General features: G+C 41.7%; 46 protein-coding genes. 10 read left to right on the top strand and 36 right to left on the bottom strand.

Annotated elements, in window-relative coordinates:
• Positions 1-19 precede the first annotated feature (19 nt).
• The 5 genes from CD00_RS0115760 to CD00_RS0115740 all read right to left on the bottom strand — a co-directional run bounded on the left by CD00_RS0115760 (position 20) and on the right by CD00_RS0115740 (position 8,676).
• The gene (locus tag CD00_RS0115760) at positions 20-3,733 is read right to left on the bottom strand and encodes a GLUG motif-containing protein (RefSeq protein WP_026656829.1); all 3,714 of its coding nucleotides are present in this window, start codon (positions 3,731-3,733) and stop codon (positions 20-22) included.
• A 1-nt stretch (position 3,734) separates the two neighbouring features.
• Positions 3,735-6,218, bottom strand: coding sequence for an efflux RND transporter permease subunit (locus CD00_RS18805; protein WP_034462171.1), 2,484 nt, complete (start codon positions 6,216-6,218; stop codon positions 3,735-3,737).
• A 686-nt stretch (positions 6,219-6,904) separates the two neighbouring features.
• The gene (locus CD00_RS0115750) at positions 6,905-7,417 is read right to left on the bottom strand and encodes a hypothetical protein (protein ID WP_026656828.1); all 513 of its coding nucleotides are present in this window, start codon (positions 7,415-7,417) and stop codon (positions 6,905-6,907) included.
• A gap of 106 nt (positions 7,418-7,523) precedes the next feature.
• Positions 7,524-7,733: a hypothetical protein gene (locus tag CD00_RS0115745; protein ID WP_026656827.1), complete on the bottom strand. Its 210-nt coding sequence runs from the start codon at positions 7,731-7,733 to the stop codon at positions 7,524-7,526.
• 118 nt (positions 7,734-7,851) lie between these two features.
• Complete coding sequence (locus tag CD00_RS0115740; protein ID WP_026656826.1) at positions 7,852-8,676, bottom strand: hypothetical protein; 825 nt, start codon at positions 8,674-8,676, stop codon at positions 7,852-7,854.
• A gap of 210 nt (positions 8,677-8,886) precedes the next feature.
• Here CD00_RS0115740 and yihA point away from each other — a divergent pair, with 210 nt between their 5' ends.
• A complete protein-coding gene (gene yihA, locus CD00_RS0115735) occupies positions 8,887-9,492 on the top strand; it encodes a ribosome biogenesis GTP-binding protein YihA/YsxC (RefSeq protein ID WP_026656825.1) in 606 nt (201 codons plus the stop codon).
• Here the strand turns inward: yihA and CD00_RS20935 are convergent.
• From CD00_RS20935 to CD00_RS20790, 11 genes are all read right to left on the bottom strand, one after another.
• A complete protein-coding gene (locus CD00_RS20935) occupies positions 9,484-10,527 on the bottom strand; it encodes an alpha-amylase family glycosyl hydrolase (protein WP_255346807.1) in 1,044 nt (347 codons plus the stop codon). The genes yihA and CD00_RS20935 overlap by 9 nt on opposite strands.
• Positions 10,487-11,116 (bottom strand): alpha-amylase family glycosyl hydrolase, encoded by a 630-nt coding sequence (locus CD00_RS20930; protein ID WP_255346806.1) that lies wholly within the window; start codon positions 11,114-11,116, stop codon positions 10,487-10,489. The genes CD00_RS20935 and CD00_RS20930 overlap by 41 nt, the downstream gene beginning before the upstream one ends.
• A gap of 2 nt (positions 11,117-11,118) precedes the next feature.
• On the bottom strand, positions 11,119-12,963 hold the full coding sequence (locus tag CD00_RS0115725) for a diguanylate cyclase domain-containing protein (RefSeq protein WP_026656824.1): 1,845 nt from the start codon (positions 12,961-12,963) through the stop codon (positions 11,119-11,121).
• 136 nt (positions 12,964-13,099) lie between these two features.
• A complete protein-coding gene (locus CD00_RS0115720) occupies positions 13,100-14,065 on the bottom strand; it encodes a sensor histidine kinase (RefSeq protein WP_196803768.1) in 966 nt (321 codons plus the stop codon).
• Between the two features lie 271 nt (positions 14,066-14,336).
• Complete coding sequence (locus tag CD00_RS0115715) at positions 14,337-15,056, bottom strand: response regulator transcription factor (protein ID WP_026656822.1); 720 nt, start codon at positions 15,054-15,056, stop codon at positions 14,337-14,339.
• A gap of 32 nt (positions 15,057-15,088) precedes the next feature.
• Positions 15,089-15,619, bottom strand: coding sequence for a hypothetical protein (locus tag CD00_RS19630; RefSeq protein ID WP_051594257.1), 531 nt, complete (start codon positions 15,617-15,619; stop codon positions 15,089-15,091).
• A 478-nt stretch (positions 15,620-16,097) separates the two neighbouring features.
• Positions 16,098-16,946 carry a sugar ABC transporter permease gene (locus CD00_RS0115700; protein WP_026656821.1) on the bottom strand — a complete coding sequence of 283 codons (849 nt, stop codon included), beginning with the start codon at positions 16,944-16,946 and terminating at the stop codon, positions 16,098-16,100.
• The gene (locus CD00_RS0115695) at positions 16,946-18,445 is read right to left on the bottom strand and encodes a carbohydrate ABC transporter permease (protein ID WP_242838994.1); all 1,500 of its coding nucleotides are present in this window, start codon (positions 18,443-18,445) and stop codon (positions 16,946-16,948) included. The genes CD00_RS0115700 and CD00_RS0115695 overlap by 1 nt, the downstream gene beginning before the upstream one ends.
• Before the next feature lie 112 nt (positions 18,446-18,557).
• Complete coding sequence (locus tag CD00_RS0115690; RefSeq protein WP_026656818.1) at positions 18,558-19,877, bottom strand: extracellular solute-binding protein; 1,320 nt, start codon at positions 19,875-19,877, stop codon at positions 18,558-18,560.
• A gap of 122 nt (positions 19,878-19,999) precedes the next feature.
• Positions 20,000-20,863: a LacI family DNA-binding transcriptional regulator gene (locus CD00_RS18790; RefSeq protein ID WP_242838993.1), complete on the bottom strand. Its 864-nt coding sequence runs from the start codon at positions 20,861-20,863 to the stop codon at positions 20,000-20,002.
• A complete protein-coding gene (locus CD00_RS20790; protein WP_242838992.1) occupies positions 20,841-21,044 on the bottom strand; it encodes a LacI family DNA-binding transcriptional regulator in 204 nt (67 codons plus the stop codon). Before CD00_RS20790 ends, CD00_RS18790 begins: the two co-directional genes overlap by 23 nt.
• Before the next feature lie 315 nt (positions 21,045-21,359).
• Between CD00_RS20790 and CD00_RS0115680 the strand changes: the two genes are divergently transcribed.
• The 3 genes from CD00_RS0115680 to CD00_RS18785 are packed head-to-tail and all read left to right on the top strand — an operon-like array spanning position 21,360 to position 24,727.
• On the top strand, positions 21,360-23,414 hold the full coding sequence (locus tag CD00_RS0115680; protein ID WP_026656817.1) for a beta-galactosidase: 2,055 nt from the start codon (positions 21,360-21,362) through the stop codon (positions 23,412-23,414).
• A 13-nt stretch (positions 23,415-23,427) separates the two neighbouring features.
• Positions 23,428-23,775 carry a galactokinase family protein gene (locus CD00_RS21290; RefSeq protein ID WP_330370469.1) on the top strand — a complete coding sequence of 116 codons (348 nt, stop codon included), beginning with the start codon at positions 23,428-23,430 and terminating at the stop codon, positions 23,773-23,775.
• Positions 23,723-24,727 (top strand): galactokinase, encoded by a 1,005-nt coding sequence (locus tag CD00_RS18785; protein WP_330370468.1) that lies wholly within the window; start codon positions 23,723-23,725, stop codon positions 24,725-24,727. The genes CD00_RS21290 and CD00_RS18785 overlap by 53 nt, the downstream gene beginning before the upstream one ends.
• A 97-nt stretch (positions 24,728-24,824) precedes the next feature.
• Here the strand turns inward: CD00_RS18785 and clpX are convergent, their stop codons facing one another.
• From clpX to tig, 5 genes are all read right to left on the bottom strand, one after another.
• Positions 24,825-26,096: an ATP-dependent Clp protease ATP-binding subunit ClpX gene (gene clpX, locus CD00_RS0115670; protein ID WP_026656816.1), complete on the bottom strand. Its 1,272-nt coding sequence runs from the start codon at positions 26,094-26,096 to the stop codon at positions 24,825-24,827.
• On the bottom strand, positions 26,096-26,698 hold the full coding sequence (gene clpP / locus CD00_RS0115665; protein ID WP_026514654.1) for an ATP-dependent Clp endopeptidase proteolytic subunit ClpP: 603 nt from the start codon (positions 26,696-26,698) through the stop codon (positions 26,096-26,098). Before clpP ends, clpX begins: the two co-directional genes overlap by 1 nt.
• A gap of 118 nt (positions 26,699-26,816) precedes the next feature.
• On the bottom strand, positions 26,817-27,854 hold the full coding sequence (locus tag CD00_RS0115660; protein ID WP_185750479.1) for a DUF6056 family protein: 1,038 nt from the start codon (positions 27,852-27,854) through the stop codon (positions 26,817-26,819).
• Positions 27,806-28,288 (bottom strand): hypothetical protein, encoded by a 483-nt coding sequence (locus tag CD00_RS0115655; protein WP_026656814.1) that lies wholly within the window; start codon positions 28,286-28,288, stop codon positions 27,806-27,808. The genes CD00_RS0115660 and CD00_RS0115655 overlap by 49 nt, the downstream gene beginning before the upstream one ends.
• A 101-nt stretch (positions 28,289-28,389) precedes the next feature.
• A complete protein-coding gene (gene tig / locus CD00_RS18780) occupies positions 28,390-29,862 on the bottom strand; it encodes a trigger factor (RefSeq protein ID WP_034462169.1) in 1,473 nt (490 codons plus the stop codon).
• Positions 29,863-30,313: 451 nt separating this feature from the next.
• Between tig and CD00_RS18775 the strand changes: the two genes are divergently transcribed.
• Positions 30,314-32,263, top strand: a complete 1,950-nt coding sequence (locus CD00_RS18775) for a methyl-accepting chemotaxis protein (protein WP_242838991.1) — start codon at positions 30,314-30,316, stop codon at positions 32,261-32,263.
• A 514-nt stretch (positions 32,264-32,777) separates the two neighbouring features.
• Here the strand turns inward: CD00_RS18775 and CD00_RS0115640 are convergent.
• Positions 32,778-33,323: a DJ-1 family glyoxalase III gene (locus tag CD00_RS0115640; RefSeq protein WP_026656813.1), complete on the bottom strand. Its 546-nt coding sequence runs from the start codon at positions 33,321-33,323 to the stop codon at positions 32,778-32,780.
• Between the two features lie 446 nt (positions 33,324-33,769).
• On the opposite strand from CD00_RS0115640, the gene CD00_RS18770 reads away from it, so the two are divergent.
• Positions 33,770-34,162, top strand: coding sequence for a hypothetical protein (locus CD00_RS18770; protein ID WP_051594256.1), 393 nt, complete (start codon positions 33,770-33,772; stop codon positions 34,160-34,162).
• Positions 34,163-34,309: 147 nt separating this feature from the next.
• On the opposite strand, the gene malQ is transcribed toward CD00_RS18770, so the two are convergent.
• Genes malQ through CD00_RS0115620 form a run of 3 tightly spaced genes read right to left on the bottom strand, consistent with a single transcriptional unit; the run spans position 34,310 to position 37,390 of the window.
• Complete coding sequence (malQ, locus tag CD00_RS0115630; protein WP_026656811.1) at positions 34,310-35,833, bottom strand: 4-alpha-glucanotransferase; 1,524 nt, start codon at positions 35,831-35,833, stop codon at positions 34,310-34,312.
• A 24-nt stretch (positions 35,834-35,857) separates the two neighbouring features.
• The gene (locus CD00_RS0115625; protein WP_026656810.1) at positions 35,858-36,772 is read right to left on the bottom strand and encodes a carbohydrate kinase family protein; all 915 of its coding nucleotides are present in this window, start codon (positions 36,770-36,772) and stop codon (positions 35,858-35,860) included.
• Positions 36,773-36,787: 15 nt separating this feature from the next.
• Positions 36,788-37,390, bottom strand: a complete 603-nt coding sequence (locus CD00_RS0115620) for a TetR/AcrR family transcriptional regulator (protein ID WP_026656809.1) — start codon at positions 37,388-37,390, stop codon at positions 36,788-36,790.
• 165 nt (positions 37,391-37,555) lie between these two features.
• Here CD00_RS0115620 and CD00_RS18765 point away from each other — a divergent pair, with 165 nt between their 5' ends.
• Complete coding sequence (locus tag CD00_RS18765; RefSeq protein WP_034462167.1) at positions 37,556-37,900, top strand: hypothetical protein; 345 nt, start codon at positions 37,556-37,558, stop codon at positions 37,898-37,900.
• A gap of 67 nt (positions 37,901-37,967) precedes the next feature.
• Here the strand turns inward: CD00_RS18765 and CD00_RS0115610 are convergent, their stop codons facing one another.
• The 5 genes from CD00_RS0115610 to CD00_RS0115590 form a co-directional block, all read right to left on the bottom strand.
• Complete coding sequence (locus CD00_RS0115610) at positions 37,968-38,825, bottom strand: DUF2225 domain-containing protein (RefSeq protein WP_026656808.1); 858 nt, start codon at positions 38,823-38,825, stop codon at positions 37,968-37,970.
• A gap of 39 nt (positions 38,826-38,864) precedes the next feature.
• Positions 38,865-40,571 (bottom strand): glutamine--tRNA ligase/YqeY domain fusion protein, encoded by a 1,707-nt coding sequence (locus CD00_RS0115605; RefSeq protein WP_242838990.1) that lies wholly within the window; start codon positions 40,569-40,571, stop codon positions 38,865-38,867.
• 66 nt (positions 40,572-40,637) lie between these two features.
• On the bottom strand, positions 40,638-43,367 hold the full coding sequence (locus CD00_RS0115600) for a putative bifunctional diguanylate cyclase/phosphodiesterase (RefSeq protein WP_185750477.1): 2,730 nt from the start codon (positions 43,365-43,367) through the stop codon (positions 40,638-40,640).
• A 46-nt stretch (positions 43,368-43,413) separates the two neighbouring features.
• Complete coding sequence (guaB, locus tag CD00_RS0115595) at positions 43,414-44,871, bottom strand: IMP dehydrogenase (RefSeq protein WP_026656805.1); 1,458 nt, start codon at positions 44,869-44,871, stop codon at positions 43,414-43,416.
• 87 nt (positions 44,872-44,958) lie between these two features.
• Positions 44,959-45,474 (bottom strand): DUF6106 family protein, encoded by a 516-nt coding sequence (locus CD00_RS0115590; RefSeq protein ID WP_051199216.1) that lies wholly within the window; start codon positions 45,472-45,474, stop codon positions 44,959-44,961.
• Positions 45,475-45,684: 210 nt separating this feature from the next.
• Here CD00_RS0115590 and CD00_RS0115585 point away from each other — a divergent pair, with 210 nt between their 5' ends.
• The gene (locus tag CD00_RS0115585) at positions 45,685-46,485 is read left to right on the top strand and encodes a hypothetical protein (protein WP_026656802.1); all 801 of its coding nucleotides are present in this window, start codon (positions 45,685-45,687) and stop codon (positions 46,483-46,485) included.
• Here CD00_RS0115585 and CD00_RS0115580 read toward each other — a convergent pair.
• The 3 genes from CD00_RS0115580 to CD00_RS0115570 are packed head-to-tail and all read right to left on the bottom strand — an operon-like array spanning position 46,476 to position 49,518.
• Complete coding sequence (locus tag CD00_RS0115580; RefSeq protein WP_026656801.1) at positions 46,476-47,795, bottom strand: aspartate kinase; 1,320 nt, start codon at positions 47,793-47,795, stop codon at positions 46,476-46,478. The two genes, CD00_RS0115585 and CD00_RS0115580, sit on opposite strands and share 10 nt — an antisense overlap.
• 42 nt (positions 47,796-47,837) lie before the next feature.
• Positions 47,838-49,046 carry a homoserine dehydrogenase gene (locus CD00_RS0115575; protein WP_026656800.1) on the bottom strand — a complete coding sequence of 403 codons (1,209 nt, stop codon included), beginning with the start codon at positions 49,044-49,046 and terminating at the stop codon, positions 47,838-47,840.
• Between the two features lie 19 nt (positions 49,047-49,065).
• Complete coding sequence (locus tag CD00_RS0115570; RefSeq protein ID WP_026656799.1) at positions 49,066-49,518, bottom strand: ACT domain-containing protein; 453 nt, start codon at positions 49,516-49,518, stop codon at positions 49,066-49,068.
• Positions 49,519-50,030: 512 nt separating this feature from the next.
• On the opposite strand from CD00_RS0115570, the gene CD00_RS0115565 reads away from it, so the two are divergent.
• Positions 50,031-51,794, top strand: coding sequence for a DUF6044 family protein (locus CD00_RS0115565; RefSeq protein ID WP_185750476.1), 1,764 nt, complete (start codon positions 50,031-50,033; stop codon positions 51,792-51,794).
• Between the two features lie 18 nt (positions 51,795-51,812).
• Positions 51,813-52,748 (top strand): UbiA prenyltransferase family protein, encoded by a 936-nt coding sequence (locus tag CD00_RS18760; protein WP_051594255.1) that lies wholly within the window; start codon positions 51,813-51,815, stop codon positions 52,746-52,748.
• Between the two features lie 67 nt (positions 52,749-52,815).
• On the opposite strand, the gene CD00_RS0115555 is transcribed toward CD00_RS18760, so the two are convergent.
• The 3 genes from CD00_RS0115555 to CD00_RS19625 form a co-directional block, all read right to left on the bottom strand.
• The gene (locus CD00_RS0115555) at positions 52,816-55,071 is read right to left on the bottom strand and encodes an extracellular solute-binding protein (protein ID WP_026656797.1); all 2,256 of its coding nucleotides are present in this window, start codon (positions 55,069-55,071) and stop codon (positions 52,816-52,818) included.
• Positions 55,072-55,410: 339 nt separating this feature from the next.
• Positions 55,411-56,436, bottom strand: coding sequence for a hypothetical protein (locus CD00_RS0115545; protein ID WP_026656795.1), 1,026 nt, complete (start codon positions 56,434-56,436; stop codon positions 55,411-55,413).
• Positions 56,437-56,478: 42 nt separating this feature from the next.
• Positions 56,479-57,597, bottom strand: coding sequence for a helix-turn-helix domain-containing protein (locus CD00_RS19625; protein WP_051594254.1), 1,119 nt, complete (start codon positions 57,595-57,597; stop codon positions 56,479-56,481).
• Positions 57,598-57,671 lie beyond the last annotated feature (74 nt).

Genomic DNA, 57,671 nt, shown 5'->3' with positions numbered 1-57,671 from the left:
AACTCTTTACAGGTTTATGTTATTTCTTATCATCCTCACTGTCATCGTAGAAGATCTGCTCTTTACCTTCGATTCTCTTAGAAAGTTTCCTTGCAATTCGCCTGAATATCTTCGGTACTTTCTTACTGCCACGTATAGCCGCAATGACAAGCAATGCGATAAATACAAGTCCGATTATGATTGCTGCGATAACCATGTACTTATACTTAGATACCGCAAGTCCCGCCTTGGGGAATTTAACTTTCAAAGTAAACTCATTGCCTTCAATATCGTATGTGCTGTACTCTCCCATCTCGCCTGTCTTTGTAAGGAGCTGTTCTCCCTCGCCGTTTACGAGGTAAACCTCGAAACTACCAAGCGCATCATTTATCTTGGATAAAGGCTTATATCTAACTGTATGAACAGCCTCTCCGTCATCCGGAACGGTGACTTTGAGCGTTGTATAATTCTTGAGAGTTTCCGCATCATAGTCTTTTGCCGAAGTGAATTTTTTAACGTCAAAAGAGTCATTTCTTTCAACCACAAGTTTGTCCTCAGCCTTAAACTTACCGTCGACGAGAAGCTCACTCTGATAAGCCTCGCCGTCGTCATGCTCTTTATCTTCTTCAGCAATTGTTGTCCTGTATCTGCAATACTTTGCGGTTATGATCTGGTCCGAAGTAGCCGAATCTATCGACGATTTATCCCATGTAACATAATAACCGTCCTTGGGTTCAACAATAGGATATCCCTTTTCATCAAGCTTATCGCCATACTTCTTGTTACTCTTTTTGACAATTGTCTTTCCGTCACCGTTTTCATCATCGTCAAGTTCGTAAGTAATCGTAAGATCCGCAAAATCAGTCGGAAGTTCCTTGCTGTCATGCGAAACGGGTTCTGCCTTTAATGAGTAGCTTACCCTGTCAATTCCCGCAAGTGTATCGCTCACAAAGTAGTTGCCCCTGACTTCGCCCTCATCGCTTACGTGCCCCGCGATCGCACCATACCAGCTATCAGCGTCCCTGATATCGACCAAAGCCCTGCAATCCCTGATATTGGCGCCGTCGCCCACTATACCGCCAACATAAGACATTCCGTCAAGTATTCCCTTTGAACTTGAACTTACAATGTAGGATAAAGAACTTCCGCATACGCCTCCGACATACTCGCCGGAATTGGACTTCATATTTCCGTAGTTTGCGCAGTTTATGATGGTTCCCATCTCCTGAAGTCCGCAGATGCCGCCTATATAGCTCTTTTCACCTTCCGCGGTATTGTAGTTCTTATTGTCGCGCAGAACGCATTTGGAGATAAAAGAGGTATTGAGCTTTGCATCCTTAATTCCCGTAATGTCGCTCTCTGCATCAAAGTCATATTCTATCGCCATCGTTCCAGCAATGCCCGATGTGTCGATGTCACCATAAGCCTCCCCGTAGTTAATACATCCGTCTATCGTCGCATCAGTGCAGATAAGAGCCTCCTCCAAAGACACATCCTCAAATGTATTCGAATAATCTTTTTCCAAAACACCGTCAATCGCATCCGCATACAGGTTCATTATCACATTGAACTGATCCGCCACAGACTGAAGGTCGTCGACGATTGCCCCCGTCGCATTGTTCATCTCGTTGTTAAGGAGCCCGAAGTTGTCGTTCATCCCCTGCATATTGTTGGCAAGCGATACCGTATGCGCCTTATACTCTGTGCTGAACTGTGGAAAAGAAATCGCTCCCCTTCCCGCGATATTCCTAACTATTCCTTTTGCCTGATCTCCGGCTTCTTCCAGATGATCCGTTGCCTCTTCCAAAGAACTCATGGCGTCAAGAGCATCACCTCTTGCCTCTTCTGCCATAAGGCGAATGTACTTCTTTGTCAAACTTTCAATTTCTGCTTTCGCATCCGCAAGATCTCTTGTGTAATAGAAACTTCCTTCTCCGCCATCCACGCCGCTCTGATAATGATTCTGGGCATATTTATCAGCTTGCATCGTTGCATAGTTTGAAGCATCCTTACTCAGATTAACATCATTCTCATCCTCTTTATCCGGAAACGCCCTGCCATCGGATAAATGTGTCCAATCTCCGGGAACATTGTATGATTCAACAAGTTTGGTATCCGAATCTGTGAGAGGATTATACGATCCAAACGTTCCGCTATAATCAAGATCCGAAGCATTCGGATAAAGAGCTGCTGCAGACGTCGACGGATTCTTTGCATCTGCAATAAATTTATTGTAATAAGCTTTATAAGCAGGTTCACTTAAGATTGCATACTGACTCGCAATACTCTCAAGTGTTTCCTTGGCTTTTTCGTATTTCTTTTTATCCTCTTCCGACATATACTGTTCATAATCAAGATCCTTCACCGTTTCTTTAAGACTTGAAACCGCATCGGAAGTATGCTCTATCGCATCATCGGCATTATCAAGAAGCCCATCGTCCTTGGCAGACTCTTCAAGAATATACTGAACTCTTGAAAAAGCTTCCGATGTCGCGCCTGACACGCCGTTTGCAAAATCCGTCGTTTCATTAGAAATAAACCTGACGTCCTCAATGGCTCCGGCCGTATACTCCTGAATCACATTCAATCTGTTCGTGATAGTATTCGACTGATATTTGACGTCCTTCAAGGTCTTTGTAACTTTGTTATGGAGATCGTTTATCGCTATGTTGAGCTGATATGCGACGTCTCTGCTGAGATCGACCGTTACATACGGCTCAGCCTGCCCCACAATTCCGCCGACATCTTTTCTTCCGCGGATAACGCCGTTATTTATGCAGCTCGACACATATCCCGACTGTCTTCCGGCAATTCCTCCCACGTTGTATCCGACGTGCTTGTAACCTACCTGCCCTTTATTTGTGCAACCCGATATGATGCCGATGGAAGTTCCGGCAATTCCGCCGATATCCACGCTTGTTATATCAGCACTCGCTTCATCACTGCCTTTATCACCGTTCTTTATTATATTAAGAACTTTATTAAGCGTATTCATGCTGTCTATGGTGATCTGCGAATCGACATTTGTTGTATTTACCGCACTTTCATTGACACAGCCTGATATATTTCCCATGTTCTCGCCCGCTATTCCGCCGGTAAAATGAACACCTTTGATATATCCTTTAGCCGTGCAATCCTTTATGTTTCCCTCAAGCCCGTTTTTGCCCGCAATCCCGCCGACATAATCATCGCCCGAAACAACTCCTTCGTATGACAGCTTACTCAAAAGCCCGTGATTGTCCGCAACGATTCCGCCTACTATAACCTGTTTCCCCGTCGGAATCACGGTTCCTTTCACGTTCAGATTCCTAATAATGCCCGTCTTTTGAACATTGGAAAAAAGAGCCACGTAGGACATGTCACTCTTTACTGAAAAATCGCTTATCGTATGTCCGCAGCCGTCAAATTCTCCGCCAAACGTCGGCACTCCCGCAAAAGAAGTATCTGCAAGCGAGATATCTTTGGATAAGATCACTTTTTTGTTTACAGACCATGTATCAAGCCTGCAACTTTCTGCAAACTTAAGGAATTCTTCAGCGCTTCCGATCTTGATTTCCTCGATATCATCGGGAATGAGTAAGTCGATATCATCCTTTATATCCGCATCAACATCTTTTTGCTCTTCCAAAGCTCCCGTCTGCGTGCCTGTCGTAATTATCTCCTGCCCGTCATTTCCTGTCTCTCCGTACACACAGACAGCAGAATTGATAAAAAGAACTATTCCCGGAAGAAGCATGCACACTCTTTTTTTCATATCAGATGTCCTCCCCTTCCGTGTAATAGAATTCAATATCTTCCGCATCAATCGGTTCATCCTCCATCGGAGTGATATCGCCGTTTTCGATATATGCACTGACATCGCCCTTTACAACGGCGTGAATGACACCTGTCACATTACCTTCAACGCGGCCTCTTATAAATCCGTCAATACGCATGGTTCCGGTTCTTTGCTTGAGCCTTAGCGGCATATTCATAACAAACGCCGTGAGCTCTATTACTCTGTCACCCACAAGAAGTATCTGCGGAAGAACAAACATCGTGACAAGAATGGAAATTATAGTTCCGCGGCCAAGACATTTTCCGATACCGTATATCGCGCAGTCCGACGTCATATTTCCTATAAGTGTTCCCGCAACGGCAAGCATCGTTCCCGATGTGATGATCGTTGGAAATGAAAGATTCATGGTATCGATGATCGCATCTCTTTTGCCCATGCTCTCTCTAAGCTCCGTGTACCTGCCCGCGATAACGATGGCATAGTCGATATTCGCGCCCATCTGAATGGAGCTTACTATCAGGTATCCGAGGAAAAAGAGATTGTCATGCCGGATGGCGGGTATCGAAAAGTTGATCCAGATACATCCCTGAATGACCGCAATAAGTAAAACCGGCATACCTGCAGATTTGAATGTGAAAAGAAGCACCACAAGAACCGCAAGTATCGAAATAACTCCGGTCACCGTGTTATCCCTTGAAAAGCACTTCTTAAGATCGTACTGGCTGACAGATTCTCCCACCACATAGATCTTGCTCGCGGCGTAATATTTCTCCGTTATTCTGTGGAGCTTTTCTATAAAATCAAAAGTCTCATCCGACTCCTGAGGAAGATCCACATAAATAAGTATTCTTGAGTATTCGTCGCTCTCAAGCTGTTTCTTCGCAAAGTTCATCATCCTGTTTGCATCTTCGAGCTTTTTCATCAGCTCGTCATCAAGAGTGACGTAGCCCTCTTTGATTTCTTTATACACAAACATGAACATGTCAATCAGCGGCACCTTGTAATTGGCAAGACCGTTGACCGCTTTGGCATAGTCCTCGTCATTAACGGCGTATGCGGCGTAAACAAGCTCAGCCACCTCGTAGTCGATATTTAAAAGTTCCGAAAACTGCCTCGGCGTAAGCTTCTCCGTCAATGTGTAGCCGTTCATCGCCTCAGTATTTGCAAGGCCCGTAACAGACGTAACATCATCCTCCAAAAGGATCTCATCTATCAGTCTCTTTTCCCTGTCATAATCACCTGACGGAAAAACAAGAGCCATCATGTTATCCGACGCAAAATTCTCCTTCTGGATATTCTCTGCCTTCTGAACAGCGTTGGTAAGGGGAGGCGTAATCTGTGAATAGCCGTATACATACGGGGTTTTTGCAGAAACCCTGTTTGCGACAATTATCAGCACAACGAAGAGCGGCGCAATGATATATCTTGTTTTATACGCAAACTTGCCCACAAAAGGAATCTGAGGAATGAAATTTTTGTGCTTAGTCTTTTCAAGGAGTCCCGCAAATACCATGATAATTCCCGGCATCAAAAGAAATACCGACAAAAGGCTGAGAATGATCGCTTTGATAAGAACTATACCCATATCCGCGCCGATTCCAAACTGCATGAACAGCATGGCAACAAGGCCGCCGATTGTAGTCAGGGAACTTCCCGTTATCTCGGGAATTGATTTGGAGAGCGCCACAATACACGCTTCTCTGGGTTCAAGCGTCATATGCTCTTCTTTGTATCTGTTTAGGAAAATGACCGCATAATCGACTGACAGTGCAAGCTGAAGAACTATCGTAACTGAATTGGAGACAAAAGAAATAGTGCCAAGAAGGAAGTTCGTGCCCATCTGAACAAGCGCCGCACTTCCGAATGTAAGAAGCAGTATCGGAACCTCGGCATACGCCTGCGATGTAAGCACAAGTACCAAGACAACGACAATAACTACGATAACCGAGATGACATTCATCTCCTGATCTATAAGTTCAGACTGCGTATCGCCGAGCGTCGTGGTCAGATAATAATCGTACGGTTCAAAATACTCTTTTACCGTATCAAGTAGCTCAAGACATTTATCATTGGTCTCATCATAATCAAAGGTAATATTAAAGAGCGCAGACCCGTTGGCATAGTGCTCATCCGAATCATCAATTTCCGCCGAGAAAACTCCCGATATTTTCTCAACATCCTCCTGTATCAGAAGTGCCTGGTCATATGATATGTTCGCAACCATCACTTTAGCGGAGCCGTAAGTCGTAAACTGCTCCTCCATTAGTTCAAGTCCCCTATACGTCTCTGAAGTTTTCGGAAGATACTTGGGCAGCTTATTCTCTACACCTACCCAGCCCCTCGATATCACAGAAAATATGCACACGATCGCATATATCAAGAAAAAAAGATTACGCTTATCCACGATAAACGTACAGATCTTAAGCATAAAGCTGTTTCCGGCCTTTTCATTACTACTCATTTTCGCCCCCTCAAAAATACCTTCATAATGAATATCCACGCATCACTGCTTGTTATTTAATTTATATATACACTATATATTGTACACCTCTGAGTGAGCATTAACAACCAAGGCCTTTGCCGCCAAAGTTTCGGGGATAGCAGCCCTTGGGGAGAGGGATATTTGAGCTGCTTCTTCGCGTAGTTTCATGGGGAGCCCGAGATCCTTCCTGAAATTCTTTCGGCTCAAAACTCCATCCAATCCGCAGGGAATAGGAGGCTACAGGCTTATGTTTTTGAGCATTTCACGGGAGGCCACATTTTTATGGGGTTACGACCGTTTTTTCTGCGCATGTGGAGACGTTGTGTGAGTATCCCGATGCCTTTATAAGAAGTGTCATAGCCCGCATACACGGGCGTATAAAGGCATCGGGATGCGAGTTTAGTCGTAACATGCGCCATAATAGAAAAACGGTCGTAACCCCATAAAAATGTGAGCCGGAGTGATTGCGAAAAAACATAAGCCTGTAGCCCCCTATTCCCTGCGGATTGGATGTCAAACAAGAGCCTCAAAGCAGAATTTCAGGAAGGATCTCGGGCTCCCATGAAACTTTACGCTCTCGCGCAATGCTCAAATATCCCTCTCCCCAAGGGCTGCTATCCCCGAAACAGTAAAGGCATACCGCGGTATCGCGATATGCCTTTCGATCACTTTTTGCAGTAATCTTCCCATCCGAATTCTTCTTTGATTCTGAGGACGTCGGTGGAAGGTTTAAACTCGTATTCGTAAGTTTCGCCACCTTCTGTGGTTATCTTGCCATCAGCCCAGGTTATTTTTACTGTATCCTGGCGTGTAAAACTTCCTGTTCCATCTTCATTAAATGTAACGGAACAGATCTGCTTTACTTCTTGGCCTTCGATTTCCTCTGTGTATTCTCTTGAAAAAATACCTACAGGTTTGTCGCTCACAACGTTGTCACTTCCGGGAGCGCCGTTTCTCTCTTTGGTAGCAGCCTTTGATGAACTGTCATCTGCTACATTATCGGCAGAAGACATGCTCTTTGTCGCGCTGTCCGATCCGGCATCAATTTCCTCTTCATTTGCAAATAAACTATCCAGATTACCGGCCGTATCTGTATCTGAATCCAAACCCGGAATATTAAAAGAACACCCGGTAAACACCAGCGCAAGTGCTAAAATACCTAGAAATCTTTTTTTCATCTCCTCATTTCCTTTCTCTCAAAGCAATAGTTACGATAACGTTAATTATAGCACAATCATCATAACTCAAATATCTATGTGTAATTTACGAGTGTTCTCTTCAAAATTAGTTTGCCATTTCGCTCTCTGTAGCGTCGGCATTATCTGCACTACCTATTGTGATAGTGTGGTCATCTTCTTCGGAAAAGCTGCTTTCTCCGCCTGTTCTGATAGTCTCAAGCGCAGCTTCTTTTTCCGCATCAGATTCTGCATTTTTGGATGAACATCCGGTCATTACCATAGCAAGTGCCAAAATGCAAATAAACTTCTTTTTCATCTACTCGTTTCCTTTCAGAATGTTAATTTAATAATAACCTATATTACTCCATCCCTCTAGTCACAGCAATGAATTTTATTAGTATTTTTTTAACAATTTATATTTATTTTGTACTATATCAAAATTGCGCGCTTCTGTAAAACACAATATCCTTAGTTTCGCCGTCTTTTTTAATCGCCACTTTAATATATAGCTTATCTTTAAGCTCCGGATCACTTGCTTCTTTCTCACCAATCACACCCTTGGGATAGATAGTATACTCAAAGTCATAATTATCATATTCGCAAAGATATGAGCCATCTTCATTTTTGGTAATCTTATCAGGCCAAACCTGAGGATAACCTTCTCCGCCTCCGATCATTCCTCCATAGCTAAAATACATATCACCATACGTCTTTGCATTTTCCTTTTCAGCTTCTGAATTTTCTATCTTACTATAAACTCCTGCAAACTCAACCAAATCGCCATTCTCTATCGGATCGTCTCCGGGCTTTTTAGTATATTCCTGCCAACCGTCAACCTCTTTTACTTTCAGGATATTCCCTTCAAGTTTATATTCATGAGCTTCAATGCCTTCCTCTGTCGGAACTTCCCAATATATATTTTTATCATCCCATGTAATCCTAAAATCATCATTACCACGCACAAGCCCTGTTCCATCTTCATGTAAAGCATAAATAAACTCTCGTTCAAATACGTCATTTCCCTCATAATGCTCCTCTTTGTTTATTCTGGCATATACACCATAAGGTTCGCTTGACACACTATCACTTTTTGATGCCCCCAAGCTTTCTTCGGAAGAACTTTCTCCTGCCACATCAGTACTTGCAATAGCAGAAACCTCCGCAGTTCCCATGACATCATCAGATGCCACATCCTTTCCGGCCATGCACCCTGTCAACACAAGCGCCATGGCAATGCAACCAACAATCTGTTTTTTCATATAAACTCCCTTCTGTATAAAACAATCCCTTTCTTCATTAATCCTCTGTTAATATTTATCTCCCCATTATAACTATACGTCGCCGTTTTTCCAAGTTAAGCAAAGGACGTTTTCCCTTATGTGCAAGCGTTTTTTGCCTGTTTGAAGCATATAGTGTAGAATATACGGGAACCAAAAATCGAATTCAATTGATCATGGAGACAATACAAGATGGTAATAAAGAATGTAAACCTCGAGACAGTATGCGGTATCACAAGTACTCTTCCGGACAATCCGTACCCCGAATTTGCCTTTGCGGGAAAAAGTAATGTCGGCAAGAGCTCACTTATAAACGGCATAATGAATAGAAAAAATTATGCGAGAACTTCGCAGGAACCGGGTAAAACCCAGACAATAAACTACTACAACATAAACAACGAGTTCTATCTCGTAGACCTTCCGGGCTACGGCTTTGCGCGCGTTCCCGAAAAAGTAAAGGAGCAGTGGGGAAAGATGGTAGAGAACTACCTTCACACTTCCAAACAGCTCCTTCGAGTTTTTCTTTTGATAGATATAAGACATGAGCCCTCTGCAAACGACGTTCAGATGTACAAATGGATCGTGCATCAGGGATTCCAGCCTGTCATAATCGCGACCAAATCCGACAAGATCAAGAAAAGCCAGCACGAAAAGCACCTTAATATGCTCAGAAACGGGCTCGGTCTTCCGGATGATGTAAGGATTTTCCCTTACTCAGCCCTAAGTAAGGACGGCCGCGACGATATTTATGATTTCATGGATGAACTCTTAGCTGAGGCAAAAGAATCATCACTTTAATCTGATCATTGCAAAGCTCTGTGCCTTCAGCACAATCTTTGAACCACTGCGCTCTATCCTGCCGATTGAATAGACTTCTTCATAGTCGCCGTTTTCTATCGCGGGATAGTCCGCTGTATATTCAATATCTTTTTCACCGGGATTAACCATAATCACAAGACTGCCTCTCTTATAGACAAAAGGCTTATCTTTTCCGCTGCACAGAACTTCAAACGAAGCATCTGCGCACAGCTCTTTTTCTTTTCCCCTGATCGCAAGGATCTCTTTTACAACATTATACAAAGAATTCTTATCATTCTGCTGTCCCGTAACGCTCGGACCGTTTTCATCAACGGGAAGATAGAGTTTATCCTTGGATGCGGCGGAAAATCCCATATTAACAGCACCTCCGTCCCACTGCATGGGAGTCCTGCTGCCTGTTCTGGTATATCCGCCTTCCTTAGTCGGAAGGTTCTCAATATATTTCATGCCTATCTCATCACCGTAATAGATAAACGGAACTCCGGGAAGCGTAAATATAGTGGCATACGCGATCTTAAGTTCTGTCTCATCAAGCGTCCTTGCAGGTCTCGGTGTATCGTGATTGCAGGTCATAAAGCATATATAGCCTGCGTCTTTTGTCTTCTCATATTTTGGAATATAGTCACTAAGAAAAGCCGTGGCATCGCTGTCACCGTCTTTTCTGAAATAGCTTCTGTCCCTGCCTTCGGTGTTCTTCCTGTCTTCCGCAATCGGAAATACATGATACTTCTCAAGTGTCTCGTAGTCACGGAAAAGTCTGTTATATCCGTTTCCCGCATGATCAAGGTAAAAGTCCATGTGAAATCCGGCGTCATTTAGAGACAGTTCGGGGTTTGACCACTCAGAGACCATCGCAGCTTCGGGGTATTCTTTATCAAGCATTGCTCTTACTTTCTTCCAAAGCGAGCACGTGCATGACTTTCTGTCATCATCATCTTTTACAAGAGAATCAGCCATATCCACTCTAAAGCCGTCACATCCCATATTTAGCCAGAATCTCATAACATCCATCATAAGTTCCAGTGTTTTTTTGCGGTTCGGGATCTTTGTAAGACATTTGCCAGCTCTCGGTCGGAGCGGCAAAACCATAATTAAGAGCGGGCTGTGACTTGAAGAAATTCAGCATATACACGCCGTTTCTGTCACATTCTCCGCTTATATAAGGATGGCCGCCAATACCTGACAGCCAGTATTCAGTCCAGATATATCTGTCGGAGTGTTCATTTTTTTGAGGAACTCCGTCAACAACGGGAATTGCCTTCCCGCTTTCTTTAAACCACTCATGTTCTTCGGATGTATGGCCCGGAACGAGATCTAAAAGTACGCGGATGCCCTTTTTGTGCGCCGTCTCAAAAAGGCGCTTTGCATCCTCGTTAGTTCCGTATCTTGAAGCCACTTTTTTGTAATCTCTCACATCGTAGCCCGCATCCTTGAACGGAGAGTCGTACCACGGATTGATCCAAAGCGCATTTGCCCCAAGGTCCTTGATATAATCAAGTTTCTCTATGATTCCCCCAATATCTCCTATTCCGTCATCGTTGGTATCATAAAAGCTCTGCGGATAAATCTCGTAAAATACTGCATTCTTAAGCCAACCGGGCATTGCTATATCCTACCTTTCCGTCTCCTTCTCTTATCCTCATACATCAAGGTATCTGCTCTGCTTATGTACTCATCCAAAGAAACTTTTCCTTTGCCTTCCGTCACAACATATCCAAAACTAAGCGACAGATCTACAGGAAGCTCTATCTTTCTGGAATCTCTGACTAAATTTTCTCTTATCTCAATGATGCAATCCTTTACAATCTCTTCACTCATGAATTTATCAATTATAAGGAATTCATCACCGCCAAGTCTAAAGCACATTCCCTCCGGGGTAACATGCTCTTTTAACTCATTGGAAGCACATATTATGGCCTTGTCACCAACTTCGTGGCCATAAGTATCATTCAAATACTTAAGCATATCAAGATCGGAATAAAGGATAAGCATCTGCCTTCCTTCTTTGTGTCCGTCAGCGATAAGCTTTTCTGCATATTCACCAAATCCGAGTCTGTTATAAAGGCCCGTAAGAGCATCTTTTACAGAAAGATCCGAGAGTTTCTCATTGGCTCTTGCAAGACATTCTTTCTGATAAAGAATCTCCATTCCTGATAAAAATGTATTGATAAGATCAAAAAGGAACTGCTGCTCCATAAGATATATCGGGTTCTTCATTGCAAGATATCCCGCGCTCTTTTCCCTGAAGTGAATGGGGATAAACAGATAGCAATCGCCCCTGCCTGTTCCTTCGAAAGTCGGAAAAACATTTTTTATACAATCTTCATTAATATAAGCCGTATCAAATATCCACTCTTCCTCGGCAGTCTCAAACTGCGCCCAGAACTTGGGATCGAGGACCATTATGATATCTTCGCATCTGGATACTTTGACGACATCACGGATAACATCAACCATTTCTTTCATGCTGTCTGCATGAGTGATCCTTGAAGAAAGCTTTAATAAGTCATTTGCAAACTCTACGCTGCTCTCATTCCACAGGATATTGCCTTTCATCTGGGCACGACTGTCAACTATAATATCTGACTCGCAGTCGCAACTGTCCCAATATATATTGGTTGATTTAATATAATTCTCCTGCTCAACAGGCTTTCCGCTCCATAGATCAAGGAAAAGCTGTATTGCCATCTCTCCGGCATCTTCTCTCTTGTAGCTTACGGTAGAGATTCTTGGAGAATAAAATCTTGCCTTGTCAAAATCATCAAATCCCGTTATATAAAAGTCCTCGGGACATTTGATTCCGTATTCTTCCGCCTCTGCAAGTACGCCGACCGCAAGATTGTCATTAACACAGATCACCGCATCGGGCATCTTCTTTTTTGCCCCATACAAGCTTCTAAACGCTTCTCTGCCATCCTTAATATCAAAGCCTCTAAATTCAAGAACGTAATCCTTGTTCTTTTTTAGGCCTTTTTCTTTTGCAAAGTCAACAAGTGCCTTGGCACGTCTCTGACTCTCATAATTTCCTTCAGGCCCCATGACAAACCAAAAGCTCTTGCAGTTCTTTTCATTATATAAAAAGCTTATGTTATCATACATGCACTGATAATTATTTACACCAACAAGATAGAAACCGTCTTCCTTTGCATTGATAAGAATAGCCGGTGTTCCCGAAGCCCTGACTCTTTCTATAACATCTGCCCTTACAGCAGGCTCTTCCGTGTTATTAAGTTCAACTATGACTCCATCAAAATCACAAAAATCAGGGAGATCGAATATATCGTGTTCTCCCTGATTATAAAGCTCATCTGTGCTCCAATTGGCATAAGCGTTAAATACATATAAGTTTACATCTGCATCCGCTTCCTTGATCTTGCTGAGGATTCCACTTATCCATGCGTTAGTGATATATCGTCCCCAGCTTTCCATTACCAGAGCAACTTTCTTCATAAGCCCTTATTCTCCTAAATATCAAAATGCCACTTCGTAGACAAATGTACTTTTTGCCGACACACTTAGTATAACACACATCTTCAATAATTATAAATAGGGCAATTTCATTCTTTATGCTTTTTTAAGTCAATTTTTAAGACAAAACTATCATTATCCTTGTTCCAAGTTCCGTTCTTGAAACAACTTCAAAGTGTCCGCCATGCCTGTCAACTATCCATTTTGCTATTGAAAGGCCAAGTCCCGTCCCCTGAAAACTTCTGGCTTCATCGGCTCTGTAGAACCTTTCAAACATATGCTCAACATCTGTTTGAGTCATACCTATACCAGTATCCTGCACCATCAGATACGGCCTGTCGTCTTCGGTACGCCCAACTCCAAGTATTATCTCATCGTTTTTATTCGTATATTTTGCGGCATTATCCACAAGTATGCGCACCGCCTGCTTAAGAAGCGTACGGTCGGCATCGATCGTTATAAGTTCCGAAGCATCCCTAAACCTGTACGGATGCTCTTCATCTATTAAAAATGATTCCTCATATATTTCCTTCATCAGTTCATTTAAGAGAATGCTCTCTTTTTGCAATACGGTCTTTCCGCTGTCGCCCCTCGCAAGGAAAAGAAGCTGCTCAACCAGGTGGTTCATGTGCTCGGCTTCATTAGATATAGCCGCGATCGACTCATCAAGCACTTTTTCATCAGACCTGCCCCATCGCTCCAGCATTCCTGCGTATCCCCTGATAACCGCTATAGGAGTTCTGAGCTCGTGTGACGCGTCATTTACAAAGCGCGCCTGCTGTCTGTATGAATCCTGAAGTCTCGCTATCAGATGATTAACCGCCTGTTCTATTCCAAGAAGGTCCCTGTCGTTAAGGTTTATCGTTCCCTCCGGATCCGCATGTTCTATCGCATCCTCTATATGCCTGAATTTATCCTCCGAAAAAGCGAGTCTGTTCAGCTCATCCGCTTTCTCCGCAATCTCTCTTATCGGTCTGAGCGTGCGATGTGCCTTTCTAAACACGATCGGAAGCGAAAGCATAAGTCCTATCATCTGCAATACAAAAAGTGCCGCCACAAAGACAGCTATTCTGAAAGCTATCATAAAAAATTCGGCGGACATAAGCATTTCCCCGTCCGTTGAAAAAACACGATAGCATATATCGCTCAAATGCCCTGTTTCCGAATATAAGCTGCGATTATGATTAAAAAGGGAAAATTCCCCGATAACCTCCAGCTCTTTCATATATGCCCATCCCGCGTTCAGCAGGATGAACATGAGCAGATCCGTTTTTAAATATACTTTCGTCTTTGCCAGGCTTATCTGACCCACGATATGATGCGCGATAGACGTCATTTTTTTTGACGGGCGAACATTATTCTGCATCGGATTTGATGACATAGCCTACTCCCCTCACGGTCGTGATCATATTAACATCAAACGCATCATCAATCTTTGAGCGCAGATATCTTATATATACATCGATCATATTGGTTTCACCGACATAGTCATAGCCGCACACTTTCTCAAGAAGAGTGTCCCTCGAAAGCACAATGTCTTTATTCTTTAGAAGCATTTCAAGCATCAAAAACTCACGGTTTGTAAGCGGGATGATATGACCGTCATAAGTAACCTCCCGCTTTTTCTCATCAAGTTTTAGTTTCTGCCAGGTATAAACGCCTTCTTCATTTGCGTCGGAAGTGCCTTTAGCTGCGCTCTCAGCGCTCACCTTTCCGTGAAGCTTAAGCGCAACCCTGACTCTTGCAAGAAGTTCCTCAATGGCAAAAGGCTTTGTGATATAGTCCACAGCCCCGCCATCGAGTCCCGATACTTTATCCATGACTTCGTCACGCGCTGTCAAAAGAATAGTCGGCGTCGGATTATCCTGCATCAATCGCCTTAGTACTTCCAGTCCGTTTAAACCCGGCAGCATGATATCAAGCAAAATAAGGTCGTAGTTTCCTTCGGTTGCCATCCTAAGGCCTTCGCGGCCATCGGCCGCTTTGCTCACTTCATACCCTTCATGCTGCAATTCAAGTTCGACAAACCTTGCAAGTTTGTCCTCATCTTCAACTATAAGTAAATGTGCCGCCATTTAATACTCCTGTCGTTATTGGTAGTGTTTCATTATGATTCCGAAGAATTGTGGTGAAATTCTTCCTTAACCTGCTCAGCGGTCTCTTTTGCCTTGTCCATTACATTGTTTGCGCCCTGTAGATTGTTTTTTCCGTAGAACTTATAATTCCAATCAAAGAACAGTGAAACCACAATAAGTACAAGTATAAACCACCAGCCGAGACCCAATATCAGAACCGCCGTCCAGAGCGGAAGGTCGATTACCTGCTCATCGTGATGCGAAACTTTCATATGATTGTTTGAAAGATAGTCGATCACTTTCTTAACGATTTCTTTGAACTTGGTTCCAAAACTCTCACCGCAGTCCTTACCCTCACCTACGGGAACCATCTCATATCCGGGCTCACGTGTATATTCTGTGGAATGTACCTGCTGCTCAGGCTTTGCAACCTTGCCCTCTTTCTCCAAAACGATCATCGCATCAAGAAGATCTCCGTTTGCCTCAGCAAGTGCCGCCTTAGCTTCTTCATATGTTACGTTTGCTCTAGCTCTTAATTTTTCAATCTTTTCAAATTCATCCATGGTGTATTCCCTTTCTCTTTGTAAGAATGTTTTCTTTTGTTTACAGTAATCAATATAAAGGTCCCAAATTAAACAATCCTTTGAGAAAGATTAAAATCAGATTAATGTCAGATTATAATGATATCAATTAGTTCTCTTTAATGCAAAACAACTATTCCTTCCATTAGGAGGTCTGCTGCATTATATGAGTAGCTGCTAAAATCAGCATATAACAAGCAACAGACCTGTATGGCCATTCTTCACGGCCTGCAGCGACGGTATCAGTTTTAAAATGTGCAGTTTTCGGACGAGCAAGATGATTTTCAAATTTTAGAAAACCCGAAAATGCCGACTTCCCTGAGCAACGTCGAAAGGAGGCATTTTCGGGTTTTCTAAAATTATGAAAATCACTGCGCAGCCGACCACAAACATTTCAAAACTGATACTGTCGCTGCAGGCCGTGAAGAATGGCCATATAGGTCGTCCCTTTTATAAATAATCAGCCCTTTATCGCTCCGCCTGATACACCCTCGATGTAGAACTTCTGCATAAGCAGGAACAGTATTGATATCGGGATGGAAACCAGTAGTCCGCCTGCGCAGAATATTGAGAAGTATTTGTTGATAAGCGACTTATCAAGCATGTTGTACAGTCCTATCGCAATCGTCCAGTCTTTTGAAAGTCCGGAATTGAGCATCAGCTTTGCGAGTACGAAATCTCCCCACGGAACAAGGAATGAAGCGATTACCTGATAAACAATTATAGGTTTACAGATAGGAAGTATGATATTAAGCATGATCTGAAGTTCATTGGCTCCTTCAAGTCTTGCGGACTCACGCAGAGATACGGGAATTGTATCCATGAATCCTTTGACAATGAGGAATCCAAGTCCGGAACCCGCCGAGTAAACTATGATCATACCGATGTGGCTGTTTGTAAGTCCGAGAGACTTAAGTACAAAGTACACAGCTATCATTGAAAGTACGCCGGGGAACATATTCAAAACAACGCTAAATACCATAAGTTGCTTACGTCCGGGGAATCTCAGGCAGCAAAATGCATAACCTACCATGAATATAAACACTGTGGATATTATGCAAGTAAAGACTGCTATGATAAACGTATTTTTAAACCATGTCACATACTGTACAACAGAGTCCGGCTTAAACAAAATGGTACTAAAATTCTTAACCGACCATGTCTCAGGGAAGAAATGAGATATGTCTATTCCCTTATATCCGCTGAAAGCCGTAACTACAAGCCAGATGATCGGTATTATCCATACAAATGTTATAAATGCCAACAGGATATGAAGGAGGCTTGATATAATAAATTTTTTTACTTTCATCACATGAATACCTCCTCTCTCTCACCTGCTACAATTCTGCTAAATGAAAGAATAGTAAATATCGAACATATCGAGAATACAATGACACCGATTACCGACGCCATCTTGTAATCGTAATACTCGTTTGTCAGTCTGAACAACCACGTGACGAGAAGGTCTACTTCTTTTCCGTGTGAATTGGCCAGTGCCTGATCCGTCGTTACATATACGTCCTGCGTAAGCAGATAAATAATATTGAAGTTATTGATATTTCTTACAAAGTCAGTGACAAGCGTCGGTCCCTCAACGAACATAACATAAGGCATTGTTACGTTTTTAAATATCGCATACGGTGACGCTCTGTCGATCATTGCCGCCTCAATCTGGTCCCTTGGAATATTCAAAAGAATACCTGTAGAAATCAGTATCTGATACGGAATACCAACCCAGATATTTATAATGACAATCGTAACTTTTGCCCATCCGGGACTGGTAAGGAACGGAATATATGAAATATTCTTACTTACAAGGCCTACATTCTGAAGAAACGCCGTTATGCCCATGCTTGAACATATAGAATTGACAATACCCGAATCCGCAAGGAAATTTCTTATCAAAAGAAGTGTTACAAACTGCGGCACGGCAATCGTAACTATAAATAACGTTCTCCAAAATCTTTTAAGTTTGATAAGTTTCGAATTGATGAGCAGTGCAATAAGGTGACCCAGAAGGAAGTTCGAAACCGTTGCAAAAAATGCCCACAAAAATGTCCATTCAAGAATTCTTCTGAATGCATATCCAAAAGAGGATGTTGTTGTCTGAGTAAACAGTTTTACAAAGTTTCTGAATCCAACCCAGGTAAACAGTTCACTCGGCGGCAGATGATTCTGGTCGTAATTGGTAAATGCTATAGTGATAAGGATCAATATCGGGATGATATTCATCAAAATAACGCCGAGAATAGGGAATGAAAGAAGTGTAATATGGAACTTCTCGCCCAAGAGCTCTTTGAAATCTTCACTGAAAGTATTTACATGCTTTCTTGCCTCCAGCAGAAGCTGTGTCCTGTACATGCTCTTAATATTGCTTACCCAGAATAAAAAGAACATGAAAATAATAAACAGTGCACCTACCGAGCCAAGCAGTATCATAAATGAATTGTCATAATCATTTACTGTATTCTGCATCGTCAGAGGATCGAATATGGCTTCTCTTTTCACCGTACCGAGTGTACTGAACTTAGCCAGATTCGGTGCGGCACCGAAAATGAGGTATACAATAAACAGCGCCTGCACAATAAATACAAGCACACCTTTCATAAACTGGTAATTGTATATATGCCCCAATCCCATGAATACGGTCGATAGTTTCACACAAGTACTGCCCTCTGCCAGACAAGTGCCCAATTCCTTGAAGTATTTTACGATCGGATTAACTTTGGGAGCCTTCTTAATACGAACAGTCTTTTGATTACGCGGATAATTTCTCTGATTATGCGGATAAGTCCTATAATTAGCCAATTATCTCAACTCCTTTCTCTTACCCTTTTACCTTTTTGACAAATATAACCCCATACCTCATTCGATATGGGGTTATACTTCATTGGCTAGTATCTAGCCCAAAATTCAATTATCAGTCATTGACCGGTGCTGTAATACCTTCAACTGCAGTATCAAGAAGTTGCTGAAGATCTGTCTTGTCAGGATTGCCGCTTGCAAGAATCTGCCCGAGTGTCTCAGCAGGACTCCAGTAATTTCCGCCAATAACCTGAGGTGTTGAGAAAGGTGCCTGCGCTGCAAGAGCTGAAATAGCCTTATCACTCTTAACCGCATCAGATGAAGCTGCATTAATATTGGAAGGTCCGAGGTTTCTTGCCTCAAATCTTGCTGTCTGAACTTCCTCTGAAGTAAGGTACTCAGCAAGAAGCATAGCCCAACCGATATTCTTTGCATGAGGATTTACACCGATAAGCTTAAATCCGGAATATGATGAAAGCTGGCAATCTTTGCCACCGATCTTCATTGTGGGAAGCTTACTTGCTTCGTAGTTTGCTCCCCAGGCATCCTGTGCAACCTGTGCATTCCAGATACCGTTAATAGCCGCACAAACCGTACCGTCCTTAATTCCTGTAACGGTAGTGCCGTCATCCATATTTACAACAACACCTGAAGCAACTGCATCAAGGATTGCCTGACATACGTCAACACCGCCCTCTCCGTTCCAGTTGCAAGTGTTTGTCTTTCCGTCTTCATTAAGTGTAGCGTCAAGGCCGACTGCCTTAAAGAAACCGTAAAGGTACCATCCGTTCTTAAACTCGATAGCAATCTTCTTGCCTGCAGCCTTTGCATCGGCGATCATTGCTTCAAGATTGGAAGGGTCTTTGATAACCTCACTGTTATAGAACATAAAGTAACCGTTATCTGCCGTCATAGGATAAGCATAAAGCTTTCCGCCTACTGTTGCGGCATCAACAGAAGTCTGAACATTGGCATTCTTTACATCATATGTGTAAGTAGCCAATACTTCCTGAAGTGCTCCCGCATTAACCAGGTCATTAATCTGGTCATGTGCAAATGTATATACATCCGCAGCAGCCTCAACGTCTGTAAGGACTTTATCCTTAGCTGTAGACTCTGACTCTGCGCCGAGTGTAATGTTAAATGTTACATCAGGATAAAGAGCCTTGAAGTCATCAATAACTCCCTGTGTGAAATCCTGATCTTCCTCAGAAGCCCAAAGTGTAAGATCCACCGGTCCCGTTGTACTGCTGATAAGGTTCTGAACTGCGTCCGCAGAAGCTGCGCCATCCGTTTCCCCGCTATCTCCTGAGCTTTCAGCTGTTGGTGTTTCAGACTCTACCGTGTCATTGGCAACCTCAGGATTGCCACACCCTGTAATAGCAGCTGCAACCATCATAGATGCCAAAGCAATTGATAGAAACTTCTTTTTCATAATCGTTTCCCTCCTAACAATTATAAGTAATATAAAAAGTTCTTCTGCCTGTACTATTGCGCAAAAATCACACGCAAACGGTTGTCCATACTATTATATTTTACCTTTTTTACGGGGGTGTATCAATGTTTTTTTGATAATGTAATCGGATTTACGCTTTTTTGTGTGGACTCTTTCAGTAATACTTCATAGCCAAGAAGACTCTTTTCCGGAGCCTCTTCACCGTCTATAAGTCTGAGCAACGTCTTACACGCAACGTTTCCAAGTTCCTTCGGATCATACTGAAGAGCTGTGACCTGAGGCTGATTTCCCGAAAGCAGATCGCTGTTATAAAAAGACGCAACTCCGACATCCCCGGGAATATTCACGCCATCTCGCCTGAGTTTCAATATCACATCACGACATATTCTGTCATCCATACATACTATACACTCTGCGTCTGCTTTGATCGCTGCATCGACTGCTTTTTCCACTTCTTCGGAAGTTTCGTTTCCAAGAAAGAGCATATCCGGCTCAACTCCGATACCTGCTGCCTTAAGCCCCATCTCGAACCCTTTCTGTCTTGTCCTATTTACCATGTGGCCGAGTGCTCCGCCGATCAGAACCGGCTTTTTATAACCGCATTTTATCAGAGCGGTTGTCATCTCCATGCAGGCATTCTCCTGATCGTTATCTACCTGAATAACACCCTTTTCTTTGCTGCTTCCGACCGTAACAAACGGAATATTCATGCTTTTTAAGTACTTAACTGCAAGATCGTCCACCATTGTTCGACCAAGGATAACGCCGTCCACTTTTTTATTCTCGACGATCCTCTTTAAATGAGAAATATTATCCTCATATACAAGCGAGATCAGGACATCATAGTCAGTAGCCGTAGTAACCTCGCAAACTCCCGCCATGCACCTCTGAAAAAAAGGAAGTGCATACACATTCGAATCTCCGGGAATAGCCCAGCATATATTATATTTTTTTCTGGTCCGCAAGCCCTTTGGCCATTGGATTTGGCCTGTAATTGTTTGCTTCTATATATTCAAGGACTCTCTTCCTTGTTTCGTTTCCTATTCTGCCCTTACCGGAAATTGCACGGGAAACCGTTGTTTTTGACACCCCCAACGCCTTCGCAACATCCCCGATGGTTATATTCTTTTTTTCATTCTCTCCCATCCGATAAAACCTCTTTTAATCGATATTTAAAATAATACTTTGCTTTTTTTTAAACTCTGTGTTATACTTTGCGCAATTGGTTGTCTTGTTTGAAATTTAGCACTTTATCATTTTTTCGTCAACCGCAATTGTTACTTGATTTTTCATGTTGGCTGCTAAATAAAACCAATTTATATTTGATATGAAATTCCTATCAAATAAAAAACTGCATCTTGTGTTTGTTGCATATACGAATATTTTTTCTCATTTTTTGACATATTAAGCGAATTTTTTTATAAAATATATATACAAAGGTTTTTTATGAGGTGAATTGTTATGAAATCAACTTTTTTTGGTGCTGCTTATTATGCTGAATATATGCCTTATGACAGAATAGATACCGACTTCCAACTTATGAAGGATGCCGGCATGAACGTTATCAGAATCGCTGAATCCACATGGAGTAATTGGGAGCCTTCCGATAACGTATTTGATTTTACATATTTACACAAAGTTCTTGATGCGGCCGCAAAATACGATATTTCGGTTATCGTAGGTACGCCTACTTACGCTATACCTTCATGGCTTGCAAAGAAATACCCCGATGTCATGGCCGTAACTCCTGAAGGACAGAGCATCTACGGACGCAGACAGCAACACGATATCACCAACCCGCATTTTCTTTTCCATGCTGAAAGGATCATCAGAAAGATGATGGAAGAAGTTGCGGCAAATCCGCAGGTTATCGGATATCAGATTGATAACGAGACACGCTCAGGAAACGGATATTCTCCGGAAAATCAAAAGTTGTTCATCGAAGAGATGAAGAAGAAATATCCCGACATCAATAAATTCAACGATGAATTCGGGCTCAATTACTGGAGTAACCGCATTGAATCATGGGATGACATGCCCGATATCCGCGGTACCATAAACGGTAGTCTTTCCGCTGCCTACAAGGCGTTCCTCAGAGACAGGATAACCGAGTACCAGAAATGGCAGGCAGACATCATAAATGAGTATAAGAGAGACGATCAGTTCATCACTCACAATTATGATTTCTCATGGGATGGATTTTCTTACGGCATTCAGCCTCTTGTTAATCAGCAGGATGCTGCAAAAGCCGTTAATATTGCCGGAGTTGATATCTACCATCCCACTCAGAACAGATTCGACGGCGCAACCATAGGTTTCGGCGGTGCCATCGGAAGATCACTCAAAAAGGATAATTACCTTGTACTTGAAACACAGTCTCAGGGCAGACTTGACTGGCTCGCATATCCCGGACAGCTCAGACAGGCTTATTACAGCCACCTTGCAAGTGGAGCAAACGGTGTTATGTACTGGAATTGGCATTCAATCCACAATTCCCTTGAGTCATACTGGAAAGGGATCATAAGCCACGACCTGATTCCCGGTGAAACTTATAAGGAGCTTGCCTTTGCAAGGTCTGAAGAGCTTAAGATAGACGAGCATTTACAAAATCTCAGGAAGCACTGTCCTGCTGCCATTATCGCAGATAACAGAAGCCTTGTTGGTCTGGATGAATTTCCTATTGACGATGTATCTGATGCAAGCGTCGGGGAAGATGACTGGAGCCCTAAGGAGCTTAGTTATAACCATATACTTCGCTGGATGTACAATGCCTGCTACAAGATGAATCTTGAAACAGATATTGTTTACAAAGACGATATTATTAATATGGATCCGGAGGAGCTGGTTAAAAAATATCCTCTCCTGATTGCACCTTCACTCTATTCGGCTACAACAGAACTCATCGATTCTCTTCGCAAATATGTAGAGAAAGGCGGAAATCTTGTACTTGGATTTAAGAGTCTTGTCTCTGATGAAGAGCTTAAGATTTATCCCGATGCTCTTCCTTATAACATGACAGACATGGTCGGAGGAAGCTACGATCAATTTACAAGACCCGTAGATACAACTATAAAGATCGAAGGAAGAGAATTTAATGTTTCTCACTGGATGGAACTTTTGAGGCCTCAGGGCACAGGCGAAGAAATCTGGGGTACCTACGTACATCCATGTTGGGATAAATATGCCGCAATCCTTCATAAGAAACTCTATGAAAACGGAAGCGGAACCGTAACCTATATCGGATGTTACATGAAATGCGAAGGTCTCACTTCGATACTGAAAAAACTTATAAGAAGAATAGGCCTCTCCGTACCCGAAGAAATATTCCCTATTATAGTCAAATCGGGAACCAATGCTCTCGGTGAAGAGATAACCTACTACTTTAACTACTCTCCCAGAATTGAGCTTATCTCAATATTTAAAGACTGCACGGAACTTATAAGCTCGGATAACTACAACCGCGGAGACAGGATCAGTATCGGACCTTGGGGTATTAAGATATTTGTCAACAGATGAGGGTTAGGAAAATATGAAAACACAGGACTTGATCAGTTATATTGAAGATGGCAGATTAAACGATAAGCTTCTGGATATCTATCTTGATGAATCTCTGATTGCTTATCAGACAGAAAGATATATCAAGGCAATAAAAAGCTATGAGGATACTTTTAAGTCAACTGCCGGATACAACGATGATGTATGCATAATAAATGCACCGGGACGCACAGAGATAGGTGGTAATCATACCGACCATCAGCACGGCCATGTCCTTACGGCATCCATCAACTTAGACACTATCGCCGTTGTAGCAAAAAAAAGCCGACATGATAAATATCAGATCCGAAGGCTACAACAACATGATAAGCTTCAGCCCTGATGACACAGCTATAAACATGGCTGAACACGGTTCTTCGCTTGCCATGGTAAAAGGTGTTCTCGCCGGAGCCAAAATGAACGGATTTGAAATAGGCGGTTTTGATGCTTATATTACAAGCGATGTGCTTAACGGTTCAGGTCTTTCATCTTCTGCATCCTTTGAGACAGTGATAGGTACTATCATCTCCTCATTGTACAACGAGGGTAAGATCGATCCGATGACCATTGCAACAATAGGTCAATATGCAGAAAATATATATTTCGGTAAGCCGTGCGGCCTTATGGACCAGATGGCCTGCTCTTTCGGAAAACTCAGTCATATAGATTTCAAAGTTCCCGGCACTCCAAAGGTTGAAACCTTAGAACTTGATCTCGATGCAGCAGGCTACAGTCTTTGCATCACAGATACAAAGGGAAATCACGCAGACTTAACTTCGGAATATGCTGCCGTTACCAAAGAAATGAAAGCCGTAGCGGAAGAATTCAGGAAAGCCGTTCTTGTAAATGTTCCTGAATCCAAAGTTATTGAATCCATTCCCGCTCTTCGTGAAAAGCTCGGAGACAGAGCAGTTCTTCGTGCTCTCCACTTCTATGAAGAGAACAAGAGGGTTATAAAACAGGTTGACGCCCTCAAAAACAATGACTTTGCTACATTCCTGAAAACCATAAAAGAATCCGGTGATTCATCATACAAATTCCTTCAGAACGTATATACCAATCAGGACGTTCAGCACCAGGGTATTTCACTTGCTCTTTGCATCAGCGAAACCATACTTGGTGAAGACGGCGGTGTATGCAGGGTTCACGGAGGCGGATTTGCCGGAACAATCCAGGCTTTTGTTCGTAATGACAAGGTCGAAGAATACAAAAAAGCCCTCAACGATATATTCGGCGAAGGAGCATGCGTCGTTCTTAAGATCAGAAAATACGGCGGAATGAAAATTGATATTTAAACACTATTTGTTTTAAATATAAACCCCACTAAAAAATGAGCCATGACTTTAAGTCATGGCTCTAAATCTATCTTTTTTTCTCTGTTCTGCCTTGCAATTACTTTGCGGGCTTAAGAAGTTTTCCCTGTTCTTTGTGAACAATAAGAGGCTCACTTGTTCCGTCAACGGAATTGTCAGTGATCACACACTCGCTGATTGTTTCATCGGAAGGAATCTCGTACATAACATTCATCATAGTCTTTTCCATGATGGAACGAAGTCCTCTGGCACCTGTTTCTCTCTCGTATGCCATCTGCGCGATCTTATCAACAGCGCCTTCCTCAAATGTAAGCTTAACATCATCAAAATCAAAGAGCTTCTGATACTGCTTAACAAGAGCATTTCTGGGCTCTGTAAGAATTCTGACAAGTGCTTCCTTTGAAAGACCTTCAAGTGTTACCGTAATAGGCACACGTCCGACAAACTCCGGAATAAGTCCAAATTTAACAAGGTCCTGAGGTGTAACCTCTTTGAGAACTTCTCCGATTTCTCTTTCAGACTTGTCAGCAATCTCAGCGTTAAATCCGATTGAGTTGCGGTCGAGTCTTGCCTCAACGATCTTATCAAGGCCGTCAAACGCTCCGCCGCAAATAAACAAGATATTACTTGTATCAATCTGAATAAGCTCCTGATGAGGATGCTTTCTTCCGCCCTGCGGAGGCACGCTTGCAATAGTACCCTCAATGATCTTAAGAAGTGCCTGCTGAACACCTTCACCCGATACGTCTCTTGTTATGGAAACATTCTCGCTCTTCTTTGTGATCTTATCAATCTCATCGATATATACAATGCCGTACTGCGCTCTCTCGATATCGTAATCAGCATTCTGGATAAGCTTGAGCAATATATTCTCAACATCTTCTCCGACATATCCTGCCTCGGTAAGCGTTGTAGCATCAGCAATCGCAAAAGGTACATTGATTATCTTGGCAAGTGTCTGTGCAAGGTATGTCTTACCCGATCCGGTAGGACCTACCATTATGATATTACTCTTCTGAAGTTCAACTTCCGACTTATCTTCATTCTTTGGAGCCAATACTCTCTTGTAATGGTTGTATACGGAAACAGCAAGAACTTTCTTAGCTTCCTCCTGTCCGATAACGTACTCATCCAAAAAGTTTCGGATTTCTACAGGCTTCAAAAGATTTATCTGCTGGTCCCTCTCAACTACTTCGGGCTCATCGTCGAATTCCTCAGCGATGATGTCCGAGCAAATCTCTACGCACTCGTCGCAGATATATACACCTGCAGGTCCCGCTATTAATTTTTTTACCTGATCTTGTGTCTTATTACAAAAAGAGCACTTGATCTCTCCCGGTATCTTTGCCATTATTTATTTTCCTCTTTCTTAGGACGGTTCTCAACTATAGAATCAATCAACCCGTATTCCAAAGCTTCCTGCGCAGTCATCCAGTTATCTCTTTCAGTATCTGCAGCAACCTGCTCGAAAGGCTTTCCTGTATTCTCAGCAAGCATCCTGTTCATTTTCTCTTTTGTTCTGATGATATGCTTTGCAGCAATCTCAATCTCAGTAGCCTGACCTTGTGTTCCTCCCAAAGGCTGGTGGATCATAACTTCCGCATTGGGAAGAGCCATTCTCTTGCCCTTTGCTCCGCCTGCAAGAAGAAACGCTCCCATACTTGCAGCCATTCCTATACATATTGTGCTAACGTCACATTTTATATAATGCATTGTATCATATATAGCCATTCCGGATGTAATCTCTCCCCCGGGACTGTTAATATACATATGAATGTCCTTATTGGGATCTTCAGCTTCAAGGAACAGGAGCTGAGCTACAACTGTACTGGCTGATGCGGCATTAACTTCTTCTCCGAGGAAAATGATTCTCTCTTTCAAAAGTCTGGAGTAAATATCATATGACCTCTCACCGCGACTTGTCTGTTCAATGACGTAAGGTATTAAACTCATTTTTTCTTCCTTTCTAGCCTAAAAATAAAATTCCAATTTCCATTATACCAATAATTTTATAAAAAGAGCATAAAAATTTCCCGCAAACTGATATTTACGGGAAATTTTTCATAGCATCTCACTCTTCAAGATAAACAATCGTAACGGTATTAAGATCATAAAAGCCTGCCGCAGACCTGTTCACCCACTCTCCGGCTTCTACTCCAAGCCCCATTCCATAGGTGGAATATGCCGGTCTGTAAGGTCTGACATAAATAACGGCATCGCTTCCTTTTTCCGCCAAAGTAAGCGCCGAAAGAACATATTCGCGAGCGGCATAGTTTTCCTGCAATGCCCCTGTCCTATAATCGTCATATGAAGCATACGACATTCCGCTCTTAATATCTTCACTTAATGCCGAATGAAGGATCAGTGCAAGCAATACTCCTGCAGCAAGCACTCCCGTTGCGATACGATCTGTCTTTCCTTCAAACTTCTCCGAAAGAAACTGTGCAAGCACCGCCACTACAAGAAAATACATAAACTTCGCCACAATCTCATAAGAACTTGCGGTTCTCATGTTGATAACTTCATCCACATGATATCCGAAACATACGGGAAACATGGTGAAATATCTCGCAAACCATGTTCCGACAAGAACGATCACAAGATTTAACACCGTAACTTTTCCCTCAAGCACCTTAACCTTATAAATAGTGAAGATCACAAATGCCAAGAGCAGCATAAGGATAAACACAGCACTTGTAAAAAGGATCTTGTCTTCGGAAACGATACATTTAAAAGTATCCCTAAGTGCGTCAAAAAATGTACTGTGGCCTTCCTTCAGGTCTTTCTCCGCTCTTCTATAGTTTCCGGGAGCAAGACCGTTTATAAGTGTTCCTACAAACGATACGCCCGCCGGTATAGCAATCTTTTTATCCTTGATGAATTCTTCTCTTTTAAGTATCACTACTGCGATAAGCCACGAAAGATCAGCAAGTACAATATTAAGCGATCCTCCGCTTGCCAAAAATGCCAATATGGCGCTTACAACAAGATATCCAATTTTTTTCTTTCGTATATACAGGATACTCAACGAAACGGCAAGCAGGCCAAGGGTTAATTCCGTCAGATAATTAAGTCCGCCGGTATACCAGTAAAAAAAGCTCTCTTCCACTTGGCGTATTCGTCATGGAAAAAAACAGTCGCAAATATTGCAAAAGAGGCTCCGAGGCACGCGGTATTGTCTTTTATAAGGATTTTCAGAAGAACCATAAGTGCAACGCAGAAAGCGACAGCGTTTAGGATCATGTAAAAATGAAATCCCGGAAGTCCACCTCTTGTATATGCCCTGATAAAATGAATCAGATAATTAAAAAGATATGTTCCCTGATTTACATTGTAATATTCAACCATCTTATGTGCGGCTGCAACCACGTTGGATCCGTATACATCCGCAGCATCCGCAGCTCCACCCTCAAAGCTGAAATCATCTTCACACAGATATGTATAACCACAGCCCACTATAACAGGCACAACTGCACAGAATATTCCGATAATGAATATCCCCGCAAATATTTTCTTATACTTGTTAAAAAAAGACTCTATCATACATCCTCCCGGTTCCACATAAAACTAATGGCACCTATTTCTTTGTATTTACCAAATAATAAGTGCCATAAGGTTCATATGTTTTTATTCAAACTGCCTGATTACTCTTCAGTCTTCTTCTTTCTTGTTGTTGTCTTCTTAGGCTTCTCTTCCTTGTCTGCAGCATCTTTCTTAGCTGTAGTCTTCTTGGCAGCTGTCTTCTTTGCAGGCTTCTCTTCCTTATCGTCAGCCTTCTCAGCCTTTTCAGCAGTCTTCTTTGTTGTTGTCTTCTTTGCAGCCTTCTTAGCAGCGCCTTCCTTTACATTCTCCACAAGGAAATCAGCAGCCTTCTGAACTGCAAGATCACTCTTCATGACCTTCTTCTCAGCATCAGACATGAGCTCTTTAAGCTTAGAAAGCTCCATTCTGTACTGCTCAGCCATCTTCTCAAGTTCCTTCTCGAACTCTTCGTCTGAAACTGTGATGTTTTCCTTCTCAGCTACAGCCTCGAGAACAAGTCTTGACTTGATTCTCTCGATAGCCTGAGGCTTAACCTGCTCAAGCATCTTGTCTACAGTGTTACCTGTATACTGAAGATACTGATCCATGTTCATACCCTGCATCTGAAGTCTCTGAGCGAAATCATTAACGATCTGTCTCTGCTGTGTCTCGATCATAGCCTCAGGAAGCTCCATATCTGAATCTTCGATAACAGCCTTAACTACAGCATCTTCTCTCTTAGCCTTCTCTTCGTTTGTCTTCTTCTCAACAAGCTTCTTCTTAACATCTTCCTTGTACTCGGCAAGTGTATCAAACTCTGATACATCGCTTGCAAACTCATCGTTGAGCTCAGGAAGTTCCTTAGCCTTGATAGCCTTAACTGTGCACTTGAAAGTAGCATCTTTTCCGGCAAGTTCAGCTGCCTGATATTCCTCAGGGAACTTAACGTTTACATCGCCTTCTTTACCAATCTCAAATCCAACAAGCTGCTCTTCGAATCCGGGAATGAATGCACCTGAACCGATTGTAAGAGGATAATCTGTTCCCTTTCCGCCGGGGAATGCAACTCCATCAACAAATCCTTCGAAATCAAGAGTAACGATATCGTTGTTCTGAACTGCTCTGTCTGTTACATCAACAGTTCTTGCATTTGTATTTCTCTGCTTGTCGATCTCAGCGTCAACATCAGCATCTGTAACGTCGATGTCCATCTTCTCAACTTCAACGCCCTTATATTTTCCAAGCTTAACCGGAGGCTTAAGAGCTACTTCAGCTGTAAAGATGAAGTCCTTTCCTGCCTCAAGCTGCTCAACATCAATCTTGGGAGATGATACAACGTTCTCTCCGCACTCCTCAACAGCCTTGGGATACTCTGTCTCGATAAGTTCATTTGCAGCATCCTCATAGAATACTCCCTTACCGTACATCTGCTCGATCATCTTACGAGGAGCCTTACCCTTACGGAAACCGGGTAACTGAATCTTATTCTTGTTTTTCTCATAGGCCTTCTGAATTGCCTTTTCGAGCTGCTCAGCAGATACTTCAATCTTAAGCTTAGCCATGCTCTTTTCAAGCTTCTCAACTGTTACGCTCATTTTATCTGTAATTCCTCCTAAAAGTATTTATAATAAAGAGCCGAAAAACACAGTTTCAAGCCCTTTAGCCCACATATAGGCACAATCGCTTCAGATTATAACATAAGTACATATTAATTTCCATGTTTTTATTCGCGCTTTTTTAAATAGTATCCCACATGGAAAAAATTGCTATTTTGAATCCCGGCACTTAATTTAAGCGAACCAATTGCCGATATTATACTGAACTTAGCACGCCAAATCATTAAAACTATATAAAATTTTCCTAATTTCAGTCATTTTTTAACTGCTAAATAGTATCATTTTAGTATAAAATTGTTATTATTTTTTAATCGTTTTAACGTGTTAAAGTTATTTACTTTTATCAATAGTACGGAGGCAATTTCTATGGCAAAGGATTCCAAACCCCAGAAAAAAAACTACCAATTTTATGAACAGCATTAAACCGCGAATGATTGCAATAATGCTTTTAGTAGCAGCTGTTCCGCTTATTATTTCCGTAATAGTAAGTTATGCATCATCGACTTCAAAAGCGGTTAAGGATGCAGAAAATACACTAAACTGGCAAGCAAACTATATTCAGTCCGAATTTGAAGGCATTATGGAAAAAAATATAATGAGTATTCAGACACTTGCCAAATCACCTGCCACAACACGATTCATGGAGACTCCATTCAATGTTACTTTCCAGGAAGAGGCCGCCAAATATCTCGAAGAAATCGATACAATGCTTAATGACGGCAACATTACCGTTCTTACGGGCAAAGATGGAAAACAGATTCTCAGAAATACAGGAGAGCTTGTCGAAGTAGGTGAAAGAGATTACTTTAAAGAAGCAATGAACGGAAATACTTATGTTTCCAATGTCATAGTTTCAGCATCAACAGGTGTACGTCAGATTACAATCGCAGCTCCCGTGTACAATTCAAAGGGTGAGGCTATAGGTATTGTTCAGCGAAATCTCGATCTTAACAGATTCCATGAATTTCTTTCCGAAAAGTCAAGCGACGCTTTCTTCGTTGACAGAAACGGACTTGTTGCTGCTCATTCACAGTATGAGATCACTGCAGAGAACGAAGATGACAGAAGCAAATCACAATTCGTAACTTCCGGTCAGGACAGCGGAGTATATCAGGTTGATACCGGTAAAGGATATCATGCCGTAGTTTCTTATAAGAAATCTCCGAGTACAGGTTTTGTAGTTGTTGCTGCAACCGATACGAAAGTGGTAACCGCAGAGACAAGATCCGCTGCACTTATTGTCGTGATCGTCGGACTGGTGTTGCTCGTTTTAACAGCATTTATCTCTGTACAGATGGCTATTTCTTTCACGAACCCCATCAACGATGTCAACACTGCTCTCGCAGAGCTTGCTGACGGTAAATTTGCAGTTGTGACCAAGCATATTAACAGAAAAGATGAGTTTGGAGCGATCATCAACAACACAAACACTGTAATAAATGAACTTCAGGCAATTGTTTCCAATATTAAAGCATCTGCAACAACAATCGGCGAGTCATCCGAGGAGCTCTCAGATATGGCCAATCAGATTTCGCAAACAGCCGAAGATGTATCGAATGCAGTTCAGGATATCGCATCCGGTGCTACCCAGCAGGCCGATGAGATTCAGAAAGCATCCGAAAATGTTACTCAGATCGGTGATGCCGTTTCAAATGTTCAGGGTTCAACCGGAAGTCTTGAAGCTCTTGCAACAAGAATGAAAGATGCTTCGGAAGCTTCTTCACAGTCGCTTTCAGCTCTTCAGGAATCAAGTACAAACATGACTTCCAAGATCGACGACATTTCAAGGACTATCTCCGCTACTCAGGAAGCGGTTTCAAGCATCAACGAGAAGGTCGAAGGAATTGCAAGTATCGCAACTCAGACAAACCTCCTTTCACTTAACGCTTCGATTGAGGCTGCAAGAGCCGGCGAAGCAGGAAAAGGATTTGCGGTTGTTGCTGAAGAAATCGGTAAGCTTGCCGATGATTCCAAGGCAATGGCTGACGATATCAGAAAACAGATGGATATCCTTCTTGAGCAGAGTGAAGCTGCGGTTGAAGCTTCAGATGAAGTAAGAAAAGGAAATCTTGACCAGCAGGATGCTCTTGGCGAAACACTCATTTCCGTAAACGAAATGCTTTCAGATATCAGCGAGACCGTAAACGGTGTAAAGAGCATCTCCTCAGGTGCAGAGACTTGCGTATCTTCCAAGAATGTTGTATCGGATTCAATGAATTCGCTCTCTGCCATTTCACAGCAGAACGCCGCTTCATCAGAAGAAACCGGCGCCTCTATGGAAGAACTTTCCGCTACTGTTACATCTCTTGCAGGTTCGGCTACTAACCTTAAAGATGTTGCAAATAAGCTTAATCAGGATATTCAGTTCTTTAAAACCTGATAGATTACGATAGGTTACACTACTAAAGCTTAAGGCAGATATTATAATTTAGCTCAGATTGTGCCGGACACATCAATGAGCCCAAAGAATTGGTCTCATTGATGTGGCACAAATTCGCAACAATTATAATATCTGCCTTTTATTTTGTAGTGTAATGATCTATCTTCCTTAACAGACTTGCAGAAATAGTTTCGAAAGGTCAAAAGCTCAAAGCATATAGATATTCAAATACCAGGCAGATTCATATGCTTATAGCATTAAAAATGATAACGTCTATCCTATAAAACTTATGATTTGTGCCAATTTTATATGCTTTTTTCCCTGAATCCTCGAAGCAAAAGCATATAAACAGCTCATGCTCAAGCGCATTTATATGCTTTTGAGACTTAGTTTAAGTCAAAAAGGCATATAAAAACCACACCACTTCAGCCTTTTATATGCCGAAACACTTGCCCGTAGCGAAAACTCGTATCTCCTTTCCTATCCCCCTGTCTATAACATAACTGCTCGGAAATCAGTATACGATTGCTTTTGCCATCTCGTCTGCCGCTTCTTTTCCGTTAAAGTGTTCCATAATCGCAAGTGCAAATGGTATCGCCGTTCCCATGCCGCGTGATGTGATGAAGTTGCCGTCCTTTGAGACCATGTCAGTAGATACGTTTGCACCGATGAGGTCGCCTTCGCATCCGGGATAGCAGCAGGCTTTTTTTCCCTTAAGAAGTCCCATCTTTCCGTATACGGTTGGTGCCGCGCAGATTGCTGCAAGCATCTTGCCTGCGTTGTTAAACTCTTCTATCTTAGCTTTGAGAGGCGCACACGCATCAAGGTTCTTCGTTCCCGGCATTCCGCCCGGAAGAATGATCATATCAACTCCGCCAAAATCATAGTTCTCAATTGTATCATCAGCCTCAAGCTTTATTCCGTGAGAACCCTCAACGGCTGTAGTTCCCGTTATAGAAACCATTGTTATGTCGATTCCCGCTCTCCTGAGAATATCCACTACTGTAAGTCCCTCTATTTCTTCAAAACCGTTTGCAAGAAAAATCGCTGTTTTTGCCATATTCGTCCTCCGTTTATTCTTAATACTTTCGCTTTTCAACATTCGTCTTTTCGGCTCTTCTACGCAATTATATGAATCATTATATCATTTCTATTCGCACTAATCTGAGAAAACATGACCTGTTAGATAGTTTTTATTCAAAAAAGTCATGTCCTCTACTATAATTTAAGATATGAAAACTTGAAATCTATGACTTTTTGGTATCATTTTATTATAAAAAGTCATAACACCACTAAAATCGAAGACATGATAGCACAAAAAGTATATTCAGTCTTAGACAAAATCACAGAAAGGTGCATATACCATGGGAATTGAGATAGAAAAAAAAATTTACCGTAAAAGACCTTCCGCAGAACCTTGATACATATCCCTGCCATATAATCGAGCAAGGCTACCTAAACACAACCCCCGCCGTACGCGTACGAAGAGAAGACGACAGATACTATATGACCTACAAAGGCTCCTCACCCGCAGAAAAAAGCGGCATCGGAAAGGTGGAGTACAACATGCCCCTTGATGCGGTGAGCTATGATCATCTTGTAAAAAAATGTGACGGCAACATCATAAAGAAAACCCGATATCTCCTGCCACTTAACGAAGACGCATTTGATAACGGATTTCTGTCGGCCAATCCAAATATTAATTTTGCAATAAAATCAGGCGCCATCAAGATTGAACTTGATGTTTTTGACGCGCCGTTTAACGGTCGTCTGCTTGCCGAAGTTGAATTTCCAAGCGAAGAAGCCGCAAGCGCATATCACCCCGCTTCCTGGTTCCGCGAAGACGTAACCGGAGATTTCCACTACAGCAATTCATACATGAGCACTGAATCATTTTAATCACCTGCGGCGATATAGATACGTATTTCTACATCGCCGATTTCGTCTATAACTCACTCCTATAGACAATGAATACTTTTCCGCCCATGTTACTTTCTATGTCTCCCGGCTACTTCCTATGCCTTAAGTTACTTTCTAAATTTTCATTTACTTCCTGATTCTTCCGTAAACTTTAGCGTAGCTATACATCCTCTCGCAGAGCTCATCCGTGAGATCATCGCCTTCCATCTTCCACTGCCAGTTTCCACCGAGAGTCGACGGAATGTTTATTCTTGCACTCTCGTCAAGCTCGAGATAATCCTGCATGGGAATTATCGCAGTGTCAGCAACGCTTGAAAATGCAGCGCGTATAAGTCCGCTTATAACCTGCCTTCCGCTGTTTACTCCAAGATAATCCCTCACAAATTTCTTATCGTCCCTGCTTAGTGTCTTATACCAGCCTCTTGTCGTATCATTGTCGTGAGTTCCCGTATATACAACGCAGTTGCTGTTATAGTAGTGCGGAAGATATTCGCTGTCATCATCCGCTCCAAACGCAAAGTGAAGCACCTTCATTCCGGGATATCCCGTCTTTTTTACAAGCTTAATGACCGAAGGCGTAAGAAATCCCAGATCTTCTGCGATAACCTTTACGTCTCCGAATTCTTTTTTCACCGCATCGAAAAGATCGTATCCGGGACCTTTACGCCACTTTCCTATCTCAGCCGTAGGATTTCCGTAAGGAATCGCATAATACTCATCAAAGCCCCTAAAATGATCGATACGAAGCACATCATAAAGCTTGTAGCAGTGCCCTATTCTCTCAAGCCACCACTTATACCCCGTCTTTTTGTGATAATCCCACTTATAAAGAGGATTTCCCCACAGCTGTCCCGTCTTACTGAACGCATCGGGAGGACATCCCGCAACCTCTATAGGAACATTGTCCTTATCAAGAAGGAAAAGTTCAGGATTTGCCCACGTATCCGAGCTGTCAAAAGCAACATATATCGGTATGTCGCCGATAATCTCAATCCCGTTCTTATTCGCGTAATTTTTAAGCGCATTCCACTGCACATAAAAAACAAACTGGACAAAGCAGTAGAAATCTATCTCTTCCGAGAGCTTCTCCCTATACTTTGTCATGGCGTCTTTTTTCCTGAGTCTTATGGCCTCATCCCAGGTATTCCAAGACCTTCCGCCGTACATATCCTTAAGAGCCATAAAAAGTGCATAGTCAAAGAGCCACTTCTTTCCGTTGCTTTTCTTGAACTTCTCGAAATCAGCTTTTATGCCAGAAGCTCCAAAGGCCTTATCTATATTTCCGAAAGCCTTGCGCATAAGCTCGTATTTATGCGCCTCAATAGTCTTGTAGTCAACCTTATCAACCGGCTCTTCGCTCTTTAATACCTCAAGGTCTTCCAATGTCAAAAGATCTTTTTCCGCAAAAAACTCAGGATCTATCAGATACGGATTTCCTGCAAAAGTAGAAAAAGACTGATAAGGCGAATCACCGTATCCCGTAGGCCCAAGAGGAAGGATCTGCCAATACTTCTGCCCCGCTTTCTTAAGGAAATCCACAAACTCGTACGCTTCTTTTGAAAACGCACCGATTCCGTATTTCGACGGCAATGAAAAAACAGGAAGTAAAACGCCGCAAGCTCTTTTTTGCTCATTTTCGCTTTTTTTCATATCGGTCCCCTTATAGTATCTTTTTTACTTAATACCCCAGATCAGGTTTCTCCACTGTGCAAGCTGATCCGGCGTCATAAATCCGTTTGACGTTCCCATATATCCAATCTTGTAGGATGCGAACAAAAGTGCATTCTTTATGGCGTTTACGCTGTCTCCCGTCTCCATGTAGTAATGAAGGAAGCATGCAAAAAGCGCATTACCTGCACCTATGGTATTTACTACCTCGTTGGTCTTAACGGTGTTGTAGTGAATTCGAAGATTCTGAACTTTGTCATAAAGCATCAGTCCTTCACTGCCCTGACCGAGGATAATTATCTCCGTTCCGTATGTATTTGCCATTCTGTCTATGAAATCGTAGGGATCTTCCGTCAAAGTATCGTCACTGAAATAAAGAACCTTTGCGGAGTCTAGAAAGTCTGCGTTATATTTTTCTTTTTCTCTCTCGTAATATCTGATGTTGACTGCGACAGGCTTATTGTGCTCTTTCGCAACCTTAACAAACGGCCTGCAGAAATTCGCATTGGCCAGAACTACCATGTCACAGCTCTCCGCAATAGGCGGAACCATGGACATGTCATATGTATTTTCTCTAAGATCCTTGATATCTTCAAAGATCTGCTGTCGCCTTTCCTTGTCGTACAGAACAACTTCGGTAGGCGTATCATTCATCTGCGGGATAATATATTCAGTGGAAAGCGTGATTCTCCTGTCGGGCGGATTGATCATCTCAAGATCCTGATTACGTCCGACAATTGACATAAAGACAACCTCGTCACCCAGCCACTCAAGCGCAAGCGACTCGTTGTAGGCATCACCGCCCATCGCGGTATAGATAGAATCTATAGCGCTTGTCATAGGCGCAAAGCTGACAGGAATCTTTTCAACTCTTACGATAGTTTCAATCTGTGTTACACCAGCCACTAAAAATTTACCCATTTTTTAGCCTCCTTATTATGTAAGCACCATCCTTTGAACCATATCAACGTATTCCAAAGCTTCTTCCATAAACAGGTCTGCCCTAAAGCTACCACCTCTGATATTCTTTTCGAGTACTCCTTCCACCGTATAATCAAGAATGTACCATATTTTGTTGTAGTCAACTCCCGTGGAAAAGACTGTTATGTCCGCCCTCTCTTTAAGCGCACGCATTATCATCGAGAACTTCTCCCGCTTCTCGCTTATTTCAAAAGAAGCCTTAGTATCCGTCTCTTCATCCGCTTTTTTCAGAAAAGAAAAAATATACGGGAACCGTTTAAGAGCATCGCCCTTAGCCGCAAGAACCTGCTTGTACAGCTCAAAGTAGCCGGTCTCACTCTTTTCAACATGTGTCGAAAATTCAAGCGTCACCGACCTCGTCGCATAATCATACAGAAAAGAATACAAACCGATTTTATTTCCAAAATAATGAAACAACAGGCCCTTACTGATATCCGCAGTCTTAACTATCTCGTCGGTGCTGGAATGCGTGTAGCCGTTCTCCGCAAACACCTTAAACGCCGCGTTAATGATCCGTTCCTGCTTATCTTTTTTTAGCTCAAAAAATCGTTCATTCATACACGTTCTCCGGCTTCAATTGACTACATCAGTCTGATTTTAATATATCATTTTGTAAGTACTAATTCAAACGATTTGCCGTTATTTATTAATTTTTAATACAACGTACTTTTATTTATCTGAAAATTGTTATAAAATTAATTCAACGTTTGGATAGGAGGATGTATGGTTATGTCCAAGGGAAATGGATTCGGAAAGTTTATTTTATTCTGTACTGCTGTTGGTGCAGCCGCAGCCGGTGTATATTATTACTTAAGTAAGAGAGATGCTGAGATTGCCGACAGTTTTGATGACGATGATTTTGAAGAGTTCGAAGATTTCGATGAGGATTTGGATGAAGCAACCGAGTCCAGATTCGGTTCCAGAAAATACGTAGACATCAAAACCGCCGAAGAAAAGGCCGGAAAAGCCGCAACTACTGCTGAAGCTGCCGAAGCAATAAGCACTACCGAAAGCAATGATTCCGCTACACCTGATGAATTCTTTGGCAATGAAGAAGATAAGTTATAAATAATAGTTAACCCCACGGATATCGCTATCCATGGGGTTTTATTATGTCTGTTTTTATTTGGGAGAATTACTTTTCGCCCTGCTTCTCGGCCATCATATCCTTAAGTGCTCTAGCCTTGTCCTTAATCCTGCTGTTTGCGGTTCTGGACATGAGAAGTTCAGAGATCATCTTGCTTGCGATATCATACTGTTCTGTCTCAAATGCAAGTGCTGCGATAAGATAATCGAGCGTTGTCGAATCCATTCCGGCAATAGGGAAATCTTCTGACTGCCTTGCCATGATGAATCCGTTAAGTGCGTTCTTTAAAAGCTCAAGCTCCTGAGCGTCGTTATCTTTTTTCTTCTTCTCGTAATCAGCTTCGTCCTGATCGAGTCTCTGAGTCTCACCTCTAATTACCCAGGCTGTCTTAAGACAGATATAAGCCTTCTCGCTGTTCTTCGCCTTCTTTACTACCGCATTTGCAAGTGCAAGCTGATAAAGGCTTCGTGCATGCTCATATGTGTATATAGGCTCCTTGTAGTCCTGCTTCTTGTAATTCATGCAGATTTTGTTTCTGATATCGTCAATCTGATACTTATTGAGCGTCGTGAAATATCTTCCAAGCGCCGCATATCCGCATTCGGGGCATGCAATGATGTCATACTTTGTAAGATCGACTTCAGAATAGTCAGGCCTTAAATCCACATCCACAGCCTTCATTCTAACCTTACCTGTACGAACAGTCTTTGATTCAAAGTCCGAATCACAGATAGGACATTTATATTTCTTGTCAAAAAGATAATCCTCCTCATTGACAAGTGTAAGCTTCTTCTGGGGCTCAGCTTTCTTGACATTGGCCTCTTTCTTGTTTGGATCCTCAAAAAGATTTCCTCCGTCAATATTTCCAAGTCCAAGCTTCTCCAGTCCAGAAAAAATACCAGCCATTTCTATACCTCTTTTCTAAATATTACTATAGAAAAATTTTTAATTATTCTTTGGCAGAACAAAAGAACTCTTAAGCGAAACGATCCTGTTAAATACAGGTGCTCCGGGCTTAGAATCCTTGCTGTCAACGCAGAAAAATCCGTTTCTTACAAACTGGAATTTGTCGTAGCTGACCGCATCTGCAAGTTCGGGCTCAAGCTTAGCATCCTTGATAACTGTAATTGAGTTGGGGTTTAAGTTAAGAGAACCGTCCTCGTTATAAACGCCCTTCTCCTCATCAATAATATTCTCATAAAGACGAACTTCTGCAGTTACCGCTTCTTTTGCAGCAACCCAGTGGATCGTGCCCTTAACTTTTCTTGCGTTAAATCCGCTTCCGGACTTAGTCTCGGGATCGTAAGTACAATGTACGGCGATAACATTGCCGTTCTCATCCTTATCGCAACCCGTACATGTTACAAAGTAAGCGTTCATAAGTCTTACTTCGTTTCCGGGGAAAAGACGGAAATACTTCTTCGGAGGCTCCTCCATGAAGTCTTCTCTCTCGATATAGAGCTCTTTTCCAAAAGGAATCTTTCTTGTTCCCATCTCAGGAACTTCTTTGTTATTCTCAATCTCGAGATACTCTGTCTCATTCTCAGGATAGTTATCTATTATAAGCTTTACGGGGTTGAGAACTGCAAGCATTCTCTTTGCCTTAAGCTTAAGGTCTTCTCTTATGCAATACTCAAGCATCGCGTACTCTGCAGTTGACTGTGCCTTACTGATTCCGCACATATCAACGAACATCTTAATTGACTCGGGAGTAAATCCTCTTCTTCTGAGTGCTGCGATGGTTACAAGTCTCGGATCGTCCCATCCGTCAACAATTCCGTCTTCTACAAGTCTCTTGATATATCTTTTACCTGTTACGACATTGTTGAGGTAGAGCTTCGCAAACTCAATCTGACGGGGAGGATTCTTGTAGCCGCACTCCTCTTTTACCCAGTCGTAAAGAGGTCTGTGATCCTCAAACTCCAATGTGCAGAGTGAATGTGTTATACCCTCGATCGCATCCTCAATGGGATGAGCATAGTCATACATAGGATAAATGCACCACTTATCCTGTGTACGTGCATGTGTCATATGAGCAACCCTGTAGATAATGGGATCTCTCATATTTATGTTAGGTGAAGACATGTCGATCTTGGCTCTCAGTGTCATAGCGCCGTCCTCGACCTTGCCGTTCTTCATATCCTCAAAAAGTCTTAAGTTATCCTCAACACTTCTGTTTCTGTTAGGATCGTCCTTACCGGGCTCTGTGAGTGTTCCTCTGTATTCACGCATCTGCTCGGCAGTAAGCTCTGAAACGTATGCTTTGCCCTTTTTAATAAGCTTAACGGCATTCTCATACATCTCATCAAAGTAATCCGAAGCATGGAAAAGACGGTCTTCATAATCCGCACCGAGCCACTTAACGTCCTCGATAATGGAGTCCATGAACTCCGATCTTTCCTTGGTGGGATTGGTATCGTCAAATCTCATGTTGAACTTGCCGTTGTATTCTTTTGCCATTCCGTAGTTAAGAAGAATACTCTTAGCATGTCCTATATGCAAAAAACCGTTTGGCTCGGGAGGAAATCTTGTGCATACATGATCGTAAACTCCCTCCGCAAGATCCTTGTCTATAGCCTGCTCTATAAAATGTCTGGAAGGTGTATTTTCCACCTCAGCATTATCACTTGTATTTGTAATTACTTCTGCCATTATTAAATCCTAACCTTTACATTTATATCTTTGTGCCGTTTAGCGCTCTTATATAATAACATATTTTTAGTTATAAACGTACTTTTCCTCGAAAGCCACTCTGCGCATGGGTTTGTCGTAATAATAACCCTGAACATACTTAACTCCCATTCCTTTTATCGCATCAAGCTGCGCCTGCGTCTCTATTCCTTCAACGCAGATCTCGGCGTTTATTGCCTTTCCAAGCTCTGCCATCATGCGGATAAATGCCTGCGAATAATCATCCTCGGCAAGATCCTTGGCAAAGTTCTGGTCAACCTTGATTATGTCAAAAGGAAGCGCTCTTATACTGCTAAGAGCAGAGTAACCCGTACCGAAATCATCAAGTGCAAGCCTTACTCCGAGTGCCTTGATATCAAGAAGCGTCTGCTTCGTTCTTGCAAGATCGTTTATCGCAAGTCTCTCAGTAAGCTCCAGTACCAGATTACGGGGATTGATGTGGTTTTCTTCAATATTTTTCCTTATAACATCCACGATGTCGTTCTGCATAATCTGCACAACGGAAAGATTTACGGAAACCGCATACTCTCCCGTTCCCGACTCATTCCACTGTCTGCAGCACTCACAAGCTTTTTTAAGAACGTGATTACCGATAGGTGTGATAAGTCCCAGGTACTCAGCAAGCGGAACAAATTCATCGGGGCTTAAGAACCCAAGCTTTGAACTGTTCCATCTTACAAGAGCCTCTGCACCGACGTGCTTGTACTGCTTTCTTCCGCTCTTGTTGTCTATAGGTTCGCTGATAACAGGCTGGAAGTAAACCTCAAACTCGCTGCAACTCTTTGTTATAGCGTCATACATATTCTTCTCAAGATCGAGTCTGTGTATCGATGAAGAATCAATATTGTCGGAATACTCGGCAATCCTGTTCTTACCGGATTTCTTCGCTTCATACATCGCAACGTCGGACTTTCTGATAAGTTCCGAAACATTGTCACCGTGATCGGGATACTTTACAACACCCATACTCATTGTACAGTAATAATCGCTGTCCTTAAGATACCACGGTGTTGCGAAAGTATTTTTTATCTCCTCAATGATCTTGGGGAGTCTATCAAAACTCTCGGGAGGAACGATAATAACGAACTCGTCTCCACCCATTCTGTAGCAGGAATTGGTTATTCCTTCGATCCTGCTTATCGCCTTAGAAATATCTCTTAAAAGAACATCTCCGTACTGATGTCCCAAACTGTCGTTGATATGCTTAAAGTCATCAAGATCAAGGTACATAAGCGCACCGTGAATACGCTTTGTCCTTGCTTCGTCAATGTATCTGGCAAGGTCTTTCTCACAGCACATTCTGTTGTAAAGGCCTGTCAGGAAATCTGTATATGCCTGCTGCTCAATTCTCTTTTGATACAGCTTTTTCTCGGTAATATCATATATAGCACACAAAGAAACGGGACGTCCGTCCACCCACTTGATCCTAGTGTAGTAAACATCGTACCATTTCTCTCTGTCCTTGTGATGAACCTCGTAGTTTCCGCTTCTGCTCTTCGCGGGAATATTTGATTCAAAAAGATCCACAAGAGTATTCTCGGTAAGTTCTTTATTAAAGTTCTTTTTAAAGCTTCTGTTTGCAAACAGAAGGACGCCGGTGCCTATATCCCTTACGTAGATGGCACTTCCCACGTTATCAAGCACAGCTTCAAGCGAAGCAAAAGAACTTGCGAGCGAATTCTTCTGAAGTCTCTTTGTTATTATTGTCTGTAGAACGCGGATCGCATCGTTGATAAACTTAACGTCATCTATCGACCATATCCTGTTCTCTCTGTTCTCTGTAAGACATGCATAGAAAAGAGCCGAGCCGTTAATAATAACAGGCATTGCGACAAGAGCCTTAATGCCAAGGTCTTCCACCTGTTCGCGCTCGCCCGCATTCATCGCCGTATCACTTGATATAACGACCGCCTTCTCGCTTCCAAGGAACCAGCAAAGCTCTCTGTCAGTGGTCTCAGGAAAAATCTTTTCAACACCGGAAGCAGTCCACTGAACAACAATATCCATAAGAGAATTGTGATGAACCTTACATGTAAATCCGTTGCTTATCTGGAGATATGTGCAGAGCTTCTTTAATATCTCGACCATTATTTCTTCAATAGTATCGTCGCTATCAAGGAGTGATACTATCTCAGTCATGGTTTCGGCACGCCTGAATGAATTCGTCATTTCAAGCTCCTGCTGCCTGCTCTCTTCACTTACAGCCACAGCTTTGGATCTGGAAGCTTCAAGCTTTATGAGAATATCAAGTGTCGTGCGCAATATATCCAGCGCCTTATAAAATTTACTCTCTGAAGTTCTGTAGCCGAAAGAATCTATCGGCTCAAGATGAAAATACTCGGAATCGTATTCAAAATCAGTGAACACCCCACAGACTATCCACACAGCCGCTGTTGTATTGCCGTTTTTAACAGCTACCGCAGCAAGACGCAGGTTCGGAATCTCTGTTATCTCAACCGCCTGATCCTCGAGGTCGCTCTCCGACACTCGCTTGTGGATACTCTTTATTCTGGGTTCCGTAACGTATTTTTTTATGATCTCTATCTCATGAGGATTTCCGGAAAAATTACTGAGAGGGACACCTGCCGGATCAAGGCAGAAGGCGTAAACCCCTGCCATCTCGCAGAACTTGTCCTGCCAAGCCTGCATTTCATCGGCATATTTAGGCGTAAAACTACCAAGAGCTCCGCTTACTGACGAAGAAGAGCCCTTATTGGTAGCATTTATCGTGTCCATCTCATTTAGTGTCTCTTGCAAAATATCCCCCCATCCCTGTTTATCAATTTAATAAAATAACAGGAAATTAGTGGTCATCTACACTATAGTTAGGTGCCTCTTTTGTGATCTGAATATCATGAGGATGTGACTCACGAAGCGCTGCGGAAGTCATCTTGATGAACTTTCCGTTCTCTTTGAGTTCCTCGATGGTAGCGCATCCGCAATAACCCATACCTGAACGAAGACCACCCATAAGCTGGAATACTGTATCTTCTACTGTTCCCTTGTATGCAACACGTCCTTCAACACCTTCGGGAACAAGTTTCTTTGCATTTTCCTGGAAATAACGATCCTTGGAACCGTTCTCCATAGCTGAGATTGATCCCATTCCACGATATACCTTATATTTTCTGCCCTGGAAGAGCTCGAAGTCACCGGGAGCCTCGTCGCAACCTGCAAAGATTGAACCCATCATTACAAGGTTTCCGCCGGCAGCGATAGCCTTTGTGATATCTCCTGAATACTTGATACCACCATCTGCGATGATCGGAACACCATATTCCTTAGCTACTTCATAGCAGTTCATAACAGCTGAAACCTGAGGAACACCGATACCTGCAACTACACGAGTTGTGCAGATAGATCCGGGACCGATACCAACCTTAACAGCGTCGGCACCTGCTTCGATAAGAGCCTTAGTAGCCTCACCAGTAGCACAGTTTCCGGCGATAACCTGAAGATCGGGGAATTTCTCTTTTATCATTCTGAGGCACTTAAGAACGTTCTCAGAATGTCCGTGTGCGGAATCAAGCACGATAACGTCAACTTTAGCATCTACAAGAGCAGCAACACGGTCAAGACAGTTAGCTGAAATACCAACGCCTGCACCGCAAAGAAGTCTGCCCTGGTCATCCTTTGCAGCAAGGGGATACTTAATTGTCTTCTCAATATCCTTGATTGTAATAAGACCTACAAGATTGTAGTCGTCATCTACGATGGGAAGTTTCTCTTTTTTGGACTTTGCAAGGATGCTCTTTGCTTCCTCGAGTGTGATACCTGCCTTAGCAGTAACAAGATTCTCGCTTGTCATTACATCCTTGATCTTCTGTGAGAAATCTTTTTCAAACTTAAGGTCACGGTTTGTAATGATTCCGACAAGCTTTCTGCCTTCTGTAATGGGAACACCCGAAATACGGAACTTAGCCATAAGTGCGTCCGCATCTGCAAGTGTGTGATCTGGTGAAAGTGAAAAAGGATCTGTGATAACGCCGTTCTCAGATCTCTTAACTTTATCTACTTCTTCAGCCTGTGCCTCAATAGACATGTTCTTGTGGATAATACCGATTCCACCCTGTCTGGCCATTGCGATTGCCATTCTGTGCTCTGTAACTGTATCCATTCCCGCACTCATCATAGGAATGTTAAGTCTGATCTTCTTGGTAAGCCATGTACTCACATCTACCTGTCCGGGTATAACCTGTGAATATGCAGGCACCAAAAGCACGTCATCAAATGTTATTCCTTCACCAATAATCTGTCCCATCTTTTAACTCCAATCTAAATAATAATAATGATTATGGAGGCAAAAAACCTCCGTAATAACTACACAATAATTAATCCACCAAAAAAATCAGTCTGTAAAAACCTTTCTCGGTGCAACGGCCTTAACGGCAGCAACAAGCTCACTGCTTGGCTCAAATACGATCTTTTCTTTTCCGTCATAATAAAATGTATATGTAGGATCGGGCTGAACATTTTTATTTTTTGCCGAAAAATCAAGAGTCTTAAATGTCTGATTCTTGTACTCCGAAAGATGATATGAATTCGAAGGCGCCATAGCAGCGATCTTTTCGACTTCATAAGTTCCTATATGTTTACGGGAACTCTTATTCAAGATTTTATCAATGGAAATTTCCTTGTCACAATACTGATATTCATACTCTATACTGGAATTCTGCTTTGCGAAATAGTATCCGGCACCGGCTGCCAGAAAAAGCAGAACACAAATGATATTTGCATTTAACAATAGAGTTGAAAGTAAGAAAAATATAGCCAATCCAAAGCACACATACTTAAGAACAACAACTAGCGGAGACGCTTTACTGGCTACTAGACATTCAACATAACTGTTGTCATTACCGATCATGTATAAATCCAACCTCCTACATACTTGACTGCCTGCCATTTTATCGACTATCTTATATTATTTCCGTTACTCTTTCAAGTTTTTTTTGACCAATCAGTTGACTTATAGTTAAATAACGTTTATATCATTATAAATGTACAAGCTTTATTTCATTATATATGTTTTAGAAACAAAATGACATTGTTTTATTAAAAATAGAGAGGTATGTATATGTCAATTCGTGAAGAAGTCAAGCAGCAGCAAGACAAGATGAAGGATAAAGATTTCAAGGCAAAATGGGATTATTTCTGGGACTACTACAAGTTCCACGTAATGACGGTTGTCGTCGCCCTGATCTTCATCATCTCAGGCATAAAGAACATGGTCAACGAAAAGCCCACTTTTCTCAGTGTAATTCTTGTCAATTCTACACCTGCTTCACTTGAAAACACGATGGCTGAGGACTTTATGGAAGCCATAGGTGTCGATCCCGCAGAAAATGTCTGCTTTGTAGACACCACAGCAGTTCTTAACCCGGACAACATCGATCAGGTTGCTGTCGCTACAACTCAGAAGATAACGGCAAACATAGCCGCAAAGGAGCTTGATGTTCTCGGCGCGGACTACAATACTTTTTTCCAGTATGCCGGACAGGATGTATTCGCCGACCTTTCAGCTTATTATTCCAAAGAAGACCTTGAAGCAATGGGTGACAATGTTCTCTACATGGATGCGGGCTACATCGAATACATTGCATCCGATGAATATCAGGCTTATCTGACAAACGGAACTTTTGACGAAAACAACAAATACGCTGTTCTTTGTGACGACGCGGCAAAGACCGGAAATTATACCAATCTTCCCAAAGAAGAAATGAAAAATCCGGTCCCCGTAGGAATTATCATCAATAATTCTAAAGCCTACGAAAAGACCGGAATATATTCAGGCAAGACATCGGTTGTCGGAATCATTGCAAATTCCACACGAACCGAAGCTGCCGTAAAATTCTTAGATTATATATATCAGAACTGAGTAGTTACGAATATATCATATATTGAACGAATTGCCTTCTCAAAGTCACGCGCATCAACACCGATGATGATGTTAAGCTCTGAAGAACCCTGGTCGATCATTCTTACGTTAACGCTTGCATGAGCAAGTGCTGAGAATATTCTTCCGGCTGTTCCTCTTGTAGACTTCATTCCGCGTCCAACGACTGCGATGAGGGCAAGATCTGATTCAATCTCAAGCATATCGGGATGTGCAAGTCTGTGAATCTCTGAAACAACCGACTGCTCTTTCTCGATAAACTCATCTTCCTGAACAAATACCGTCATGGTATCGATTCCTGAAGGTACGTGCTCGATTGAGATCTGCTGATCTTCAAAAGCCTGAAGTACCTTTCTTACAAATCCAATCTCTGAATTCATCTGATCCTTCAGAATGTTTACACAGCAGAATCCCTTCTTTCCGGCAATACCGGTAATAACATACTTAGACTTCTTTGCTGTTGACTCAACGATCCATGTTCCCGGATCCTCAGGCTTGTTGGTATTTCTGATATTGATCGGAATACCCTCTTTTCTTACAGGGAAGATAGCGTCTTCGTGAAGAACGGAAGCTCCCATGTATGCAAGCTCTCTAAGCTCTGTATATGTGATAGTCTCAATGTGCGGTGGCTTGTCGATGATTCTGGGATCTGCAACAAGGAATCCCGAAACATCTGTCCAGTTCTCGTAAACATCAGCCTTGATAGCTCTTGAAACGATAGAACCTGTTATATCGGAACCGCCTCTTGAAAATGTCTTGATGCTTCCGTCGGGATATGCACCGTAGAATCCCGGAATAACGGCCTTGGGAGTTTTCTCAAGCTTTTTAGACATAAGCTTGTTTGTCTTCTCTCCGTCGAACTCACCGTTCTTGTCAAATACAACTACTGTTGCGGAATCGATGAACTCATAACCAAGGTAATTTGCCATGATTATTCCGTTCAGGTACTCTCCACGGCTTGCAGCATAGTCATTACCTGCAATAGCCTTAAAGTTCTTCTCGATTGTCTTGAACTCATCAGAAAGATCAAGCTTAAGGTTAAGTCCCTTGATGATCTCGTCGTATCTTGCCTTAATATCGGCAAGCTGTTTTGAAAAGTCCTTCTTTGCCTCGGCAAGAGCATATGTCTTGTAAAGCATGTCTGTAACCTTTGTGTCCTTGGAATTTCTTTTTCCCGGAGCAGAAGGAACAACATACACGCGGTCGGGATCTGCCTTGATGATCTCGCCTACCTTTTTAAACTGCTCTGCACTTGCAAGTGAACTTCCGCCAAATTTAACTACCTTCTTCATAATGAACAAACCTCTTTTTTGTATTTTTATAGGGAAAACTTATCAATAAAGCCTGATATATCCCTTAACGCTGTCAAACTTCCAAAGCTTTTCTTCAAAATCTTTTTCTGAAATAAGATCTGTGACGAATGCGAACTCGCCTTTTACTTCTTCGCTCTTAATAATCTCTATCTTGTTTCCGAACAGTTCTTTTGCATGATCTTCAAAATCCCCGGTAACTCTTACAAAGAACTTACGAACAGCGTTGTCTTTTGAAGTAAGCACTGCCTTCTTGGAATTCATGTTTACTTCGATATGCTTGTCCTTGTGCTTAAGGATATCTACAACGTCTGCAACAACCGCACTTGCTGTAGCGCTCTTACCTGCGCCCTTACCGTAGAACATTACGTCGCCGAGCATGTTTCCGTGAACGTCAATCGCATTGAATACGCCGTTTACGTTTGCAAGAGGATTCTCCATAGGGATAAGGAAAGGAGCTACTATAGTAAAGAATCCGCTCTCGTTCTTCTTGCACATTCCAAGGAGCTTGATAGCCATGTTAAGGCTCTTTGCATAAGCAAAATCCTCAATGCTGATTTTGGTAATTCCCTCTGTGTAAATATCCTCGTAATTTACGTGCTCACCGCTCATAAGGCTTGAAAGGATAGCGATCTTACGACATGCGTCATATCCCTCGATGTCGGCTTCGGGATTTCTCTCAGCGTATCCCTTATCCTGCGCCTGCTTAAGAACTGTGGCAAATCCGATGCCCTCTTTGTCCATCTTGGTAAGGATATAGTTTGTTGTTCCGTTGAGAATACCTGTTATCGCATCGATCTTCTCATGCTTAAGTGAATCGTTAATGCTGCGAAGAACCGGAATACCGCCGCCTACGCTTGCTTCAAAGAGGTAACTTACGCCGTTCTTCTTAGCAATCTCAACAAGTTCGGGACCGTGCGCTGCAACGAGCTCTTTATTTGATGTGCATACGCTCTTTCCCTTTTCAAGTGCCTTCTTTTCAAATGTAAAAGCAGGCTCAAGACCTCCCATTGTTTCGCAGATAACGTCAACTTCGGGATCGTTAAGTATAATATCAAAGTCATGTACGACCTGATTCTCATGCTTATCGCCGGGGAAATCCCTGAGGTCAAGTATGTACTTAACTTCTACGGCTTCTCCTGCGCTGTTTGCAACCTCTGCTGCATTTGTGTCAAGAACTTCAACAACTCCGCTTCCTACTGTTCCGTAACCTAAAACCGCTACTTTTGCCATTTCATCCTCCAATATATTTTTAATAGGTTGCACTTCTTCCGGTTATGTGCACCTTATGAATTCCTTCTTTACCTTCCATAATGGAGATCATCTCCATTATATCCTTAGTCGCTTCAAGCACCTGAATCGTGATCGATATGGATGCCACTCCGTTAAGCGGGATTGACTGGTGGATTGTCAGGATATTTGCTCCGAAATCCGCAATCAGATTCAAAACATATGATAAAAGACCTACTTCATCATTCATCTGGAATGTCAGGGTAAATGTTGTTCCCTGCAATGAATCATGAAACTCATATATATCTTCTTTATATTTATAGAAAGAACTGCGACTGATACCGAGCATCGCAGAAGCTTCATTTACTGTCTTAACCTTGCCGGATTCCAAAAGTTTCTTGGCTTCTACAACCTTAAGCAGCACTTCCGGAACCGCCTGTCTTCTAATAACATAATACCCTGTGTCCTGCTGCATCCCTGACCTCCGCATTTATAACACCTTGTTTTTCTGCTACGGACATTTGTGTGCGACGTAAAGAGTTTAGCATGCTAAAGTTCTGAAGGCAAGGCTTATTTTTGCCAAAAAAACTTTTCCCTCCCCCATTCTCTTTGGTAATCATGCCAAACTACCGCTATTTACATGGGTTCCCATAGCACAATAGAAACATTTTACCATAAGAGACCCCTTTTGGCACAGGGCAGATCTTTATTCGCGTATTGCGAGAGAGCTTAAGTTTTATGGGACTCCCAAATCGGCACTGAAATTCTGCTTTGAGGCTCTTGTTTGACATCAGGTCCGCAGGAAAGCGTAAGGCCGTGTGGATATGTTTTTTCACAATCACTTCATCCGTGTAGCAAAAGACCTCCCATGATAAAATACGAAAAAACTGTGAACCCTTGGAATAATTGGTCTAAATGGGGTTGAGATATGCTATACTTTTTCATTGGTCAACGTGGTTTTTCGGGTTATAGGTTTATAGGTTTTAAATGAAACAAAAAGTTTTTAGGAATTGGTATTTTCTTATAGTTTTAGGTATAGTGTTTCTTCAGCTCGCCGTTTTTCTTATTGCAGGCGAATCTCATACGTTCATTGGCGTTCATGATAATCTGGACATTCACATAACCGATTACAAATTGTTAAAGGATAATAATGCGTTCTTTTCACAGGGAAAGACTATTCCGCTTCTCGGCGGTATTGACAGAAATTTCCTGCTGTCAGAGTTTTACGCTTATTCCTGGCTTTATATGATCCTTCCGAATTTCGCGGCGTATATTACGGGATATTTTCTCAAAATATTCATCGCACTCTTTTCGGGAATCCTCCTGGGAAAAGACATTTTAGGAGATAAGTACAAAAGATACGAATGGGCTGTTGTGCTCTTTAGCTTCATCTACGGCCTTTTACCGCTCTATCCGGCATTCTCGTTTTCTTTTGCTTCGCTCCCGCTACTTGTATTCATAATCAGAAGACTTAAAAACAGCGGCAACAAAATCTATTACCTGCTCGCTTTTCTGTACCCTACGCTGTCGTATTTTACATTCTTCGGCCCTTTTATCCTGGGTTATATCTTTATCTACTTCATTTATCTTTGGGTAAAAGAAAAAAAGATAAACATAAGGATTTTTACTGCGATGATCCTTATGTCCGTAAGCTACATTCTCATTGAATACAGGCTTTTTGCCCTTATATTCGGCTCCGGACAGGCAACAATCAGAGACACGATGGTAATCGACGATCTGTCTGCATCTGAGATCTTACACAGTATCTTTAATGTTTTTGTAAATAACATTTTCCACTGCGAAGATCTGCACAGAGTTGTTGTTTTACCTTTGTTTGTCATATCTTTTGCAGCTATCAATTTGGGACACATAAAAAGAAAAGAATACAGGCAGCTCTGCACCGATCCGTTTAATCTCGTATTTCTTTTTATAGTCGGAAACTGCATTGTTTACGGTCTTTACAACAATCATGCGGTCAGAACTTTATTCGAAAAGCTCGTCCCTCCTTTAAAGGGATGGCAGTTTAACAGAACAATATTTTTTAACCCGCTTCTGTGGTACGTTGAAGCCCTTATCGCGATGATACGTCTTTCAGACCACATTGCTTCCCAAGAAAGTAAAAAGAACCGTTTAAGCGCAATATTACCGTTTATCCCAAAGGCACTTACAATTATCGTCCTTCTCTCTGTGATCGGAACGCAGTCCTTATATAACGACTTTTTCAACACCTGTTACGTAAACACTTGGGAAGCATTTAATGGGCAGAAGTCGGAAACCCTGTCCTATGGCGATTTCTTTTCAACAGATCTGTTCGAAAAGATAAAAAAAGACATTGATTATAAAGGCGAATACAGTGTGGCTTACGGCTTCCATCCCGCCGTTCTTTCTTACAACGAGATTGCAACTTTGGACGGGTGCCTTAGCTACTACTATCAGTCGTATAAGGATTCATTCAGAAATGTAATTGCGCCTTCGCTCTCCGAATCGGAAGAAGCCCGCAACTACTACGATGATTGGGGCGCACGTGCCTATATCTTTTCAGGCAGCGACTACGGCATCTGGAATCCCGCAAGAACAGTTAATGTTGACGACAAGCGTCTTCTTATTGATAAATCAGCATTTGAGCAATTAAACGGAAAATATGTATTCTCACGAATAGAGATTTCAAACGAAGATGAGATCGGATTTAAGCTCATCGGTGAATACTCGGATGCAAACTCACCATACACCATATGGGTATATTCTTTATAAAAGATTTGGAGATGTAAAATGAAAAAGTATATTAAAATTGCCCGTCCCGATCATTGGATAAAAAACTTCTTTATCATGCCCGGAGTTGCCATCGCATTCCTGCTTACGGAGCATTCTCTTAAAGATATAAATATCTTCAAGCTGATATGTGCTTTCTTTGCAACTTGCATGATCGCAAGCGCAAACTATGTAATAAATGAATGGCTCGATGCTCCGTTTGATAAATTCCATCCGACCAAGAAAAACAGACCTGTTGTAACCGAGAATATGAAATTCTCCGTAGTTATCGCGGAATATATCGCTCTTATCGCTGTCGGTGTTATTCTTTCTCTGCTTGTCGATAAGCTGTTTCTGATAACATCGCTTGTCCTTTTGTTCATGGGCTTTTTGTACAACGTTAAACCTTTTAGGACAAAAGATATTCCATATTTTGATGTGCTCTCTGAATCTGTAAACAATATGCTTCGCCTTATGATGGGATGGTTTGTCGTGACAGATTCTTCGCTTCCTCCTTCAAGCATCCTCATTGGCTACTGGATGGCAGGAGCATTTCTCATGGCAACAAAGCGCTTTGCAGAGTACAGAATGATTGGCAATCCTGAGGTAGCCGGTCTTTACAGACGTTCATTCAAATTATATACAGAGAAAACTCTCCTTGCATCAGCGCTCTTCTACTCGCTTATATCCACATTTTGCCTGGGAGTTTTCCTTATCAAGTACCGTATTGAATATCTCTTATGTATGCCGCTTGTATTCCTGCTCTTTTCCTACTACGTGGCGATGTCATTCGATCCCGACTCCGCTGTGCAGCGTCCCGAAAAGCTTTTCAAGGAAAAAAAGCTTATGCTGTTGGTATTTGTAATAATCATTGCATTTATGATACTGACATCCGTAGACCTTAATTTTCTCCACAGACTTACATCCAACTCCCTTGTATGGGTCCGCTTGGATTGACATACTTGCGCGGAATATAAAAAGCAAAACACCATCCGGATTCACAAAAGCCCCGGATGGTGTTTTATTATTTATTTTCATTCATGTATGTTGTTGCTCTGTTCTGAATAGTATCTGCCACCTCTTCCGCGGTCTTCTGTCCGCCAAAAAAAGCCGGTACCTCTTCCATGATAATTCTATTGATCTCAGTGTAAAAGCCGAAATTATCATCATGATTTTTTATTGAAAGAATATAATTACTCAGTTCCTGTACCTCAGCTTCAGTCAAAGGAGTTGCCTTTATTCTGTCATATCCCAAACTAAAATAATCGTCTTCTCCTCTTTCCTGTGTCGCTGCTTTTTTTGCAGCTTCAAATGATGCTTTATCCGAAGGAAAAGAACTGTAAATATTTGAAGGATCGTAATTTTCAAACATACTCTTTATAAATTGAACTGCAGCATCTTTATATTTGGTCTTACTATTTATGCCAACTTCAGCAAGAGGGCATATTTTAGCAGAATTCTCGCTGTTGCTGTTAATACATCCCACAAGCGAAATATCATCTTGAAATACTCCATATTTAAGCATTGCATAATCTCTGAAATTTGATAAAGGACTATACCTGAAGATTGCTTTATCCTCCAAATATCCCCTATCTTCATCAAACATTCCATAGTCGTACTCAGATTGTTCCGGGAACTTATCGGCAAAAGTAAGTAGTTCTATAAAATCAGAGTCTGTAAAACTGCACTTTCCGTTCTCCGGATCCAAATACTTATCGAAATCCCCCCCGCAATAAATAATACCTTCCTTATAGCTGTCACTGCCAAATGCAGCTTTATAGCCAACACCCGTCTTATCTATGATTTCTTCACAATCACTTATCGAAAGACTTGTTCTGCCTTCCGCAAATCGTTTTCTCATTGCCAATGTATTAACAGTAAATCTGGAAAATACAGTGTAAATCTTATCTTTTGTATGCATCATCTCAAAAACATTCGGTAAAAATTCTATATTTTCAAGAGTTCCTCCCTTATCAAAAAGAGGCCCCAAATCCATCAAGACTCCCTTATCTATATAACCGGATATATCCGAACTATCCGCGCTTACCGCCAAAATATCGGGGGCCTTTCCCGATAAAATATCAAGGTTAAACTTTTCTACGCTCCGGTCTGCTTCATCGTCAGAAAGACAATCCTCTGCATAATCTATAACCTGTATTCTATACTCATCATTCGTTTTGTTGAATTTATGTACTTCATTTATAATATCACTATTTATATAAGCTCCTCCGAGAGTAACCGTTGTCTTTTCTTTTATATCTTCAGGATTAACTTTGGTAAGCTTGGATAAATATACTCCACCGTTGTCTTTACAAAAAGTCGCCCAAAACTCGCCTTCATTTACTGCTATAAATCGATTAATACCTTCCTCAAAACCAATATCAGAATCCCGAAGATTTGCAATCTCAGTAATCTTATCTTCCTTACTGTCATATCCATAGATATAGTTACCAAGTGCTGCATACAGACCATAACCTTCTCCTCTTGAAAAAGATAACCCTTTGTCAGCATTAGTTTCACCAAAACATTTGCTTGGTTCTCCTATTTTTCCATTCGCAAGATCAACTTTCCATAACCGGCTATCGTCAAGATTATAGCTATGTATATACAGCTGTTCATCGCTTCCTTTAATAAGTCTGCCTCCATTTTTAAAAGAATGCAGTAATTTGGGGTCGATGATGCAAGTTAATCCGTCCTGTTCGCTATATTTTTCAACTCCTCTTGAAGAACTTATAATAAGCCCGTTATCCTTAGTCCATGCAACACCTTCTATTGAAAACATACTATTCGCAGGAGCGTCTGACAATAAATCTTCCCTTCCCGCTTCTTTTCCGGTATTGTCAAATTTAACAAGATAATAGCCTGTTTTCTGATCGCTTTCATCACTCTCATAATCAGAATATTGCATGTACAGATTTTCGGATTCATCCATTTCAAAAAAGGCATGTTTATCATTTGTAGAAACCGGAATTTCATATGACTTATCGACTGTTCCATCGGTATTTGCCGACACAAACTTATACTTTCCGGCTTGATCTAAATAGACACACTTTATCTTGCCTCCTACATAATCAAGATAAACATCTTCTGAACCTTCTTCAATAACCCCTTTAATTTCCTCCTCTTTAAAAAAATGATCTTTATCAATTTCTTTAATCTGATTTACGGATTTCACATCCGCACTGCTCTCTTTCTTACCGCATCCCGTAACACTTGATACCAGAACCGCCATTGTAAGAACACTTACTGTAACCTTCTTTAAAAATATACTTTTTCCCATACGTTTTTTCATATTTCTATTCAGTGCTCGTGTCTTTAACACTTTTACTTTTCCCGATAATAAGTTATCAAAACTCACTCCTTTCAAAAATTTCACCTGCAAGTGTATTTTCAGTATTAGTTATCTCTGTGAAATCTTCAAGTTCCACTTCGAGCAATCGTGTTTCCATTGTGGTAACATGCCCATTTCATCAGTGTTTTAAGTTATTTTGCGCATCTCTGCGGAGCCTTTTTTATATCATAGAAAAAACTTCCTAATAGAAAAGGCCATGGTATAAAGAGAATACCATGACCTTTCATAACGCTTATTTAATATAAACTCCTGCTCTTGAGTTGTCTTTTATTTTATATCTTCAGGATTAACTTTGGTTAGCTTGGATAAATATATTTCACCGTTGTCTTTATAAATAGTCGCCCAAAATTCGCCTTCATTTATTGCTGTAAATCGACCAATACCTTCGCCAAAACCAATATCAGAATCCCGAAGATTTGCAATTTCAGTAATCGCATCTTCCTTGCTGTCATATCCATAGATGTAGTCGCCAAATGCTGCATACAGATCATTCCCTTCTCCTCTTGAAAAAAATAAAAGTTTGCCTGCAGTATTTTCACGAAAGCATTTGCTTGGCTCCCCTATTTTTCCATTCGCAAGATCAACTTTCCACAGTCGGTCCTTGTCATTGTTATTTCCTTTTATGTACAGCCGATCATCGCTACCTTTAATAAGTTCTCCTCCGTGACTGAAAGAATACAGAAATTTTGGTTCTATGATACAAGTAAATCCGTCCTGTTCACTATATTTTTCAATTCCTCTTGACGAACTTACAATAAGCCCGTTATCCTTAGTCCATACAACACCTTCTACCGAAAACAAACTCTTCTCGGGAGTGTCTGACAATAAATTTTCCCTTCCGACTTCTTTTCCGGTATTGTCAAATTTAACAAGATAATAGCCTGTTTTCCGACTGCTTTCCTCACTCTCAAAATCAGAATATTGCATGTACAGATTTTCGGATTCATCCATTTCAAAAAAGGCATGTTTATCATTTGTAGAAACCGGAATTTCATATGACTTATCGATTGTTCCATCGGTATTTGCAGATACAAACTTATACTTTCCGGCTTGATCCAAATAAACACACTTTATCTTGCCTCCTACATAATCAAGATAGACATCTTCCGAACCTTCTTCAATAACTCCTTTAATTTCCTCCTCCTTAAAAAAATGATCTTTGTCTTTAATCTGACTAATGGATTTTGCATCCACACCGATTTCTTTCTTGCCGCATCCTGTAACAATTGATAACAGAACCGCCATTGCAAGAATACTTACTGTAACCTTTTTAATACTTATACTTTTAATCATACGAAAATTTCATATTTCTATTCAGTGACCATTTTATTTATTTCACCCTCTGAGTTGATAACAGATTCCAGCTTTTTTCTCTTTTTCCACAGTGCCACAGTCTGAAAAAACTATCAATCCGTAAACAGCTACATCAATAAGCAGCATCAGTATATTATTCATCGTAAAACCAGTCCTAAGACCAAAATCAATATTGCTGACGACACGATCCTCAATGTAGTAACTATTTGTTTCTTCTATAGCATATTTAATCCAGTATAATGTATAGCTCAGATTCAATATCACTTCCAGTAACGAAACAAACACGATCATTGTAGGAACAATTTTTTTATTACTTCCCCTAATAAATAGGAAATATGTCAAAACTGCCCCACTGATTGTCGGAATAAGAAAGATGAAAAAATCAGCGATAATATAACGCATTTCAGCAACAGCATACCCTGTTAAGATGCCCTCTATTATCCACGTAGCCAGCACCTGCGCAAAATTTATAAGACTTGTCAACGCAAGGTACAGAACTATTATTCCTCCCGTCATCTTGGGAGAAAGTTTTCCTTTTATTGCTTTATCAAGGCCAAAAGCAAAAACAACTATCTGCATAACAACTTTGATCATCGGTATTATCTGCTTTGTTCCAAAATTCATCATTGCAACACTGACATATCCGATCAGCTCTGCTTCTGCTCCTACAGGTCCCCCAAAACCGACTGCTTTGGTGTAAATCAAAAAATAATTGGAAATGTGACTGACAATTGCTATCAAGCAAGAGAATATAACAAATGCATACAGCGCAATTATTATATTATGTGCTGTTTTGTTTTCAACTACAGGGTTTCTTTCAACTTCAACAGAAATATCTTTACCAGATAATAGGTTGTCCAGGCTCACACCAAGAATTTCAGCTATTTTCTTTGTTGTAAGAAGATCGGGGAATCTTTCACCGCACTCCCATCTTGATACAGTCGGTCTTGTTACAAATAATTTTTCCGCAAGAGTCTGCTGTGTCATACCTTTCTCTTCACGTGCTTTTCTAAGCTGCTCGCCAAATTCAACCATATATATCTGCCAAACTCCTTTCAAAAATTCACCTGCAAGCGTATTTTCAGTATCAGTTATCTCTATGAAATCTTCAAGTTCCACTTCGAAAAATCGTGTTTCCATTGTGGTACCATGCCCATTTCATCAGTAGTTTAGGGCATTTGGGAATAAATTGCAAAAAAGCTCCCCAAACAACA

The sequence above is a fragment of the Butyrivibrio sp. AE3003 genome (assembly GCF_000686065.1).
GTDB lineage: Bacteria > Bacillota > Clostridia > Lachnospirales > Lachnospiraceae > Butyrivibrio > Butyrivibrio hungatei_A.
The sequence above is the reverse complement of the archived record's forward strand: the minus strand, read 5'-3'. Positions and strand labels throughout refer to the sequence as shown.

Coding starts and splice junctions, on each gene's coding strand:
- CD00_RS0115760 (WP_026656829.1), bottom strand. CDS start 3,733: ATGAAAAAAAGAGTGTGCATGCTTCTTCCGGGAATAGTTCTTTTTATC.
- CD00_RS18805 (WP_034462171.1), bottom strand. CDS start 6,218: ATGAGTAGTAATGAAAAGGCCGGAAACAGCTTTATGCTTAAGATCTGT.
- CD00_RS0115750 (WP_026656828.1), bottom strand. CDS start 7,417: ATGAAAAAAAGATTTCTAGGTATTTTAGCACTTGCGCTGGTGTTTACC.
- CD00_RS0115745 (WP_026656827.1), bottom strand. CDS start 7,733: ATGAAAAAGAAGTTTATTTGCATTTTGGCACTTGCTATGGTAATGACC.
- CD00_RS0115740 (WP_026656826.1), bottom strand. CDS start 8,676: ATGAAAAAACAGATTGTTGGTTGCATTGCCATGGCGCTTGTGTTGACA.
- yihA (WP_026656825.1), top strand. CDS start 8,887: ATGGTAATAAAGAATGTAAACCTCGAGACAGTATGCGGTATCACAAGT.
- CD00_RS20935 (WP_255346807.1), bottom strand. CDS start 10,527: ATGATGGATGTTATGAGATTCTGGCTAAATATGGGATGTGACGGCTTT.
- CD00_RS20930 (WP_255346806.1), bottom strand. CDS start 11,116: ATGCCCGGTTGGCTTAAGAATGCAGTATTTTACGAGATTTATCCGCAG.
- CD00_RS0115725 (WP_026656824.1), bottom strand. CDS start 12,963: ATGAAGAAAGTTGCTCTGGTAATGGAAAGCTGGGGACGATATATCACT.
- CD00_RS0115720 (WP_196803768.1), bottom strand. CDS start 14,065: ATGATAGCTTTCAGAATAGCTGTCTTTGTGGCGGCACTTTTTGTATTG.
- CD00_RS0115715 (WP_026656822.1), bottom strand. CDS start 15,056: ATGGCGGCACATTTACTTATAGTTGAAGATGAGGACAAACTTGCAAGG.
- CD00_RS19630 (WP_051594257.1), bottom strand. CDS start 15,619: ATGGATGAATTTGAAAAGATTGAAAAATTAAGAGCTAGAGCAAACGTA.
- CD00_RS0115700 (WP_026656821.1), bottom strand. CDS start 16,946: ATGAAAGTAAAAAAATTTATTATATCAAGCCTCCTTCATATCCTGTTG.
- CD00_RS0115690 (WP_026656818.1), bottom strand. CDS start 19,877: ATGAAAAAGAAGTTTCTATCAATTGCTTTGGCATCTATGATGGTTGCA.
- CD00_RS20790 (WP_242838992.1), bottom strand. CDS start 21,044: ATGGGAGAGAATGAAAAAAAGAATATAACCATCGGGGATGTTGCGAAG.
- CD00_RS0115680 (WP_026656817.1), top strand. CDS start 21,360: ATGAAATCAACTTTTTTTGGTGCTGCTTATTATGCTGAATATATGCCT.
- CD00_RS21290 (WP_330370469.1), top strand. CDS start 23,428: ATGAAAACACAGGACTTGATCAGTTATATTGAAGATGGCAGATTAAAC.
- CD00_RS18785 (WP_330370468.1), top strand. CDS start 23,723: ATGATAAATATCAGATCCGAAGGCTACAACAACATGATAAGCTTCAGC.
- clpX (WP_026656816.1), bottom strand. CDS start 26,096: ATGGCAAAGATACCGGGAGAGATCAAGTGCTCTTTTTGTAATAAGACA.
- clpP (WP_026514654.1), bottom strand. CDS start 26,698: ATGAGTTTAATACCTTACGTCATTGAACAGACAAGTCGCGGTGAGAGG.
- CD00_RS0115655 (WP_026656814.1), bottom strand. CDS start 28,288: ATGATAGAGTCTTTTTTTAACAAGTATAAGAAAATATTTGCGGGGATA.
- tig (WP_034462169.1), bottom strand. CDS start 29,862: ATGAGCGTAACAGTTGAGAAGCTTGAAAAGAGCATGGCTAAGCTTAAG.
- CD00_RS18775 (WP_242838991.1), top strand. CDS start 30,314: ATGATTGCAATAATGCTTTTAGTAGCAGCTGTTCCGCTTATTATTTCC.
- CD00_RS0115640 (WP_026656813.1), bottom strand. CDS start 33,323: ATGGCAAAAACAGCGATTTTTCTTGCAAACGGTTTTGAAGAAATAGAG.
- CD00_RS18770 (WP_051594256.1), top strand. CDS start 33,770: ATGACCTACAAAGGCTCCTCACCCGCAGAAAAAAGCGGCATCGGAAAG.
- malQ (WP_026656811.1), bottom strand. CDS start 35,833: ATGAAAAAAAGCGAAAATGAGCAAAAAAGAGCTTGCGGCGTTTTACTT.
- CD00_RS0115625 (WP_026656810.1), bottom strand. CDS start 36,772: ATGGGTAAATTTTTAGTGGCTGGTGTAACACAGATTGAAACTATCGTA.
- CD00_RS0115620 (WP_026656809.1), bottom strand. CDS start 37,390: ATGAATGAACGATTTTTTGAGCTAAAAAAAGATAAGCAGGAACGGATC.
- CD00_RS18765 (WP_034462167.1), top strand. CDS start 37,556: ATGGTTATGTCCAAGGGAAATGGATTCGGAAAGTTTATTTTATTCTGT.
- CD00_RS0115610 (WP_026656808.1), bottom strand. CDS start 38,825: ATGGCTGGTATTTTTTCTGGACTGGAGAAGCTTGGACTTGGAAATATT.
- CD00_RS0115605 (WP_242838990.1), bottom strand. CDS start 40,571: ATGGCAGAAGTAATTACAAATACAAGTGATAATGCTGAGGTGGAAAAT.
- guaB (WP_026656805.1), bottom strand. CDS start 44,871: ATGGGACAGATTATTGGTGAAGGAATAACATTTGATGACGTGCTTTTG.
- CD00_RS0115590 (WP_051199216.1), bottom strand. CDS start 45,474: ATGATCGGTAATGACAACAGTTATGTTGAATGTCTAGTAGCCAGTAAA.
- CD00_RS0115585 (WP_026656802.1), top strand. CDS start 45,685: ATGTCAATTCGTGAAGAAGTCAAGCAGCAGCAAGACAAGATGAAGGAT.
- CD00_RS0115580 (WP_026656801.1), bottom strand. CDS start 47,795: ATGAAGAAGGTAGTTAAATTTGGCGGAAGTTCACTTGCAAGTGCAGAG.
- CD00_RS0115575 (WP_026656800.1), bottom strand. CDS start 49,046: ATGGCAAAAGTAGCGGTTTTAGGTTACGGAACAGTAGGAAGCGGAGTT.
- CD00_RS0115570 (WP_026656799.1), bottom strand. CDS start 49,518: ATGCAGCAGGACACAGGGTATTATGTTATTAGAAGACAGGCGGTTCCG.
- CD00_RS0115565 (WP_185750476.1), top strand. CDS start 50,031: ATGAAACAAAAAGTTTTTAGGAATTGGTATTTTCTTATAGTTTTAGGT.
- CD00_RS18760 (WP_051594255.1), top strand. CDS start 51,813: ATGAAAAAGTATATTAAAATTGCCCGTCCCGATCATTGGATAAAAAAC.
- CD00_RS0115555 (WP_026656797.1), bottom strand. CDS start 55,071: ATGGGAAAAAGTATATTTTTAAAGAAGGTTACAGTAAGTGTTCTTACA.
- CD00_RS0115545 (WP_026656795.1), bottom strand. CDS start 56,436: ATGATTAAAAGTATAAGTATTAAAAAGGTTACAGTAAGTATTCTTGCA.
- CD00_RS19625 (WP_051594254.1), bottom strand. CDS start 57,597: ATGGAAACACGATTTTTCGAAGTGGAACTTGAAGATTTCATAGAGATA.